This is a genomic window from Pantoea sp. SM3 (assembly GCF_000963995.1).
Lineage (GTDB): Bacteria > Pseudomonadota > Gammaproteobacteria > Enterobacterales > Enterobacteriaceae > Pantoea > Pantoea rwandensis_B.
This window is the reverse complement of the sequence record NZ_JZRD01000014.1, coordinates 1-57671: the sequence shown is the minus strand read 5'-3', so window position 1 is coordinate 57671 and position 57671 is coordinate 1. Positions and strand designations below refer to the sequence as shown.

General features: G+C 55.5%; 54 protein-coding genes (1 of these 54 running past the window's edge). 32 read left to right on the top strand and 22 right to left on the bottom strand.

Annotated features, from left to right (window positions below):
- The 5 genes from VI01_RS09180 to VI01_RS09155 all read left to right on the top strand — a co-directional run.
- A protein-coding gene (locus VI01_RS09180) for an ABC transporter permease (RefSeq protein WP_034825754.1) crosses the window boundary here: on the top strand, positions 1–268 show its final stretch. 545 nt of this gene lie to the left of the window's left edge; 268 of the gene's 813 nt are visible here — the last part of the coding sequence; its start codon lies off the left edge, out of view; its stop codon occupies positions 266–268.
- Positions 265–1254, top strand: a complete 990-nt coding sequence (locus tag VI01_RS09175; RefSeq protein ID WP_045814894.1) for an ABC transporter ATP-binding protein — start codon at positions 265–267, stop codon at positions 1252–1254. The genes VI01_RS09180 and VI01_RS09175 overlap by 4 nt, the downstream gene beginning before the upstream one ends.
- Positions 1255–1265: 11 nt before the next feature.
- A complete protein-coding gene (locus tag VI01_RS09170; RefSeq protein ID WP_045814893.1) occupies positions 1266–2096 on the top strand; it encodes a phosphodiesterase in 831 nt (276 codons plus the stop codon).
- Positions 2097–2261: 165 nt separating this feature from the next.
- Positions 2262–3854 (top strand): diguanylate cyclase, encoded by a 1593-nt coding sequence (locus VI01_RS09165; protein ID WP_045814892.1) that lies wholly within the window; start codon positions 2262–2264, stop codon positions 3852–3854.
- 279 nt (positions 3855–4133) lie between these two features.
- Entirely contained in the window at positions 4134–5201 is a 1068-nt protein-coding gene (locus tag VI01_RS09155; protein WP_038645487.1) for an AI-2E family transporter, read from the top strand.
- A 34-nt stretch (positions 5202–5235) separates the two neighbouring features.
- Here VI01_RS09155 and bcp read toward each other — a convergent pair whose 3' ends face one another.
- Positions 5236–5703 carry a thioredoxin-dependent thiol peroxidase gene (gene bcp / locus VI01_RS09150; RefSeq protein ID WP_045814890.1) on the bottom strand — a complete coding sequence of 156 codons (468 nt, stop codon included), beginning with the start codon at positions 5701–5703 and terminating at the stop codon, positions 5236–5238.
- Between the two features lie 140 nt (positions 5704–5843).
- A complete protein-coding gene (locus VI01_RS09145) occupies positions 5844–6443 on the bottom strand; it encodes a glycine cleavage system transcriptional repressor (RefSeq protein WP_369800279.1) in 600 nt (199 codons plus the stop codon).
- A gap of 110 nt (positions 6444–6553) precedes the next feature.
- Between VI01_RS09145 and dapA the strand changes: the two genes are divergently transcribed.
- From dapA to ypfH, 6 genes are all read left to right on the top strand, one after another.
- Complete coding sequence (dapA, locus tag VI01_RS09140) at positions 6554–7432, top strand: 4-hydroxy-tetrahydrodipicolinate synthase (RefSeq protein ID WP_034825765.1); 879 nt, start codon at positions 6554–6556, stop codon at positions 7430–7432.
- A 14-nt stretch (positions 7433–7446) separates the two neighbouring features.
- The gene (gene bamC, locus VI01_RS09135; protein ID WP_045814889.1) at positions 7447–8478 is read left to right on the top strand and encodes an outer membrane protein assembly factor BamC; all 1032 of its coding nucleotides are present in this window, start codon (positions 7447–7449) and stop codon (positions 8476–8478) included.
- Positions 8479–8622: 144 nt separating this feature from the next.
- On the top strand, positions 8623–9336 hold the full coding sequence (gene purC, locus VI01_RS09130; protein WP_034825771.1) for a phosphoribosylaminoimidazolesuccinocarboxamide synthase: 714 nt from the start codon (positions 8623–8625) through the stop codon (positions 9334–9336).
- A gap of 223 nt (positions 9337–9559) precedes the next feature.
- Positions 9560–10423, top strand: a complete 864-nt coding sequence (locus VI01_RS09125; protein WP_045814888.1) for a neutral zinc metallopeptidase — start codon at positions 9560–9562, stop codon at positions 10421–10423.
- The gene (locus tag VI01_RS09120; protein WP_045814887.1) at positions 10423–12480 is read left to right on the top strand and encodes a tRNA(Met) cytidine acetyltransferase TmcA; all 2058 of its coding nucleotides are present in this window, start codon (positions 10423–10425) and stop codon (positions 12478–12480) included. Before VI01_RS09125 ends, VI01_RS09120 begins: the two co-directional genes overlap by 1 nt.
- 73 nt (positions 12481–12553) lie before the next feature.
- Positions 12554–13249, top strand: coding sequence for an esterase (gene ypfH / locus VI01_RS09115; protein WP_045814886.1), 696 nt, complete (start codon positions 12554–12556; stop codon positions 13247–13249).
- A 120-nt stretch (positions 13250–13369) separates the two neighbouring features.
- Here ypfH and VI01_RS09110 read toward each other — a convergent pair whose 3' ends face one another.
- From VI01_RS09110 to VI01_RS09100, 3 genes are read right to left on the bottom strand one after another with little or no spacing between them, the layout of a single operon-like run.
- On the bottom strand, positions 13370–13558 hold the full coding sequence (locus VI01_RS09110) for a YpfN family protein (RefSeq protein WP_034825779.1): 189 nt from the start codon (positions 13556–13558) through the stop codon (positions 13370–13372).
- A 25-nt stretch (positions 13559–13583) separates the two neighbouring features.
- Complete coding sequence (dapE, locus tag VI01_RS09105; protein WP_034825781.1) at positions 13584–14711, bottom strand: succinyl-diaminopimelate desuccinylase; 1128 nt, start codon at positions 14709–14711, stop codon at positions 13584–13586.
- A gap of 1 nt (position 14712) precedes the next feature.
- A complete protein-coding gene (locus tag VI01_RS09100) occupies positions 14713–15081 on the bottom strand; it encodes an ArsC family reductase (RefSeq protein WP_045814885.1) in 369 nt (122 codons plus the stop codon).
- Between the two features lie 326 nt (positions 15082–15407).
- Between VI01_RS09100 and ypfM the strand changes: the two genes are divergently transcribed.
- The gene (gene ypfM, locus VI01_RS25910) at positions 15408–15548 is read left to right on the top strand and encodes a protein YpfM (RefSeq protein ID WP_197079580.1); all 141 of its coding nucleotides are present in this window, start codon (positions 15408–15410) and stop codon (positions 15546–15548) included.
- 104 nt (positions 15549–15652) lie between these two features.
- Here ypfM and acrD read toward each other — a convergent pair whose 3' ends face one another.
- From acrD to narQ, 3 genes are all read right to left on the bottom strand, one after another.
- Positions 15653–18769, bottom strand: a complete 3117-nt coding sequence (gene acrD / locus VI01_RS09090; RefSeq protein ID WP_045814883.1) for a multidrug efflux RND transporter permease AcrD — start codon at positions 18767–18769, stop codon at positions 15653–15655.
- A gap of 195 nt (positions 18770–18964) precedes the next feature.
- The gene (locus VI01_RS09085) at positions 18965–19597 is read right to left on the bottom strand and encodes a response regulator (protein WP_034825787.1); all 633 of its coding nucleotides are present in this window, start codon (positions 19595–19597) and stop codon (positions 18965–18967) included.
- A gap of 41 nt (positions 19598–19638) precedes the next feature.
- Positions 19639–21327 carry a nitrate/nitrite two-component system sensor histidine kinase NarQ gene (gene narQ, locus VI01_RS09080; protein ID WP_045814882.1) on the bottom strand — a complete coding sequence of 563 codons (1689 nt, stop codon included), beginning with the start codon at positions 21325–21327 and terminating at the stop codon, positions 19639–19641.
- 242 nt (positions 21328–21569) lie between these two features.
- On the opposite strand from narQ, the gene VI01_RS09075 reads away from it, so the two are divergent.
- The 7 genes from VI01_RS09075 to nudK all read left to right on the top strand — a co-directional run bounded on the left by VI01_RS09075 (position 21570) and on the right by nudK (position 28430).
- A complete protein-coding gene (locus VI01_RS09075) occupies positions 21570–21842 on the top strand; it encodes a YdgH/BhsA/McbA-like domain containing protein (RefSeq protein WP_045814881.1) in 273 nt (90 codons plus the stop codon).
- Positions 21843–22119: 277 nt separating this feature from the next.
- Positions 22120–23622, top strand: coding sequence for an L-asparagine permease (ansP, locus tag VI01_RS09070; protein WP_045814880.1), 1503 nt, complete (start codon positions 22120–22122; stop codon positions 23620–23622).
- A gap of 162 nt (positions 23623–23784) precedes the next feature.
- Positions 23785–24075: a chaperone NapD gene (locus VI01_RS09065; RefSeq protein WP_045814879.1), complete on the top strand. Its 291-nt coding sequence runs from the start codon at positions 23785–23787 to the stop codon at positions 24073–24075.
- The gene (napA, locus tag VI01_RS09060; protein WP_045814878.1) at positions 24072–26558 is read left to right on the top strand and encodes a nitrate reductase catalytic subunit NapA; all 2487 of its coding nucleotides are present in this window, start codon (positions 24072–24074) and stop codon (positions 26556–26558) included. Before VI01_RS09065 ends, napA begins: the two co-directional genes overlap by 4 nt.
- A gap of 11 nt (positions 26559–26569) precedes the next feature.
- Complete coding sequence (gene napB / locus VI01_RS09055; protein ID WP_045814877.1) at positions 26570–27001, top strand: nitrate reductase cytochrome c-type subunit; 432 nt, start codon at positions 26570–26572, stop codon at positions 26999–27001.
- Between the two features lie 8 nt (positions 27002–27009).
- Positions 27010–27594, top strand: coding sequence for a cytochrome c-type protein NapC (napC, locus tag VI01_RS09050; RefSeq protein WP_038645518.1), 585 nt, complete (start codon positions 27010–27012; stop codon positions 27592–27594).
- Between the two features lie 257 nt (positions 27595–27851).
- Positions 27852–28430, top strand: coding sequence for a GDP-mannose pyrophosphatase NudK (gene nudK / locus VI01_RS09045; RefSeq protein ID WP_045814876.1), 579 nt, complete (start codon positions 27852–27854; stop codon positions 28428–28430).
- Between the two features lie 187 nt (positions 28431–28617).
- Here nudK and VI01_RS09040 read toward each other — a convergent pair whose 3' ends face one another.
- The 8 genes from VI01_RS09040 to VI01_RS09005 are packed head-to-tail and all read right to left on the bottom strand — an operon-like array spanning position 28618 to position 36541.
- A complete protein-coding gene (locus VI01_RS09040) occupies positions 28618–29580 on the bottom strand; it encodes a ribokinase (protein ID WP_045814875.1) in 963 nt (320 codons plus the stop codon).
- The gene (gene alsK / locus VI01_RS09035; RefSeq protein ID WP_038645524.1) at positions 29580–30473 is read right to left on the bottom strand and encodes an allose kinase; all 894 of its coding nucleotides are present in this window, start codon (positions 30471–30473) and stop codon (positions 29580–29582) included. The genes VI01_RS09040 and alsK overlap by 1 nt, the downstream gene beginning before the upstream one ends.
- Positions 30470–31162 carry a D-allulose 6-phosphate 3-epimerase gene (gene alsE / locus VI01_RS09030; RefSeq protein WP_038645526.1) on the bottom strand — a complete coding sequence of 231 codons (693 nt, stop codon included), beginning with the start codon at positions 31160–31162 and terminating at the stop codon, positions 30470–30472. The genes alsK and alsE overlap by 4 nt, the downstream gene beginning before the upstream one ends.
- Positions 31162–32211, bottom strand: coding sequence for an ABC transporter permease (locus VI01_RS09025; RefSeq protein ID WP_038645528.1), 1050 nt, complete (start codon positions 32209–32211; stop codon positions 31162–31164). The genes alsE and VI01_RS09025 overlap by 1 nt, the downstream gene beginning before the upstream one ends.
- A 13-nt stretch (positions 32212–32224) precedes the next feature.
- On the bottom strand, positions 32225–33214 hold the full coding sequence (locus VI01_RS09020) for an ABC transporter permease (RefSeq protein WP_045814874.1): 990 nt from the start codon (positions 33212–33214) through the stop codon (positions 32225–32227).
- Positions 33207–34712 carry a sugar ABC transporter ATP-binding protein gene (locus tag VI01_RS09015; RefSeq protein WP_045814934.1) on the bottom strand — a complete coding sequence of 502 codons (1506 nt, stop codon included), beginning with the start codon at positions 34710–34712 and terminating at the stop codon, positions 33207–33209. Before VI01_RS09015 ends, VI01_RS09020 begins: the two co-directional genes overlap by 8 nt.
- 2 nt (positions 34713–34714) lie before the next feature.
- A complete protein-coding gene (locus tag VI01_RS09010; protein WP_034825834.1) occupies positions 34715–35698 on the bottom strand; it encodes a substrate-binding domain-containing protein in 984 nt (327 codons plus the stop codon).
- 12 nt (positions 35699–35710) lie between these two features.
- Positions 35711–36541 (bottom strand): DeoR/GlpR family DNA-binding transcription regulator, encoded by an 831-nt coding sequence (locus VI01_RS09005; protein ID WP_034825836.1) that lies wholly within the window; start codon positions 36539–36541, stop codon positions 35711–35713.
- Between the two features lie 578 nt (positions 36542–37119).
- On the opposite strand from VI01_RS09005, the gene VI01_RS09000 reads away from it, so the two are divergent.
- A complete protein-coding gene (locus VI01_RS09000) occupies positions 37120–38193 on the top strand; it encodes a DUF1176 domain-containing protein (RefSeq protein ID WP_045814873.1) in 1074 nt (357 codons plus the stop codon).
- An 84-nt stretch (positions 38194–38277) separates the two neighbouring features.
- Here the strand turns inward: VI01_RS09000 and ampH are convergent, their stop codons facing one another.
- The 3 genes from ampH to tal all read right to left on the bottom strand — a co-directional run bounded on the left by ampH (position 38278) and on the right by tal (position 42622).
- Complete coding sequence (ampH, locus tag VI01_RS08995) at positions 38278–39447, bottom strand: D-alanyl-D-alanine-carboxypeptidase/endopeptidase AmpH (RefSeq protein ID WP_038645536.1); 1170 nt, start codon at positions 39445–39447, stop codon at positions 38278–38280.
- Positions 39448–39592: 145 nt separating this feature from the next.
- Positions 39593–41602 (bottom strand): transketolase, encoded by a 2010-nt coding sequence (tkt, locus tag VI01_RS08990; protein ID WP_045814872.1) that lies wholly within the window; start codon positions 41600–41602, stop codon positions 39593–39595.
- A gap of 69 nt (positions 41603–41671) precedes the next feature.
- Positions 41672–42622 (bottom strand): transaldolase, encoded by a 951-nt coding sequence (gene tal, locus VI01_RS08985; RefSeq protein ID WP_045814871.1) that lies wholly within the window; start codon positions 42620–42622, stop codon positions 41672–41674.
- 319 nt (positions 42623–42941) lie between these two features.
- Here tal and maeB point away from each other — a divergent pair, with 319 nt between their 5' ends.
- The gene (maeB, locus tag VI01_RS08980; protein WP_045814870.1) at positions 42942–45221 is read left to right on the top strand and encodes an NADP-dependent oxaloacetate-decarboxylating malate dehydrogenase; all 2280 of its coding nucleotides are present in this window, start codon (positions 42942–42944) and stop codon (positions 45219–45221) included.
- A gap of 345 nt (positions 45222–45566) precedes the next feature.
- On the opposite strand, the gene hemF is transcribed toward maeB, so the two are convergent.
- Complete coding sequence (gene hemF, locus VI01_RS08975) at positions 45567–46487, bottom strand: oxygen-dependent coproporphyrinogen oxidase (RefSeq protein WP_045814869.1); 921 nt, start codon at positions 46485–46487, stop codon at positions 45567–45569.
- 47 nt (positions 46488–46534) lie between these two features.
- Positions 46535–47392 carry an N-acetylmuramoyl-L-alanine amidase AmiA gene (gene amiA / locus VI01_RS08970; RefSeq protein ID WP_045814868.1) on the bottom strand — a complete coding sequence of 286 codons (858 nt, stop codon included), beginning with the start codon at positions 47390–47392 and terminating at the stop codon, positions 46535–46537.
- 210 nt (positions 47393–47602) lie between these two features.
- Here amiA and VI01_RS08965 point away from each other — a divergent pair, with 210 nt between their 5' ends.
- The 11 genes from VI01_RS08965 to VI01_RS08915 all read left to right on the top strand — a co-directional run bounded on the left by VI01_RS08965 (position 47603) and on the right by VI01_RS08915 (position 57341).
- Complete coding sequence (locus VI01_RS08965) at positions 47603–48028, top strand: GNAT family acetyltransferase (RefSeq protein ID WP_045814867.1); 426 nt, start codon at positions 47603–47605, stop codon at positions 48026–48028.
- A 7-nt stretch (positions 48029–48035) separates the two neighbouring features.
- Entirely contained in the window at positions 48036–48497 is a 462-nt protein-coding gene (locus tag VI01_RS08960; protein WP_156149346.1) for a DUF2919 domain-containing protein, read from the top strand.
- A 63-nt stretch (positions 48498–48560) separates the two neighbouring features.
- The gene (locus tag VI01_RS08955) at positions 48561–49181 is read left to right on the top strand and encodes an RpoE-regulated lipoprotein (RefSeq protein ID WP_045814865.1); all 621 of its coding nucleotides are present in this window, start codon (positions 48561–48563) and stop codon (positions 49179–49181) included.
- A gap of 98 nt (positions 49182–49279) precedes the next feature.
- Entirely contained in the window at positions 49280–50176 is an 897-nt protein-coding gene (locus VI01_RS08950) for a Dyp-type peroxidase (protein ID WP_045814864.1), read from the top strand.
- A gap of 194 nt (positions 50177–50370) precedes the next feature.
- Positions 50371–51387 carry a sulfate ABC transporter substrate-binding protein gene (locus VI01_RS08945; RefSeq protein ID WP_045814863.1) on the top strand — a complete coding sequence of 339 codons (1017 nt, stop codon included), beginning with the start codon at positions 50371–50373 and terminating at the stop codon, positions 51385–51387.
- Positions 51387–52220: a sulfate/thiosulfate ABC transporter permease CysT gene (cysT, locus tag VI01_RS08940; RefSeq protein WP_034825859.1), complete on the top strand. Its 834-nt coding sequence runs from the start codon at positions 51387–51389 to the stop codon at positions 52218–52220. Before VI01_RS08945 ends, cysT begins: the two co-directional genes overlap by 1 nt.
- Positions 52220–53092 carry a sulfate/thiosulfate ABC transporter permease CysW gene (cysW, locus tag VI01_RS08935; protein WP_045814862.1) on the top strand — a complete coding sequence of 291 codons (873 nt, stop codon included), beginning with the start codon at positions 52220–52222 and terminating at the stop codon, positions 53090–53092. Before cysT ends, cysW begins: the two co-directional genes overlap by 1 nt.
- Positions 53082–54170: a sulfate/thiosulfate ABC transporter ATP-binding protein CysA gene (cysA, locus tag VI01_RS08930; RefSeq protein WP_045814861.1), complete on the top strand. Its 1089-nt coding sequence runs from the start codon at positions 53082–53084 to the stop codon at positions 54168–54170. The genes cysW and cysA overlap by 11 nt, the downstream gene beginning before the upstream one ends.
- 72 nt (positions 54171–54242) lie before the next feature.
- Complete coding sequence (gene cysM, locus VI01_RS08925; RefSeq protein WP_045814860.1) at positions 54243–55124, top strand: cysteine synthase CysM; 882 nt, start codon at positions 54243–54245, stop codon at positions 55122–55124.
- A 178-nt stretch (positions 55125–55302) separates the two neighbouring features.
- Entirely contained in the window at positions 55303–55983 is a 681-nt protein-coding gene (locus VI01_RS08920; protein WP_038645567.1) for a response regulator transcription factor, read from the top strand.
- Positions 55980–57341: an ATP-binding protein gene (locus tag VI01_RS08915; RefSeq protein WP_045814859.1), complete on the top strand. Its 1362-nt coding sequence runs from the start codon at positions 55980–55982 to the stop codon at positions 57339–57341. The genes VI01_RS08920 and VI01_RS08915 overlap by 4 nt, the downstream gene beginning before the upstream one ends.
- Before the next feature lie 143 nt (positions 57342–57484).
- Here VI01_RS08915 and VI01_RS25570 read toward each other — a convergent pair.
- Positions 57485–57671, bottom strand: a 187-nt coding sequence (locus tag VI01_RS25570) for a hypothetical protein (protein ID WP_045814858.1), incomplete at its 5' end; no start/stop codon positions are given.

The following is a 57671-nucleotide window of genomic DNA, read 5'->3' as shown; positions in this document are numbered from 1 at the left end:
CAACTGCCGCAACGGCATTCTGGCCGGTGCCTTTATGGTCATCACCCTGTCGGTAGGGGAGTTCAACATCACCTGGATGCTGCATACGCCGCTGACCAAAACCCTGCCGGTCGGCCTTGCGGACAGTTACGCCTCGATGCGACTGGAAGTGGGTTCCGCTTATACGCTGATTTTCATTCTGATGATCTTGCCGCTGCTGCTGATGCTGAATGCGGTGAATCACTGGCTTAACCGCGCGGTATCGCGCCAAAACAAGGAGGCGGCATGAATCCTGCGGCCGTTACCGTGACGCTGCGCGGTTGTTCACGTCACTTCAATCACCAACTGGCACTGCATCCGCTCGATCTGACCGTGAATCCCGGGGAAACCCTGGTGTTGCTCGGGCCTTCTGGCTGCGGAAAAACCACCACCTTGCGCATCATCAGCGGGCTTGAGCGCTGCGATGCGGGCGGCGAGGTGTGGTTCGACGATCGTAACGTCACCGCGTTGCCGATTGAGAAACGCAACGTTGGCATGGTGTTCCAGAACTATGCGCTGTTTCCCAATCTTAACGTTGCCGAGAACGTGGCTTACGGCTTGAAAGTGCAGGGCGTGGCGCGTGCCGAGCGTGAAGCGCGCGTGCAGGAGATGCTGGAGCTGGTGGATCTCAGCGCCTTGTCGCAACGCAGCATTGATAAGCTTTCCGGCGGACAGAAACAGCGTGTGGCGCTGGCGCGTGCGCTGGCAGCCAGACCCAAAGTACTGCTGTTTGATGAGCCACTGGCTGCGCTGGATGCACGTCTGCGCGATCGCCTGCGCCTGGAAATCGGCACCTTATTGAAGAAACTGGCGATCACCGCCGTGTACGTCACGCACGATCAGCAAGAAGCCATGGCGCTCGGCGATCGCATCGCGGTGATGGAGCAGGGGCGTCTGGTGCAGATCGATACGCCACAGAATATCTATCAGCATCCTGCTTCGAAGTTTGTCGCGGATTTTGTCGGGGCGATTAACTGCGTCGATGTGGATAAGCGCGGCAATCCTCAGCGCTTCTGTCGTCCGGAAGATGTGCTACTCGCCGATGATAATCGCTACGCACGCCAGGGCTTTATCCTTGCCAGCACCTTTTTAGGCGCGTCGCAGCGGCTGATGATCGACATCGGCCTTGCAATGCCGATTCAGGTCGATCGCCATGCGCGTGAAGCCTGGCATGCCGGGCAACCGGTGAGCTGGACGCTGGCGCAAGACGCCGCCCTGCAATTTTCTGCATCCTGAGGAAGAAATTCGTGTCTGAAGCATTGACGCTGATCGCGCAAATTAGCGATTTACACATCAAGGCGAACGGTCGCCTGTCTTACAAAAAAGTCGACACCCAGGCGGCGCTGTTGCGGGTCATCGACACCCTGAATCGTTTGACGCCTCGCCCGGATATTGTGGTGATCACCGGCGATCTGGTGGATTTTGGCACCGCAGAAGAGTATCAAACGCTGCGGACGGCGCTGCGTCGTCTGCAACTGCCGTACATGCTGATGGCGGGCAACCACGACGATCGCCAGCAGTTACGCGCGGCGTTCCCGGATCACCACTATCTGCAACGTGGCGAAACCCTGAACTGGCAGGCGCAGGTGAAAGGAGTGCAGCTGCTGGCACTGGATTCCAGCGTGCCGCAACAGCCGTGGGGTTACGTGGATGAAGCGCAGCTGGCCTGGCTGAAAGAGCAGTTGGAGCGCGAGCCACAATTACCCACGCTGGTGATGCTGCACCATCCACCCTTGATCTCCGGCATTGGTCATATGGACAAGCAGCCGCTGCGCAATCCCGACGCGCTGGCGGCGATTATCCGCCAGCATCCGCAGGTTGAACGTGTGCTGAGCGGCCATCTGCATCGTTCGGTGCAGGCGCGCTTTGCCGGTACGATAGCCTGCGTTGCGCCAGGCGTGTCGCATCAGGTGGCCTTTGATTTGTCTGAAAATGGTCCGGCGAATTTCGTGCTGGAGCCGCCGGGTTTCCTGCTACATCGCTGGCATCCTCAGCAAGGTATGACGACGCACCATTGCGCTATCGGCGATTATCCAGGCCCGTGGCCGTTCTATGATGCGAATGGTCTGATCGATTAGCGCCAACGTTTGCTGAATAATTACGCGTGTCTGACAGGATGGTTCGTGCTCAATTTGGTTTGCAGGTGTACAATTGGCGGTTCCCTCACCAGGGGTAGCTAGTCCAACTATAACTATATTGTCAGGCACGCGAATAATGAATTTTCACACCAGGGCGGTTGCGTCATGCTGATGCGCATCCGGCCAAAAACTGACCTGCGTACGCTGATTGCGTTGCTGGCAATCACCAGCATCGTCATTACGCTCGCCAATACCTTGTACGCCACCTGGCGCGTGCAGCGTATGGTGCTCATCGAAAGCACCCTTGAGGCCAACCGCGCCTATGCCACTAAACTCGCCGCGACGACAGAAGTCTTTTTCCAGCTGGCGCAGTCGCAGTTGCATTACAGCGCGACCCAATTAGGCAAGGATTTTGATAATCCGGAGCTGGCGCAGCAGGAAGTGAACCGTCTGCGTGAGCAAACCAATAGCTTTAATTCCGTTGCCGTGGTCGACACCAATGGGATAGTCAAAGCGATTTCGCCTGAGTCACTGATGCTTAAAGGTATGCAGCTCACCAGTCAGGCTTCACGGGAGGCGCTGGCACAGCGTCAACCGATGGTGAGTAAGCCGACAATTTCAGCGGCCAACAATCTGATTGTGTTTGTCTCCTGGCCGATCTGGAGCAACGAAGGGCGTTACCTCGGCTATGTGGGCGGCACCATCTATCTGAAGAAGAAAAGTATTCTTAATGCCTTACTCGGTGAGCAATTCTACCGGGATGGCACGCGCGTCTATGTACTGGATCGCAACAATCAGGTGCTTTATCACCAGAACAGTCAGCTGATAGGCAAAACTGCACCGGAAATCGTCAGCGAGCGTCAACGCAATGAGAGCACCAATGGCGAGGTGCAGGTCAAAGAAGAGGATACGGCGAAACTGGCGGGTTACGCCATCGTGCCAACCACCGGCTGGATGGTGGTGGCACTTAAGCCAACGGACGTCACCCTGCAACCGCTCTCTGGTTTGCTGCTGAAAGTGTTGAAAAACTCTGTGCCGTTTGCGCTCCTGACCTTACTAATGGCGGTGATCTTCGCCCGTCTGATTGCCTTACCGCTGTGGCAGCTGGCGCGTAAAGCCAGTCAGATGGATACCCAGGGCGTATCGGGTGAAATTGGCGGCATTCGTGCCTGGTACTTCGAAGCGGCTCAGGTGAAGCGCGCCTTGCTCACCGGGATCGGACTGGTACAGGACAAAATCGGTCGGCTGAAATCGGAAGTACAAACCGATCCGATGACCAGTTTGCTTAACCGCCGGGGCCTGAGTGCGGTGCTGGATTACTTCGAAACCATGCGTCAGCCCTTTGCGGTGCTGGCGCTGGATATCGACCATTTCAAGCGGGTGAATGACAACTTCGGCCATGATGTCGGTGACGAAGTGATCAAACAGGTGGCGCGAACCCTGCGTAACAGTGCGCGCCAGACCGACGTGGTGTGCCGTAACGGCGGCGAGGAGTTTCTGATGCTGCTGCCAGCCACCTCGACGGAAGAAGCGCGGGTGATTGCCGAGCGCGTGCGCACCAGCATTGCCGAGAGCTGGATTGACCATGTTGGGCATATCACGCTCTCAGTGGGCATCGCACATTGGGAAGCCGATAACGAGCCGCAAGATGTGAGCCTGAAACAGGCGGATGCTGCACTCTATCAGGCGAAAAATGCCGGACGTAACTGTGTGATGATTGCCGGCCAGGACGCGCTGGTGAGCAGTATTACCCGCTAGTGCCGCAAGGGGCGACCTAAATGGCGGCCCTATCACCAGCGTGCAGGATTTATCCGGTGTGCGCAGACGCACAAGATTCTGCAATTTATCCGGTATGCATTAACGCACATTATCGAGTGATTTATCAGGCTCGATTGGACGCTAGCTGCGCAGGCATTGCCGCCTGCACCTCAGCGCAGATCCTCATCGGGTTTCTTAAGATGCAGGTTTATGCACATCAGGTTTTCGCCGTAAATTTCTGTACAATCATCATCCCGTTTTTGGCGTCAAGGAAGTGAAATGCTGGCACTGCTTTTCCAATGGTACAAACGTCGCTTTAGCGATCCGCAGGCGATTGGCCTGCTGGTGATCCTGCTGATGGCGTTCTGTATCCTGTTTTTCTTCAGTGGTTTATTGGCACCGTTGCTGGTCGCGCTGGTGCTGGCTTATCTGCTGGAGTGGCCAACCGTTCGATTACAGCGCCTGGGATGCAGCCGCACCTGTGCCACCAGCATGGTACTGATTGTTTTTGCCGGTATTTTGCTGGTGATGGTGTTGATTGTCGCGCCAGTAGCCTGGCAGCAAGGCATCAACTTGCTGCGTGATCTACCGAATATGCTGAACAAGCTCTATGTGTATGCCGCCGGATTGCCAAAGCGTTTTCCGGCGCTGGTGGATGCGGGCATCATCGACATCATCGTTGAGAATCTGCGTAGTCGCCTGACCGGGCTGGGGGAATCATTAGTGAAGTACTCACTGGCCTCGCTGGTGGGGCTGATGACGCTGATGATCTATCTGGTGCTGGTGCCGCTGATGGTGTTTTTCCTGCTGAAAGATAAAGAGCAGATGCTCAATGCCGTGCGCCGTGTATTACCGCGCAATCGCGGTCTGGCGGGCGTGGTCTGGCAGGAGATGAATCAGCAAATCACCAACTACATTCGCGGCAAAGTGCTGGAAATGGTCGCGGTAGGTTTTGTCACCTGGATTGCCTTCCTGGTCTTAGGGCTCAACTACGCGCTGCTGCTCGCGGTGCTGGTAGGGATTTCCGTGTTGATCCCCTACATCGGCGCCATGGTGGTCACGATTCCGGTGATTGGCGTCGGTCTGTTCCAGTGGGGCTTAGGCACTGATTTCTGGACGATGTTTATCGTTTATCTGGTGGTACAGGCGCTGGATGGTAATGTGCTGGTGCCGATTCTGTTCTCAGAGGCCGTCAACTTGCATCCGCTGGTGATCATTCTTTCGGTGGTGATTTTTGGCGGGATGTGGGGCTTTTGGGGCGTGTTCTTTGCTATCCCGCTGGCGACGTTAATCAAGGCGGTGGTGCGCGCCTGGCCGGAAACGGCGCTGGAGCATCAGCAGGGGTAAAGAGAACGGGTGCACATTGTGCACCCGTTTTGTTTTATGCTGACTTCAGATAATCCAGCACGATGTCGTGGTGGTTCGACGTTTTGAAGTCGTTGAAGACTTTCTCAACTTTGCCGTTGCCGTCGATCAGGAAACTGATGCGGTGGATACCGTCATAGGTTTTACCCATAAAGGTTTTCTCACCCCAGACACCGAATTCCTGGCAGACCTGGTGATCTTCATCAGATAAAAGGGTGAAGTTCAGCACCTCTTTTTCGGCGAAGCGTGACAGTTTTTCAGGCTTATCGGTGCTGATGCCCAGCACTTCCACGCCCACGGTTTTCAACGCATCCATGTTGTCGCGCAGACCACAGGCCTGAACGGTGCAACCCGGCGTCATGGCCTTCGGGTAGAAATAGACCAGAACGCGCTGTCCCTGGAAGTCGGCCAAATTTACTTGTTCGCCGTCCTGATCGGGCAAGCTAAATTTCGGTGCGGTATCACCGGCTTTCAGTGGATTCATCACAACTCTCCATTTTTTTCTTCATGCTGTGGGTAATACACCCTCGCGGCAAAAAGCCCCAGCGGGTGCCACCCTCTGGGTTATTTCACTACACGGTATGCCGTATGGCAGAGTGTGTGGAGAAATAACCCGGCGTTAGTTTACAGGGTGTTGTTGGCATCGTCGGTGACACTATAAAGACGAATTGAGCCTTGTGCATGCAGTTCTTCACACAGATTGTTGAAGGCCTGTTCAAACGGTGCGCTGGCCTGATTATCCGGGCTGTGTGCCGTCATCTGAATATACAGTGTTGGTGGGACACCTTCCTGTGCCGGGGTAATACGCGACACCAATTCGGCAATGTTCATCTGGTGTTTGTCGAACAGATCGGTAAAGCGCTCAATGAGATGAGGAGAATCCGGCACTTCCACCTGCACCCATACCGTGGCGGGCATCGGCGGGGTGACGCGCGCATTGGTGCGCTTCATCACAATCAACAGTTCCAGCTCAGCCCCTTTCATCGGCAGCGTAGATTCAATCAGGGTTATCGCGTTCCAGCTCCCCGAAAGCAGCATGATGAAGGTGAACTCATCACCTAACATCGCCAGACGACTGTCTTCAATATTGCAGCCGCAGCTACTGACGTGGCGAGTGATGGTATTGACGATACCCGGACGATCAACGCCCAATGCGGTGATCACCAGATGGTGCGGCTGTGACTGCGACAAAATGGTATTTCCTGTACGTTCGCTAATAACCATAAGGTAAACATAAAAAAAACTGCTGACAAGGGTAGGAATGGCTTGGCTCGCTTGCTTTTCTTTCGAGGTAAAACGTAACATGAGGCACTTGTTTGTCGAGGGGATAGCCCATGTTCACCGGAAGTATTGTTGCGCTCATTACGCCAATGAATGAAAAAGGTAATGTCTGCCGCGAGAGTTTGAAAAAACTGATTGATTATCATGTTGCCAGCGGCACCGCGGCGATTGTTTCTGTTGGCACCACCGGCGAATCCGCTACCCTCAGCCATGAAGAACATGGCGATGTGGTGATGCAGACCCTGGAGCTGGCGGATGGCCGTATCCCGGTGATTGCCGGAACCGGCGCCAATGCCACTGCTGAAGGTATCTCTCTCACGAAGCGCTTTACCGGCACCGGTGTGGTGGGTTGTCTGACCGTGACGCCTTACTACAACCGTCCAACCCAGGAAGGTCTGTTCCAGCACTTCAAAGCGATTGCCGAAAGCACCGATCTGCCGCAGATGCTGTATAACGTCCCATCACGTACTGGCTGCGACATGCTGCCAGAAACCGTGGCTCGCCTGGCCGAAATTAAAAATATTATCGGAATCAAAGAGGCCACCGGGAACTTATCGCGTATTTCTCAGATCCAAGAGCTGGTTAATGATGAGTTCATTATTGTCAGCGGCGATGACGCGACAGCACTGGACTCCATGCAACTGGGCGGCAAAGGCGTAATCTCGGTTACAGCCAACATTGCAGCGCGTGAAATGGTAGAACTCTGTGCGCTGGCGCAACAGGGTAATTTTGCCGAAGCGCGTCGCCTGAATCAGCGTCTGATGCACCTGCACCAGACGCTTTTCTGTGAACCCAATCCAATCCCGGTTAAATGGGCAGCGAAACAGCTAGGATTAATCGCGGATGACACGCTGCGCTTGCCGATGACGCCACTGACCGAAGCCGGTCAGGCGAAAACGGCTCAGGCGCTGATTAAAGCGGGTCTGCGATAAATTAGGGAGAATCAATGAGTTATTCAGTTAAGCGCTCGACGCTGGCAACCGTGGTGGGCGTGTCCACCCTGATGCTGCTAACAGCTTGTTCCAGCGATCAGCGTTATAAGCGCCAGGTCAGCGGTGATGAATCTTACCTGCAGGCGCCTGAACTGCATGATTTAAAAGCCCCGGCGGGGATGATTCTGCCTCTGCAGAATGGCGATTACGATGTGCCGCACACTGTTGCGAAGGGTGCAGTAGGTAAAGAACTGGATATTCGTCCTCCGGCTCAACCTCTGGCGCTGCTGAACGGCACGCGTGCACAGTTCACCGGTAATACCGGAGTGCTGGCGGTTGAGAGCAGCCGTGGCTCTATCTGGTCACAGGTGGTGAATGTGATCCAGTCCTACAAGTTCCCGATTGCACAGCGTGATGATGCTGGGCAGCAGCTGACCACCGATTGGGTGCAGTGGAACCGTGCGGATGAAGATAACCAGTATCGCGGTCGCTACCAGATCAGCGTACAAAACCAGAGCTATCAGCAGGTGCTGACGGTTCGTCTGCTGGAATTGCAGCAGAAAGGTGAGACGGTGACTGCACCTGCGCAGATCCAACGCTATACCGGCCAGATGTTGAACGACATCAGTACCGGTCTGGATAAGATTGATACCGCCAGCGCCGATGCCGCTGCAGGCCGTGCGACTGGACAGATTGACGTCCAGAGCGGTGCAGATGATACCGGTCTGCCACTGCTGGTGCTGCGTTCACCGTTTAACGTCACCTGGCAGCGTCTGCCAGCGGCGCTGAAGCGTGTGGGCATGGAAGTGACCGATGACAACCGCTCGCAGGGTAGTCTGAAAGTGACCTACAAGCAGCCGGGTAGCAGCGCGTTTGACGCGATTGGTGCGAAAGATCCTGAACTGCCAAACGGCGATTACAAATTGCAGGTGGGTGATTTGGATAACCGCAGCAGTCTGCAGTTCATTGATCCTAAGGGCCATGTGCTCACTCAGGCGCAGAACGATGCGCTGGTGGCGGTGTTCCAGGGTGCACTGAACAAATAAATTGCCAAAGGGCCGGAGATTCTCCGGCCTTTTTGTTTTGGATTTGGCATAATAGCGCCCGGCGAAGTAAACGATTGCGTCAGGCAGTCATCGCGCGGTGAAACACCGCTGAACACGGGTTCTTTCATGTTTGGAGTTAATGAGATGCAAAAGCGAGCTGAGTTGTATCGCGGTAAAGCGAAAACCGTATACAGCACCGATAATCCGGATCTGCTGGTACTTGAATTCCGCAACGATACGTCAGCAGGAGACGGTGCACGAATCGAGCAATTTGATCGCAAAGGAATGGTGAACAACAAGTTCAACCATTTCATTATGACCAAACTGCAGGAAGCGGGCATTCCGACCCAGATGGAAGCGCTGCTGTCGGATAACGAAGCGCTGGTCAAAAAGCTGGAGATGGTGCCGGTGGAGTGCGTAGTGCGCAACCGTGCGGCAGGATCGCTGGTAAAACGTCTGGGCGTGGAAGAGGGCATGCTGCTCAATCCACCGCTGTTTGATCTCTTCCTGAAAGATGACGCCAAACACGACCCGATGGTCAACGAATCCTATTGCGAGACCTTTGGCTGGGTCAGCAAAGCCAATCTGGCGCGCATGCAGGAACTGACATTCAAAGCCAACGACGTACTGAGCAAACTGTTTGATGACGCCGGTCTGATCCTGGTCGACTTCAAACTGGAGTTCGGTCTGTTCAACGGTGAAGTGACGTTGGGCGATGAGTTCTCGCCAGACGGCGCGCGTCTGTGGGACAAAGAAACCATGGACAAAATGGACAAAGACCGTTTCCGTCAGAGCCTCGGCGGCCTGATCGAAGCTTATGAAGAAGTGGCGCACCGCCTGGGTGTGAAACTGGATTAAGTCTTCAGCGATATCTTTTTGGTGCGCATTCCAGCGCACTGTAAACAGGGTGTCATGATAAATGAAAGGTCGTCATCGTTGGCGGCCTTTTCTGTTTCTGCCCTGCCTGCACGTTATCTAATACGCCTCCTTTCTCTCAATCTCGCGACGCTAGCGCCGCAACGCTGGTGATTAGCGATGCCGCCAACTAAAATCATGCAAAACCTTTTAACAGGAGCGAGCCATGCGCTGGCAAGGTCGTCGTGAAAGCGACAATGTAGAAGATCGTCGCAATGATTCACCCGGATTGGGCGGCGGCGGTCGGCAAATCCGCATTCCGCGCGGCAAGGGCGGTATCATTCTGCTGATTGTGGTGGCCGTGGCGGGTTATTACGGTTACGACCTCACCGCATTGCTGGAGGGGGGAACTCCGGTGACACAACAGCAGCAGCGCCCGGTGAACTCTGCGCAGGATAATGAGGATGCCAAATTCACTAAGGTGATTCTCGCCACCACCGAAGAGACCTGGGGCACGCTGTTCCAGAAAATGGGAAAACAGTATGTGCCACCTAAGCTGGTGATGTACCGCAACTACACCTCAACCAGCTGCGGCACTGGCCAGTCGGCGATGGGGCCGTTTTACTGTCCGGCGGACCAAACTGTCTACATCGATCTGTCGTTTTACGATGATATGAAAACCAAGCTGGGTGCGGGCGGTGACTTTGCGCAGGGCTATGTGATTGCCCATGAAGTCGGCCACCATATCCAGAAGCTGCTGGGCATCGAGCCTAAAGTGCATCAGATGCAGCAGGGTGCCACTCAGGCACAGGCCAATCAGCTGTCGGTGAAAATGGAGTTGCAGGCAGACTGCTTTGCCGGCGTGTGGGGCCATTATGTGCAGCAGCAAAATATGCTGGAAGTGGGCGATCTCAAGAAAGCGCTGGATACCGCAGAAGCGATTGGTGATGACCGACTACAGCAGAAAAGCCAGGGCCGCGTGGTGCCGGATAGCTTCACGCACGGTACTTCACAACAGCGCTATACCTGGTTCAAACGCGGTTTTGACAGCGGAAATCCGGGCGACTGCAACACCTTTGCCGCCAACTGATGTCGTTAGTTGATATCACCGCCGCGATGCAGCGAGCGGGCATTCGTCGCTTGTGTGTGATCGCCGGTGAAGCTGACTGGGCGCTGCAGCAGGCCGTTGAGTGGCGTGCGGCGCTGCCCGGCGACTGGCTCACGCTGAGCGACAGCGATGATTTCCCCCAACGCGTGGCGCCAGCTTCCCTGCGCACGCTGCTGGGGCGTGAATTCCAGCATGCGATTTTCGATGCGCGCAGCGGTTTCCATGCGGAGGCGTTAGCGGCGTTGGCGGGCACGTTGCGTGCGGGAAGCTGGTTATTGTTACTGACGCCGCCGTGGCAAGACTGGGCCACGCAACCGGACTGCGACAGCCTGCGCTGGGCCGATGTCGCCGAACCCATCGCCACGCCTCATTTTATCCACCATCTGCAGCGGTTGATCGAGCAGGATCCGCAGGTCATGTTGCAGCACCAGCACCAGCACCAGCACCAGCACCAGCACCAGCACCAGCACCAGCACCAGCACCAGCACCAGTATCAACTTGTTCGCTCGCCTGCATTGCCGGATCAACAGAAGCCTGTGCACGCATCTGCGTTGCTGGACTTACCCGATTGGCAATGCCAGGCACCGCAGCAGCAGGCGCGGATCCTGCAACAGTTGCTGGCGATGCCCTCTGGCGTGGCGGTGATCACCGCCGCGCGCGGACGGGGCAAATCGGCGCTGGCCGGGATGCTGGCGCAACAGAATCAGCACTGCCTGGTGACGGCACCGGCCAAAGTTTCCACTGACGTGCTGGCGGCGTTTGCCGGTGAACATTTTCATTTTATGGCGCCGGATGCCATTCTCGCTTCAACCGCTGAGCGGTCAGCGCAATGGTTGATTGTTGATGAAGCAGCTGCGATTCCAGCGCCGTTGTTACAACAACTGATTCAGCGTTTTCCTCGCGTGTTGATGATCACCACCGTGCAGGGTTACGAAGGCACCGGGCGTGGTTTTATGCTGCGTTTCTGCGCCACCTTGCCGCAGGTGCAACATTTCCAGCTCGATGAACCCTTGCGTTGGTCAGTGCACGATCCGCTGGAGCAGTGGCTAAGCCAGGCGCTGCTGTTTGAGGATGCCGCAGAAAGCGAATTTAACGGTGAGATCTCGGTTTTTCCGGCTAAACCAGAACAAGGGGCACTGGAAGCGGGCTACCGTCTGCTGGCGAGCGCCCACTATCGCACTTCTCCAATTGACCTGCGGCGCATGCTGGATGCCCCCGGCATGCGCTTCTGGCTGGCAGGAACGCCAGAAAATATTGTCGGCGCACTGTGGCTGGTGGAAGAGGGTGGGTTAGACAAGCCGCTGGCTGATGCCGTCTGGGCGGGGTTGCGCCGTCCGCGCGGCAATCTGGTCGCACAGTCACTGGCAGCCCATGCGGGATTCGCAGAAGCCGCTACCTTGCGATCGCAGCGTATCAGCCGCATTGCCGTGTTAGCCGCACAACGCCAGCGCGGTATGGGCAGCGCGTTGGTGGCCATGGCACATCAGCAGGCGGAAGGATGCGATTTCCTTTCGGTGAGTTTTGGCTATACCGCATCGCTGTGGCAGTTCTGGCAGCGCTGTGGATTTACTCTGGTACGCATTGGCTCACAGCGTGAAGCCAGCAGTGGCTGCTATGCGGCGATGGCGATACGTGCCTTAACGCCCGCCGGAGAACAGTTGCAGCAGCAAGCGGCACAGCGATTTGCGCGTGACGCGGTGTGGTTGCGTGACATTATTGATCTTCCCTTCACGACAACTGAACACCCTCAGGCGCTGAGCAAGGATGACTGGCCGCTGTTGGCAGGATTTGCCTGGGCGCAGCGGCCGTATGAGGCGAGTTATGCCGCGTTGCAACGCCTGGTGCGCGCATCACCACAACCGATACTCGAAGCCATCCTTGTGCAAAAACAACCGCTGAGTGCCGCAACACAGCAAGCGGGTCTCAGTGGCCGTAAAGCCCTGATACAACGCTTACGCCTGGAGACGGCGGAGGCGTTGATTCAGTGCGATACCCGCCAGGCGGAACAGTGGCGACAGCAGTTGGCATCGTTGCAATAAATCCATTATCTCGTTCAAATTTTCCCAATATCACTCTCGCCTGAGCGGCGTATAGTGATTTGAGGAGGATCTTATGGCACTACGATATGTAATTGTTCAGCAACCGACGCACGCTGCGCAGCTGTTTTTGCTCTATCACGGCGTGAATGACAATCCTGATTCGATGGCGCAAATCGGCAACTGGTTCGCGAAAGCGTTTCCGGAAGCGCAGGTGGTAGTGGTGGGTGCACCTTACCCTGGCAGCGTGCCGCAGGGCCGCCAATGGTTTGCGGATATTCCCGCGCATGACCGATCAGAACAGCAGGGCGTCAATGCGGTGATGCCGATGTTTGTCGAATCGGTGCGCCATTGGCAACAGGCATCGGGTGTTCGGCCGGAGGCCACCGCACTGGTAGGCTTCTCTCAGGGCGGCACCATGGTGCTGGAAGGCGTCAAAGCCCATGCGGATCTGGCAGGACGCGCGATAGTGTTCAGCGGCCGCTACAGCACGCTGCCGGAGCGCGTTAGCTCTCGCAATACCATCCATCTGATCCACGGCGATTATGACGATCAGATTCCGCTGGAACATGCTGAAGCCGCTATGCAGCGCTTAACGGCGCTGGGCGGTGATGTGACACTCGATGTGGTGGACGATTTGCCGCACGCGATTGACGATCGCAGCATGGAACTGGCGTTGAATCACCTGCGTTATACCATCCCGCGTCGCTACTTCGACGAGGCGCTGAGCGGCGCTAAACCGGGTGATGATGATGTGGTGATGATGATGTGATGACGAACCAGAGTCGTTTTAACGTAACGGCGAGATTAATCGCGCATTGCTGTAGCCCATTCGCTATCCGATGCGCGACGCATCGCGCCGCTACGTTTACAGGGAGGAGATTAACCGCAGTTATTTTTTCTTCGGCCAGTCGTCGTCATCATCCCATTTATCGTTAAAGTCGCGATGCGGTGGTAAATCCGGTTTGTTATCCATAAACTTTTTGTGATCGATACGTTTTAAGTCTTTATAAACGTTCATTAAAATACCGACCATCAGCAGGATCACTAAGATCCACCAGTACTCTTTAAAGAATTCCATCCCATTGCTCCTTTAGCGTGCTTACTTAAGCGATCAGCTGTTCCATGATGCGCTGGTACATACGACTCAGCATCTGCAAATCTGACGCTTTCACGCACTCATTGATTTTATGAATGGTGGCATTCACCGGGCCCAGTTCCACAACCTGCGCACCCATCCGCGCGATAAAGCGTCCGTCTGAGGTGCCGCCTGTGGTCAGTAACTGTGGCTTAATTTCATTATAGTGCGCGACAGCATTTACCACGGCATCAACCAGTTTGCCGCGTGAGGTCAGGAACGGCTGACCGGAAACATTCCACTCCAGCGTGTAACGCAACTGATGGCGATCCAGCAGGGCGGCTACGCGCTCTTTGATCATTTGATCGGTGAGTTCGGTGCTGAACCGGAAGTTGAACTGCACGAAAAATTCACCGGGGATCACGTTATTGCTGCCGGTGCCGGCCTGCACGTTGGCAATCTGCATGCTGGTGGGCGGGAAGAATTCGTTGCCCTGATCCCATTCGGTGGCCACCAGCTCATTCAGGGCTGGCATCGCGCGGTGCACCGGGTTATCGGCCAGATGCGGATAGGCGACGTGTCCCTGTACGCCGTGAATCGTCAGATTAGCGGTCATCGAACCGCGACGACCGTTTTTCACCACGTCGCCAACGATTTCGGTACTGGAAGGCTCGCCCACCAGGCAGTAATCCATGCGCTCGTTGCGCGCCATCAGACGTTCTACCACTTTGACCGTGCCGTTGACGGCGCTGGCTTCTTCATCGGAAGTGATCAGGAAAGCCAGACGCCCTTTGTGCTGCGGATTAGCGGCGACAAATCGTTCAGCGGCCACCACCATCGCCGCCAGCGAGCCTTTCATGTCGGCAGCACCACGGCCAAACAGCATGCCATCACGAATTGAGGGTTCAAACGGCGGACTGATCCAGCGGTTGGCATCACCCGGCGGCACCACATCGGTGTGACCGGCAAACGCCAGGGTTTCGCCCTGACCACGCGTGGCCCAGAAGTTCAGCGTATCGCCGATGTGCATCTGTTCGACCGTAAAGCCAATTGCTTCCAGACGCGCCACCAACAGCGCCTGACAACCGGCATCATCCGGACTCAGTGACGGGCGACGAATAAGCTGCTGAGCCAGCTCAATGACCGGACAGAACATGTTATGACTTCTCCTGGATAAACGCGTGATAAAGGGAATCTTTGAAACCGACCAGCAAGTCACCGTTAGGGGCAGACAATACCGGGCGTTTGATAATGGCAGGCTGGGCGAGCATCACTGCTTTCGCACTGGCCGCATCGGTGACGGCTACACGCTCCGCTTCCGGCAGGTTGCGCCAGGTGGTGCCGCGCGTATTCAGTAGCACTTCATAGCCAAGCTGATCGATAAACGATTGCAGCAGCGCGTCATCGATGCCCTCCACGCGATAATCGTGAAAACGATAGTCGGTGCCGGATTCTGCTAAATAGTTGCGTGCTTTTTTTATGGTGTCGCAATTTTTAATTCCGTACATCACCCACTGCGCTGTCATCGCCTGTTCCCATCCTGTGAAAAATAAAGCGCGAGTTTACCATAGCGCTTTCATGGCAGTGACCCTCACGGCTGCGGGCACAGCGATTTATTTGTTTTTTCATGATTATTTTGGCGTTATCAAAGTTACTTATTAGATCCAGTAAACGTTTTCATTAACGTCATAAATAGTCGCCAGCAGCATCATCAGGATGCTAAGAATTATCCTAATCTGGCAAAAGCGACTTTTGATAACATCAGTGATTTTTTCCAGTGGTGATAAAGAGTTGCTGAAATGTGCGTCAGTACGCAATTTCGGCAAAATGACGCTTTTGTGCGCTTTTACCGATGGTGACAACTGGTGGAAACGTATTCACCTGTAGAAAAAAACGGCGTAGAATCACCCCTACAATAAGAGAGGGTACGATGGTCGACACCGAAATGGGAAACTGGAAAGAATTCATCGAAGCGATGTTACGCACTAAGTAATACGCGAAGAGAAAAGCAGGGCATTCCCAACTTGCTGTAATTCTAACCACACAAAGCAATAAAGCCGCTATGTCTCCGTAGCGGCTTTTTTTATGACTCAGGTTTTAATCGTGCGGCTTGTCTTTCAATGGGAAGCGACGACGCACCAGCACAAAGAACAACGGCACAAAGAAGATAGCAAGCACGGTTGCGGATATCATGCCGCCCATGACGCCCGTTCCGACCGCATGCTGGCTGCCAGAACCCGCCCCGCTGCTGATCGCCATCGGCAGCACGCCGAAGATAAAGGCCAGCGATGTCATCAGAATCGGGCGCAGACGCTGACGTGAAGCCTCCAGCGTCGCTTCCATCAGCTCGCGTCCTTTACTGTTGATCTCATTAGCAAATTCCACGATCAGGATGGCGTTCTTCGCCGACAAACCAATCACGGTAAGCAAGCCAACCTGGAAGTAAACGTCATTCTCGAGTCCGCGCATCCAGGTTGCCACCAGCGCACCCACCACGCCGAGCGGCACCACCAGCATTACGGAGAATGGAATCGACCAGCTCTCATACAGCGCGGCCAGACACAGGAATACCACCAGTAGCGAAATCGCATACAGCGCAGGCGCCTGTGAACCGGAGAGACGTTCCTGATAAGAGGCTCCGGTCCACTGGAAGCCGACACCTAAGGGCAGTTGCCCCACCAGTTTCTCCATCACATCCATCGCGGTGCCGCTACTGACGCCATTGGCTGCCTCGCCAACAATCTCCAGTGAAGAGTAGCCGTTGTAACGTTCCAGACGCGGCGAACCGGTCTCCCAACGGCTGGTGGCGAAGGCAGAGAAGGGCACCATGGTGCCGCTGCTGTTGCGCACGTACCACTTATTGATATCACCCGGCAGCATGCGGAATTCCGCTGCGGCCTGCACATAGACCTTTTTTACACGTCCGCGATCGAGGAAGTCATTGACGTAAGTCGAACCCCATGCGGTGGTCAGCGTGTCATTGATGGTATCGAGTGAAACGCCCAGCGCCTGGGCTTTACGCTGATCGACATCAATCTGCAGCTGCGGGCTGTCATCCAGACCGTTGTGACGCACACGAGACAGGGCCGGATTGCTGTCGGCCAGCTCCAGCAATTTGTCTCGCATCGCCATCAACTGGGTATGACCGATGCCGCCGTGATCCTGCAGTTCCATATCGAAACCGGAGGAACTGCCCATGCCGGTGATGGCCGGTGGGCTGCTAGCGATCACGCGGCCTTCTTTGATCTTATGGAAGGCTTTGGTGGCACGCTCGATGATAGCGAACGAGGTACGATCGCTGCCAGGGCGCTCTTCCCAGTTTTTCAGGCGCACAAACAGGCGCGCCACGTTTTGGCCGTTACCACCAGGACCGGCGCCGATGGTTGAGAACACCGATAGCACGTTGTCTTTTTCGGCGGTCATGTAATAGTTTTCGACCTTCGCCACCACATTGGAGGTTTGCTCTAGCGTCGCGCCCGGCGGCAACTGCACCTGCGTCAGGAATACACCACGGTCTTCCAGCGGCAGGAACGAGGTCGGCAGGCGGATAAACAGAAACGCCATCACGCCGATGATGCCGAGATAGAGCACCAGCCAGCGCCCACTCTTCATCAAAATACGCGCGACACCGCGCTCATAGCGTTCCGCGCTGGCGTTGAAAGTACGGTTAAACCAGCCAAAGAAGCCGCGACGTCCATGATGATGGCCTTGTTCCAGGGGTTTAAGCAGCGTCGAGCACAGGGCTGGCGTCAGAATCATCGCCACCAGCACCGACAACACCATCGCTGACACGATGGTGATCGAGAACTGACGATAGATAGCGCCCACGGTGCCGCCGAAGAAGGCCATCGGTACGAATACCGCCGACAGCACCAGCGCAATGCCCACCAGCGCACCCTGGATCTGTCCCATCGATTTTCGTGTGGCGGCGCGCGGTGAAAGTCCTTCCTCACTCATGATGCGCTCAACGTTCTCCACCACCACGATGGCGTCATCCACCAGCAGGCCGATGGCGAGCACCATCGCGAACATGGTGAGCGTGTTGATACTGAACCCACAGGCATACAGCACCGTAAAGGTGCCGAGCAGCACCACCGGTACGGCAATAGTCGGAATCAGCGTGGCGCGGAAATTCTGCAGGAACAGATACATCACCAGGAATACCAGCAGAATCGCTTCCAGCAGTGTTTTCACTACATCGGTGATCGAGGCTTTTACGAACGGCGTGGTTTCATAAGCCACTTTGGCTTCCAGCCCGTGCGGGAAGTAACGCGATAGCTCTTCTACGCGCGCGCGCACCAGCTTATCGGTATTCATTTCGTTAGCGCCAGACGCCAGCTTAATGCCGAGACCTGACGCCGCCTGACCATTGTAGCGGCTGAGGAAGTCGTATTTTTCTGCCCCCATCGCCACGTCAGCCACATCGCCCAGCGTCACCACGGAACCGTCGCTGTTGGTTTTCAGGGTAATGGCTTTGAATTGCTCTGGCGTCTGCAACATGGACTGTGCATTGACGGTGGCATTCAGCGCTTGTTTATCCACAGACGGCAAGCCGCCAACCTGACCCACGGCCACCTGTGTATTCTGCGATTCAATCGCCTTCACCACGTCATCGGTAGTGAGTGCATAGGCAATCAGCTGGTTGGGATCGAGCCAGATGCGCATCGCATATTGTGAACCATAGGCATCAACCTGACCCACACCATCGATGCGGCTCAGCGGATCCTGAATGTTACTGGCGACATAATCTGAAATATCCTGTTTGTCCATACTTCCGTCGGTAGAGACAAACGCAATCATCAGGATATTGCTGTCACCGGTTTTATTCACCGTGACGCCCTGAGATTGAACGGCGGCGGGTAATTTACGCAGTGCGGTTTGCAGCTGGTTTTGCACCTGCTGACGGGCTTCATCAGGATTGGTGCCAGCGGTAAAGGTGAGGGTGATTTGCGCCTGACCCGTGTTACTGCTGTTGGAGGACATATACATCAGGTTATCGATGCCGGTCATGTTCTGTTCGATAACCTGGGTAACGGTGTTCTCCAGCGTTTCCGCAGAGGCACCGGGATAGTTGGCAGTAATACGCACGTTAGGCGGTGCGAGATCGGGATACTGCTCAATGGGCAGGGAGATGATCGCTAGTGTGCCGCAAAGACAAAGCAAAATAGCCAAAACCCAGGCAAAAATGGGGCGGTCGATAAAAAAATTCGACATGGAACCGACACTCCTCAGCTGCGTATTTTTTACTTTTATTATGTAAAACGTGAAGCGCAGTTGGCTTCACGTCGGCGGAGTGCAAGGTGCTATCCCGAAAACTCCTGCTGCTGCTTACTGTACGCGGCGCAAATTAGAGAATCGTGGATAAATTATGGAGAAAGTGTAAATGTGGTGCTGGTTTTCTGTGCGCTGCTACACATTGCGGCTCTCTAGCCACAGCACGGTGGCGGCGACGCGCGAACGGACATCCAGTTTACGCAGCAGATTGCGGATGTGCACTTTTACCGTTTCTTCGGAAATATGCAAGGTGGCGGCAATCTCTTTATTGGATAACCCGCGCGCCACTTCCTGCAACACATCCAGTTCACGCTCGGTGAGTTGTTTGAAAGGATTGGCGCTCGGCTGGCGCGTTGCCAGATATTCTGCCACCACTTCACTAAACACATTCTCACCCAATGCACCGCGCATGACCTGCGCCAGCAATAATTCCGGCTCGCTGTCTTTCAGCAAATAGCCATCAGCGCCGGCATCGACCATGGCGTAAATATCATTGCGCGCGTCGGAAACGGTCAGTACCAAAATGCGCGAAGCGATCCCTTCATGGCGCAGGGCTTTCAGGGTATCTAAACCCGACATGCCTTTCATGTTCAGATCGAGCAATATCACATCGGGCGACAGGCGACGTGCTTCAGCCAGCGCTTCAGTGCCGTTGTTGGCTTCGGCCACCACTTCCAGACGCGGTTCCAGTGCCAGCAGTTGGCGAATGCCACGACGCATCAGCGGATGATCGTCAACGATCATAATAGTCAGGGAAGAGGGGGCCATAAATTCTCCAGTCAAAGTCCATTCAACATAAGTGTATCGCGTTAAGCCAGCCGGTGTGCCGGGCGTGGTGGGAAACGCAGCGTAACGCGCGTTCCACGCGTCTGCGGGGTAATCAGTAAGCTGCCGGAAAGTCGGGCAGCGCGCTCCGCCATTATCGTCAGGCCGTAATGGCCTGGCGGTTCTTCCAGGCTGCGGATGCCGCAACCGTCATCTTCAATCGTCAGCAGATGGAATGCGTCTTCATCGCGCTGATAAAAAATATGGATTTGCTGCGCCTGCGCGTGGCGAATAGCGTTCAGCAGCGCTTCGCGCGCAATTTGCAGCACATGCACCTGCTGTTGAGCATCCAGCGTTTGCAGTCCCGGTTGGTAATCGAAGGCGATTGTGGCGTGAGACTGTTCCTGCAACGGAGCGATCATTGCCTGCATCGCCTGCACTAAATCCGCCTGTTCGATGGTCAGACGGAAGGTCGTCAGTAACTCGCGCAGTTGCTGATAGGCCTCGGCCAGGGCGCGATCAAACTCGGCAATAATCGATTGTGCCTGGGGCTGGGTGTGATCGACATTGCGGCGCAGCAGTGTGAGCTGGATGCGCAGGAAAGAGAGCGACTGCGCCAGCGAATCATGCAGTTCACGCGCGATGGTGGATCGCTCTTCTATTAATAGCATCTGCTGGTACTGTTTTTGCGTCTGCCAAATCCATAACGAACGCGCCAGCATGTTGGCCAGGCTTTGCATCAGTTCATCGGCAGGTGGCGCTCGCCGCGTTTGCCAGCACACTTCGCCGAGTGACTGATCTTCTTGTTGCAACGGCAAACGCTGCCATTCGAGATCGTCTTCCGCCACGCCCGTCTGAAAGTCAATGCCGTCGCTGGTGATGCTCAATACGGTCAACGCCTCACGACGTTGAACCAGCCGCAGCAATCCCTGGAACAACTCCGGATTAAGTGGGCTGCTGGTGAGGACTTGCGAGCATTCATAGAGTAATTTCAGCGTGCGGTTGGCTTGCGTCAGGTCTTCCGTTTTATTGCGCACCGCCAGCTCAAGCAGGCGATAGTGCGAGTGCAGCCGTTCGGCCATGGTGGTAAAGGCTTGAGCTAACACGCCGAGTTCTGTGGGTTGGGAAACCGATAACGGCGGAAAGCTGAAATTCGCCTGCTCAACGTATTGGCTGGCCGTGACCAGTGAATCCAGCGGGCGCACCACGTTGCGACGAATAAAGCGGATGGTCCATAGCGCCAGCGCCACAATCGCCAGGAAACCAAACAGGCTGCTGGCCGCCACGAGATGCATCTTCAGTTCAGCGTAATGCTGCAGCGCCAGCACAAAACGGTCGATCTCACTGACGTAACCAGCAACGCGTTGCTGGTAGATCTGCGCGCGTTCGGGTTGCAGCGTTTGCTGCAACTGCGGCCAGCTGTCGCGCAGATAGCGATAGCGGCTGGCCACTTCCTTCGGCACCCACGGGCGTTCCAGATGCCGCAAAGCCGGCGAGCTGAGAGTTTGCTGATAGATCTTAATATGCTGCACTAACAGCTGCGGATCACGCGTGGTATCCCAGGCGAGGCGATAAATTTGCATGCGCAGTGAACCGGCGACATTCACCGCTTCGGCATCACGCAAACTGCTGGAGAGCGTTAACAGCGCCAGGCCAGTGGTGAGCAGCGACAACAACACAATCGCGCTCAGGGCACGGGCTATGGTGCGGGTAACAGGACGTTTCACTATCACAATAAAACCCTTATAAGAGCGTGGGATTATAAGGCAGCGTCTGGCGGACAGCGAGCCGGAAATCGTCACATCAGGTTACTTTTAGCAGAGAAATCCACTTCTCTTTACCTTTCCCTGGATTGCATGTCGTTAGCTGGCGAATTATTGAACGGCTTTACGGCCTGCTGTGCCTGCTTTTCATTACTTCGCTGATAATTTGCTGCGTAATCACTTTTCTGAACGGAAGACAACAGGAGCAAATGATGAAGACACCGATTGCCATTCTGACTGCTGCACTGCTTGCCACCGCAAGTTTCACGGCCTTTGCCGCGCAACCTTTAAGTGCTGAGCAGGCGGAAAACCTGCAAAGCAGCGGTACCGTTTCTATCAGCGGTGTTCGCGGTTCCATCGATGATGCAACACGTCAGCTTTCGCAGAAAGCGGAAGATAGGGGCGCCAGCCATTACCGTGTCATTGGCGTACAAAACCCAGGCGACTCCAGCCTGTGGAGCGGTACCGCAGAGATTTATCGTTAATACCCCCCGCAATACCTCCCTGTAGCCACCCCTTTACCGGCCATTCACTGGCCGGTTTTTTTGTGCACCGCGACCGATTCTTACAATTCAACTTGTGCAACCAAACGGTATTTTTTGCTTCGTTCATGCAGAACGGGTAGGATTCATCGCCGTAAATTCCCGGCTCACCGCGCGACATCGTTCCGCCGTATCGGTAGCGGGTTTTACCCCATTTCGCACCGCCGCACGCAAACGATTGGTTAGGCGATGATTGATGGTCAGGACAAACAGGAAAGCTATGAATTCAACTAAAAAAACCGCAGCCGAACAACGCGCTGCGAAAAGACGCTGGCTCAATTCCCACGACAGCGGTTACCACAAAGCAATGGGTAACCGTCAGGTACAAATGATCGCCATTGGCGGTGCCATCGGTACCGGCCTGTTCCTTGGTGCAGGCGCGCGCTTGCAGATGGCTGGTCCTGCTCTGGCACTGGTTTATCTGGTGTGCGGTATCTTCTCCTTCTTTATCCTTCGTGCGTTGGGCGAACTGGTATTACACCGCCCATCAAGCGGCAGCTTTGTTTCTTATGCACGCGAATTCCTCGGGGAAAAAGCGTCATACGTGGCAGGCTGGATGTACTTCGTTAACTGGGCGATGACCGGTATCGTGGATATCACCGCGGTCGCGCTCTACATGCACTACTGGGGCGCGTTTGGTGATGTGCCGCAGTGGGTGTTTGCTCTCGGCGCACTGGCGATTGTCGGTACCATGAACATGATCGGCGTGAAGTGGTTCGCCGAAATGGAGTTCTGGTTCGCATTGGTGAAAGTGCTGGCGATCGTGGTGTTCCTGATTGTCGGTGTGGTGTTCCTCGGCAGCGGTAAACCGCTGGACGGCAATACCACCGGCTTCCATCTGATCACGGACAACGGCGGTTTCTTCCCGCACGGCTTGCTACCCGCGCTGGTGCTGGTGCAAGGGGTGGTATTTGCCTTCGCATCAATTGAGCTGGTGGGCACCGCGGCCGGGGAGTGTAAAGACCCGAAAACCATGCTGCCAAAAGCCATCAACAGCGTGATCTGGCGTATTGGTCTCTTCTACGTCGGTTCGGTGGTGCTGCTGGTACTGCTGCTGCCGTGGAACGCCTATCAGGCAGGGCAGAGTCCGTTTGTGACCTTCTTCTCCAAACTGGGCGTGCCTTACATTGGGAGCGTGATGAACATCGTGGTGCTGAGTGCGGCGTTGTCGAGCCTGAACTCAGGTTTGTACTCCACCGGTCGTATTCTGCGTTCCATGTCGATGGGCGGTTCTGCACCACAGTTCATGTCGAAGATGAGCAAACAGCAGGTGCCGTTCGCCGGTATCCTCGTTACCATCGCGGTGTACGTGGTCGGTGTGGTACTCAACTACTATGTGCCTTCTCAGGTGTTTGAGATCGTACTGAACGTGGCCTCACTGGGCATCATCTCTTCGTGGGGCTTTATCGTGGTGTGCCAGATGCGTCTGCGCAAAGCGATTAAAGAAGGTAAAGCGGAAGACGTCGGCTTCAAGCTGCCATGGGCACCGTTCACCTCATGGTTGACGCTGCTGTTCCTGGTGAGCGTGCTGGTGTTGATGGCGTTTGATTATCCAAACGGTACCTACACTATTGCGTCCATCCCGCTGATTGCCGTGGTACTGGTGCTGGGCTGGTTCGGCGTGCGCAAACGCGTGCATGCGGAAGCCATGAAAGAGCACGACCATCATCATGACGATCAGGATGATGCGTCAGCTAAGCTGGCGGAAGATAGCTCGCGTTAATCGCAGCGATTCTCATCAACGGGGGCCTTTTGGCCCCCGTTTTCATATCAATTGTCCTTCCCTTGATCCCACATCGGGATATACACCTTTTGGGTGATATAGCCCTGTAAAACCTCAGGGTATTTTACGCCTCATCTCAAGCTGGCTAAACGAGGTGAGCGCATGACGCACTCCATTCTCCCTGAAAGCAGTTGGCACGTATGCGGTCTGGTCATCCAGGCGCGATCCCACGCCATCCCGGCGGTAAAGCAGGCATTGCTGTTGCTTTCTGATTGCGAAATCGCCGCCGAAGACAGCGCACGCGGCACGCTGGCCGTGACCTTAGGTGCCGCTGACAGTCGCGCCTTGCTGAATAACATCGAAGCCACCCGCAATATCCCGCATGTATTGGCCGTTTCTCTGGTGTACCACCAGCAAGACGAAACGGAATATCGTCACAAGGAAGCATCATGAAAGTCAGTCGTCGAGAATTTATGAAGGCCAATGCGGCCGCAGCGGCGGCAGTGGCCGCAGGACTTATGATTCCCAGCGTCACCAAAGCCGTGACCGCACTGGGCGCCCCGATCCGCTGGGAAAAGGCGCCGTGTCGTTTTTGTGGCACTGGCTGTGGCGTGCTGGTGGGCACCCAGGAAGGACGCGTGGTGGCCTCACAGGGCGATCCGCAGGCGGAAGTGAACCGTGGGCTGAACTGTATCAAAGGCTATTTCCTGCCCAAGATCATGTACGGAAAAGACCGCCTGACGCAGCCGTTGCTGCGCATGACCGATGGCCACTACGACAAAGAAGGCGAGTTTACCCCGGTAAGCTGGGATCAGGCCTTCGACATCATGGAACAGAAGTTCAAAGCGGCGCTAAAAGCCAACGGGCCTGAATCCATCGGCATGTTCGGTTCCGGTCAATGGACGGTATGGGAAGGGTATGCCGCCTCTAAATTGATGAAAGCCGGTTTCCGCACCAATAACCTCGATCCTAATGCGCGTCACTGCATGGCCTCGGCCGTGGTGGGCTTTATGCGCACTTTCGGCATGGATGAGCCGATGGGCTGCTACGATGACATCGAAGTGGCCGATGCCTTTGTGCTGTGGGGCTCGAACATGGCCGAGATGCATCCGATTCTCTGGTCACGCCTGACCGCCCGTCGCCTGAGCGATGACAACGTTAAAGTCGCCGTGCTCTCTACCTACCGTCATCGCAGTTTTGAACTGGCCGACAACGGCATGGTGTTTACGCCGCAAAGTGATTTGGCGATTCTTAACTTCATCGCCAACTACATCATTCAGAACAACAAAGTCGATAAAGCCTTCCTGCAGAATCACGTCACGCTGCGTAAAGGCGTCACGGATATTGGTTATGGATTACGCCCGAGCGATCCGCGTCAGGCCTCGGCGAAAAACCCGGATAGCGGCGAATCCACGCCGATCAGCTTCGAGGAGTACGCCAAATTCGTTGCCGAATACACGGTAGAGAAAGCCAGTGAGATGAGTGGCGTAGAGCAGGATCAGCTGATTGCGCTGGCCGAACTCTATGCCGACCCGAACATCAACGTGGTCTCCTACTGGACCATGGGCTTCAATCAGCACACGCGCGGCGTGTGGGCCAATAACCTGTGCTACAACATCCATCTGCTGACCGGCAAAATCTCGCGCCCTGGCACCGGTCCCTTCTCGCTCACTGGTCAGCCTTCTGCCTGTGGCACGGCACGTGAAGTCGGCACCTTCTCACATCGCCTGCCCGCAGACATGGTGGTGAATAACGATAAGCACCGTGCGACGGCTGAAAAACTGTGGAAGCTACCGCAGGGCACCATTCCCGCCAAAATCGGCCTGCATGCGGTCGCACAGGATCGCGCGCTGAAAGACGGCAAGCTGAATGCGTACTGGGTGATGTGTAACAACAACATGCAGGCGGGTCCGAACCTGACCCAGGAGCGCATGCCGGGCTGGCGTGATGCACGCAACTTTATCGTGGTGTCCGATCCTTATCCCACCGTCAGTGCTTTGTGTGCGGACTTAATCCTGCCGACGGCGATGTGGGTGGAGAAAGAGGGCGCTTACGGCAACGCCGAGCGTCGTACCCAGTTCTGGCATCAACAGGTGAAAGCGCCGGGCGAAGCCAAATCGGATCTGTGGCAGATGGTGAATTTCGCTAAGCGTTTCCGCGTGGCAGAGGTCTGGCCGGAAGCGTTGATTGCCCAACAGCCGGCGCTGCGGGATAAAACTTTGTATGACGTGCTGTACGCCAACGGCCAGGTTAATCAATTCCCGTTGAGCGAAGTGGCCGACGATCGACTGAACGACGAGGCGCGCGATTTTGGCTTCTACATCCAAAAAGGCCTGTTTGAAGAGTACGCCAGCTTTGGTCGCGGACACGGTCACGATCTGGCGCCATTCGATGCCTATCATGAAGCGCGCGGATTGCGCTGGCCGGTGGTGAATGGCAAAGAGACACGCTGGCGCTATCGCGAGGGCTTTGACAGCTATGTCAAAGCGGGCGAGGGCGTACGTTTCTATGGCAAGCCAGATGGCAAAGCCACCATTTTTGCCCTGCCGTATGAGCCACCTGCTGAAGCGCCAGACGCCGAGTACGATCTGTGGTTCTGCACTGGCCGCGTGCTGGAACACTGGCACACCGGCACCATGACGCGTCGCGTGCCGGAACTGCATCGCGCCGTGCCGCAGGCGCTGCTGTATATCCATCCGCTGGATGCCAAAGATCGCGGTTTCCGCCGTGGCGAGAAGGTCCGCGTGGTGTCACGTCGGGGGGAAACCGTGGCGACTGTCGAAACGCGCGGACGTAACCAACCGCCAAAAGGGCTGGTGTTTATGCCGTTCTTTGATGCTGGCGTGCTGGCTAACAACGTCACGCTGGATGCCACCGATCCGCTATCGAAGCAGACCGATTACAAAAAATGCGCCGTTAAGCTGGTCAAAATTTAAGGCAGGATGCAATGAAACCCTTATTTACTCTTATCACCGTTGCCGCTCTGACGCTGGGCGGCGTGGTTTACGCGGGTCATGGCGTGGATCTCACGCAATCCCCGGAAGTCACGGCCACGCAGCAGGGCACGATCCATCAGCCAAAAGAGCAGAGCCGCAAACCGCTGAACTACGTGAATCAGCCGCCGGTGATCCCGCACAGCGTCGATGGCTATCAGGTGACGAAAAACGTCAACCGCTGCCTGCAGTGCCATGGCACACAAAGTTACCTGACCACCGGCGCACCGCGCGTGAGCCCAACACACTTTACCGATCGCGATGGCCTGGTGAGCAGCACGGTATCGCCACGTCGCTACTTTTGCTTGCAGTGCCACGTCCCGCAGACCGATGCCAAACCAGTGGTGGAGAACACCTTTAAACCGGCCAATGGCTTTGGGCAGTGAGGTTATTAATGAAAGAAAGATTATTACGCATCTGGCGCTGGTGGCGACGCCCCAGCCGCTTAGCACTGGGCACGCTGCTGATTTTGGGTTTTGCCGGTGGGATTATTTTCTGGGGCGGTTTTAATACCGCAATGGAGATGACCAACCGCGAGCAGTTCTGCATTGGCTGCCATGAGATGCGCAACAACGTGTATCAGGAGTACATGCAGACGGTGCATTACAACAACCGCAGCGGCGTGCGTGCTACTTGTCCGGATTGCCATGTGCCGCACGAATGGGGCCCGAAAATGCTGCGCAAATTGCAAGCCAGCAAAGAGGTGTACGCGAAGGTGTTCGGCCTGATTGATACGCCGCAAAAGTTTGAAGAGACACGTATCGAGCTGGCTCAGAACGAGTGGCGCAGGATGAAGAACAATAACTCGCAGGAGTGCCGAAACTGCCACAACTTCGAGTATATGGATTTCACCGCGCAGAAGACGGTGGCAGCAAAAATGCACAGCAAAGCGGTGGAGGATGGGCAAACCTGTATTGATTGCCACAAAGGGATTGCGCATCACCTGCCGGATATGAGCGAGCAGAAGAACGGTTTTTGACGCTCCAGTCAGCCCGGTGGTCAGGAACAAACCGGGCACCTGGGTAACAGGTTAACCGGACACACAGGTCATTGTCATTGATGCGGATTCGGTCAGCGACTCTGCATTAAATGGCAGAGTCGCCATGGAGGGAGACCCGTCTGTGAATGCCGGGTCTCCACAATACCCTGTATCCGGTTCGCCAATGCAATTCAGATAGTTTTCCCCGCCGCTAGCGCCTATTATCTCAGGCTCCCTCATTAAGCGGTGGAGCGGCCATGTCGTTAAAGATCAACATCATTAAAGATAAGTTACTGTCAGATAATTACTTTATCCTGCGTAACTTCACCTACGAACTGACCCGTAGCAACGGCGAAGTCATTCGCCACAAACGCGAAGTCTATGATCGCGGCAACGGCGCCACCATCCTGCTTTATAACCGCGATAAAAACACCGTGCTGCTGATTCGTCAGTTCCGCATTGCGACTTACGTTAACGGTAATGCCAGCGGTGAATTGATTGAGACCTGCGCGGGTCTGCTGGATAACGACACGCCGGAAGTTTGCATCCGCAAAGAAGCGATCGAAGAGACCGGTTATGAGGTCGGTAAGGTCGAGAAGCTGTTTGAAGCTTATATGTCTCCGGGCGGCGTGACGGAAATCGTCCATTTTTTCGCAGCAGAATACAGCGATGCGATGCGCGCCAATGCCGGTGGTGGCGTGGAAGATGAAGAGATTACCGTGCTGGAGTTGCCTTTCCCGCAAGCGCTGGCGATGGTGAAAGACGGCCGCATCCTCGATGGTAAAGCGATTATGCTGCTGCAATATGCGCAAATTGCGGGTTGGCTGCGAGCTTAAACTTTCAAAATCTAATTAAGCCACGAGTCAATAAATGGTGGCGAATTGCCTGTGGCATCAAACAGTTTTGCTCTTTTTAACAACGCGCAATCAAGTTTATGAGCAGGCAGGGGCCGCCTCAAGGCGGCTCCAGACTGCGTTATCACGATTGGTTCAACTAACATCACCGATACGCTGTTAGCTCAAATCAAGCCATCACTTCCAACGGCTCCGGCACGCACTCCGGATGTGCCTGCATACGCGCCAGTGCTTCAGCGTAAGACGGCATAGAGTTGGCCGCACCAGAACGCTCGACACACAGCGAAGCAAACGCCGAGGCAAACAATGCCGCCTGTGGCAGTTCATCACCAGAGGCTAAACGTGCTGCCAGCGCACCGTTAAACGCATCGCCCGCGCCGGTGGTATCCAGCGGTTGCGCCGGGAACAGCGGAATGCGCAGCGGCTGCTGTTCCGCATTGGACAGCAGTGCACCCGCCATCCCCAATGTGATAATCACCTGACGCGCGCCTTTACGGTGCAGCACTTTCGCCGCTTTCTGTGCGCTGGCAAAATCCGTGACCTTCACCCCGGTAATCTGCATCGCTTCGGTGCTATTGGGCGTCAATAAATCCACCTTTGCCAGCAGCGCATCACTCACTTTCTGCCACGGCGCTGGGTTTAAAATCACAAAGGTGCCCCCCGCACGCGCATTATCGATCATGCGCTGAATGGCATTCAGGTTGTTCTCCAACTGCACCAGCAAAATATCGGCCGCCGCCACGGTAGGCTGACAGCGCGACACTTCGGCCGCCGTCACGGTGGTGTTCGCGCCCGGAAACACCGAAATCATGTTTTCTGCATCATCCCCGGCCACATAGATTAATGCGTTGCCGGTGGGCTTCTCTTTGCAGGTAAACAGCGTGATCGCATCGAAACCGGTCTTTTCCAGGTGACGACGGGCAAAGGTGCCAAAATCATCGTTACCCACTTTACCGATGTAGTGCACGCGCGCCCCAGCGCGCAGCGCCGCTGTGGCCTGGTTGGCTCCTTTGCCACCCGGCCCCATCATGCTGTTGTGCGCAGTCAGTGATTCACCGGGCATTGGAAAACGGTTCATCACCGCGACGACGTCGAGGTTAAACGAGCCAAACACACACACTTTTCCTTTCATCATGCACTCCTGAACAGGCGTTCGGCGGCTAAACAGGCACCGCGACAGCCGGTGTGATCGGTGGATTGACTAAACACGATCTTCAAATTGTCACGTGTGGCCGGTGGACGCAGATGCTGCTGAATCTGACTGCGTAACTGCGCCAGCGGGAAGTCCGCCATCGCCAGCACTCCGCCACCCAGAATCAGGTATTCGGGATCGAGGATGTTCATTTCGGTGGCAATCAGCTGCGCCAGACGATAAACAAAGGCCTGCAACTCCGGATGGTCGCCATGTTGCGTAAACAGCGCCGACATATCGGTATTCGGCACGTGAGCCTTAGCCCAGTGACTCAACCAATTGCCCGAAGTCACCGTCTCCGCACAACCCCGGTTGCCGCACGGGCAGGGCAGATCGTTACCGGCGATCGGCACATGGCCCAATTCACCCGCGCCGCCGTGCTGGCCGTGATAGAAGCGGCCATTAATCCACAAGCTGTTGCCCATGCCGGTACCGGGATACAAACCTACCGCGATATCCGGCAACTGCTCCAGCTGCATTAAATCCCACATCATCAGATGGTTAACATCTTTATCCATCGCCACCGGCACGCCAAGACGTTCGGTGAGGATCGCCGCCACCGGCTGATGATCCAGCGCCTGAATAAACGGCAGCGAAATCACCTGCTGACGATCGCGACTCAGTATGCCGGGCAATCCCAGCATCACGCCGCTCACCGGTTGCTGCTCCAGTGTTTCACTGATTAACTGCCCGAGTGCCGTCAATGCGTCGGGCTGCTGCGCCCAGCTGGCCGTCGGCACCTTGCGGAAGCTGGACCAGATGCGTCCCTCTTCCATCAGCTGCAGACGTGTGCCGGTGCCGCCAATGTCGATACCCAGCCAGCGTGGAATCATGCGGATACCTTCGCCAGGCCCTGAGCTTCATCAATGCTGTCACGCATCATGTCCCAGGCCGTTGCCAGATCGTCATGGATGTTAAACAGGCCCGAGGTACCGACGATCAGCACTTCTGCACCCGCACCGACCAGCGTATTGTAAGTGCGCGTGTTGCAGGAACCATCGATCTCAATCAGATATTTGTGGCCATGCTGCTGCTTCAGGGCTTTCAACTCCTGCACTTTGGCTACCATTTCCGGGATGAATGGCTGTCCGGCATAGCCAGGATCCACGGTCATCACGGTGATTTTGTCCAGCAGATGAATATAGTGATGGATAAACGACACCGGTGTGGCCGGGTTCAACACCACGCCGACTTTCTTGCCAAAGCTGCGAATCAGGTTGATCACGCGGAACGCATCGCGGTTGATGGTTTCTGCGTGTGGGCAGATGTAGTCGGCACCCGCTTTGGCAATCACTTCAATGAAGTCGGTCGGGTGTTCCACCATCAAATGCACATCCAGCGCCACTTTGGTGTGTGGGCGAATCTGCTCAATAAAGAACGGCGACAGCGTGATGTTCTTAACGTAGTGACCGTCCATGATATCGATATGGAGGAAGTCTGCGCGGGAGTCCAGCACTTCCAGCTGGTGCTTGATCTCCATCAGATTCATACACATCAACGACGGGGAGACTTGAATACGCATTAGACTTCCTTTTTTTCGGTCAGAGGATTAAGGGCCGCAGCGAGCTTGCTCAGCTTGACGGCACGATGTTCATTAAAACGGGCTTTAAATTGTTTGAAGGCCAACACCACAATCAGCACTGCGCCCCACATCGCCAGGCTTACGTGCTGGCTGATGTTCATCAGATTGAAACCGGTTGAGAGCACTTGCAGGGCAATCAGCGCCAGTACCACACCCGTGACGCGGCCGAAGCCACCGTTCGGGTCGGTGCCGCCGAGAATAATCGCCAGTACGGTCAGCAGCAGATACGCATCGCCGTAACCCATACGCGCCGAGTTAAAGCGCGCCATCATAATCAATCCGGCTAACACGCACAGCAGGCTGGAGATGACGTACACCAGCACCACCATGCGATGCGTGTTGATGCCGCTGAACCAGGTCGCGTTGATGTTGCTGCCGCCCATGTAGATACATTTACCGGCGCGGGTTTTGCCGAGGAACAGCGCCAGAAGCGCGGCCGCAATCAGAAATACCCACAGCGGCAGCGGCATACCCAACAGCGTGTTGGAACCCAGCGCTTGCACCACCGATGGCATACCGCTGACAGCCGCACCTTTGGTCAGCCAGATACCGATGCCGTTCAGCGTCATCATGGTCGCCAGCGTCACCAGAATGGGGTGGGCACCAATTCGCGTCACCATCACGCCAGTGATCACACCGATAAAAGCGGCAATCAGCATCGCGCCGACGATAGCGATAAACAGCCACAGCAGTTGCTGACCGGTGCCGGCATCAGCGGGCAGGGCGCTCATTAGTGTCCAGGCGATAAACAGTGCGGTCAGGTTGGCGGTGGCGATAATCGCCAGGTTCAGGCCGCCGCTGAGGATGGCGATAAACATCGCCAGCGTCAGCAAGCCAAGTTCCGGCAACTGAAACGCCATACTCATAAAGGTCGAGTCGGTCATAAAGCGGCCCGGCAGCATGAAGGTGAAGACCGCCAGAGCCAGCGCAATCAACAGCATCAGGCCGATATTGGTGCCGTCCGGACGCAGAGCAGAGAGTGATTTCATGTGAATGCTCCTGTCAGACGAAACTGACGTCAGTTTCTTTACGTTTTTTGTAGTGAGTGACGGCAATCGCCACCATGATCACGCCACCTACCACGATGTTCATGAAGTAGTTGGAAACGCCAATCAGGTTGAGGCCGTTCTTCAGGATGGCGATCAAGAACACGCCCATTAGTGTGCCGCTCACTGTGCCTTTACCGCCCATCAGGCTGGCCCCGCCGAGTACCGTGGCCGCCAGCACATCCAGCTCGCCGCCCACCAGCGCATTCGGCACCACTTCACCCATGCGATAGACCTGCACCAGCCCGCCAATCGCCGCCATCGCACCGAGCCAACCGTAAGCGAAGACATGAATCAGGCCGACGCGGATCCCGATACGACGTGCTGATTCCGCATCGCCGCCCACCGCATACAGCTGGCGGCCGAGATTGGTTTTGTTGAGCAGCAGCGCGGTCAGTCCGGCAATCACCAGCATGGTGATCAGCGGCAGGCCAATCTGGAAGCTGTTGCCTTGCCAGGTGAAGGGCAGCACGCTGCGCAGCGTGATCCACCAGTCCGGCAATGAATAGAGACTTTTGCCGCCGGTCACCCACATCAACAGGCCAAACAGCAGCGACTGCATACTGATGGTGATGATGATCGACACCACGCGCAGCGAGGTAATCAGCAGAGCGTTAATCACGCCAAAGGCGGTGCCACAGGCAATCGCCAGTAAGATGCTCAGTGCCGCGTTATCAAACTGGAACTGTACAAACAGCGAAGCAATCAGGTATTGCACCACCGACGCCACGGCGGCGAAGGAGATATCGATCCCGCCGGTCACCAGCACCACAAACAGGCCGAGGGCAAAAATACCGGTCACGGCGTAGCTTTCGGCCAGATCCAGCAGGTTCTGGACCGAGAGGAACTGATCGCTGGCTACCGAGAAGAACAGGATGAAAGCCAGCAGTACCCACGCCAGCCAGCCTTGACTGGAGTGCGGGCGTAAACGAGAAAAATCAGGCATTGATCACCTCCGCCAGCTGTTCTTGCTCAACGGTATCGGGTTGGTATTCGGCATGAACGGTGCCATCACGGAAGTGCAGAATGCGGTCGCAGTTGTACCAAACCTCTGGCACTTCATCGGAAATCAGAATGATCGACAGACCTTCTCTCGCCAGCTCGTGGATCAACTGATAGATGCTGGCTTTAGCACCGACATCCACGCCCACGGTCGGCGAGTCCAGAATCAAAATGCGCGGCTGAGTCAGTACCCACTTTGCCAGCACGATCTTTTGCTGGTTACCGCCGGAGAGGGTGGAGATCGCCAGATTGGGATCGGCCACGCGCACACCGAGCTGTTGAATCCATTGCAGGATCAGCTTGTTTTTGCGGTACTCGTCGATGATGTGAAAACGGTTTTGCAGCTTGTCGAGGATCGGCAGCACCATGTTGTCGGCCACCGATTGTTGCTGCACCAGACCGAGAGTTAAGCGGTCTTCAGAGACATAACCGATGCCGGCTTTGATGGCATCTTCATGTCCGCGGAAACGTACTGGCTTACTGTCGAGCCAGATTTTGCCGCTGTCAGGTTTGGTCATGCCAAACAGTGACAGCGCCAGTTCGGTACGACCCGAACCGAGCAGGCCACACAGACCCAGCACTTCGCCCTGGTACAGTTTGAAATTGACGTCGTGATATTGACCGGCACGCGTCAGATTCTCAACTTCGAGAATGGCGCGGTCGGCATTACGCGTTGGGGCTTTCAGTTGATAATCGAGTTTCAGACCGGTCATCAGTTCGGTGAGATGATGCGGCGTCATCTCTTTGGCGGGCCAGCAGCCCATTTTGCGTCCGTCGCGGATCACCGTGACGCGATCCGAAATCTCCAGCACCTCGTCCAGACGGTGGCTGACGAACACCACGCAGATGTTTTTGTCTTTCAGATAGCGCACGGTGCGCAGCAGCTGGTTCACTTCGGTGCGGGTCAGAGAAGCCGTCGGTTCGTCCATGATCACCAGACGCGCATCGGCGACCAGTGCACGGCAAATCGCGACCTGCTGACGTGCGGCAATCGACAGCGCCGAGACTTTTTCATCCAGATCGAGATCGAACTTTAGCTCTTCAATAATACGCGCTGCCGTTTCACGCAGTTTGGCTTTGCGGTGCCAGCCGAGCAGGCCGTTGAGGTTGTGCTCAAAAGCGATGTTCTCGGCTACGCTCAAATTCGGGAACAGCGACAGATCCTGATAAATCACCTGGATACCGAAATCACGCGCCTGACGGGTGGTCAGACGCGGGAAGGTCGGGCCATCACCCAGGGTGATGCGGCTGCCGCTGTCCGGGGCGTGCACCCCGGAAATCACTTTGATCAAGGTGCTCTTGCCACAGCCGTTGGTGCCAGCCAGGCAGTGCACTTCGCCCGCCAGTAAGCTCAGCGAGATATCGCTCAGTGCGCGGTTGCCACCAAAAGTTTTCGACAGGTTGTCGAGCGCGATTAACGTCTGTGGGATCACCTCTTTCATCATTACAGCCCCATTTTCACCAGTTTTGGCAGGTTTTCTTTATCCAGACTTTCGGTGTTGTTGCCGAGGATGGTGTGGGTCGCCTCGTCAACTTTCACTTTGCCCAGACCGTCGATGGTCATCCCATCGGTGATGGGTTCTTTCTTCTGCATCATGTCGGCGATACGCACGAACACTTCGCCAGCGGTTTGCGGGTTCCAGATGTAGCCGCCTTTGATTGCGCCACGCTGCACCAGAGAAGCCCCCTGGCCAGGGCTGAAGGCGCCAATCACGCACACCTGATCAATCTTGTTGCGGTTCATCACCGCACGACCGGCACCGATTGGGCCCTGTGAGCCGAACGCCATAATGCCTTTCAGATCCGGGTACTTGGACATCAGTTCGTTAGTGGTGCGGATGGAGTCATCCAGCGATTCACCCACGCCGAACTTGTCAGTCACCATCTGCATTTTTGGATAGTGCTCTTTCTGGTAGTTCAGCGCGGCATCGGTCCACTGTTGGTGCAATGGCACAGTCAGGCTGCCAACGTACATGGCGTATTTGCCTTCTTCATGCATGCATTTCGCCAGTGCTTTCATATGGTTGATGCCATGTGTCGGGGCATCTACCAGTTCGAAGTCCCAGTTGGCGCCTTTCTGATCCGGTGATTCGTGGGTGATAACTTGAATGCCAGCTTCACGCGCACGTTTCAGCACCGGCTCCAGCACTTTCGGGTCATTCGGTACCACACCGATGATATCGACTTTCTGCGCAATCAAATCTTCAATCGCACGCACCTGCAGCGCAGGGTCGGCGGCGGTAGGGCCCACCATCCATGCATCAATGCCGCGTTTTGCCGCTTCACTCTTGATGCCCGCTTCCATGGCGTTAAACCACGGAATACCGCCAATTTTCACCACGATGCCCATGCGTAATTTGTCAGCAGCGTGCGCGCCGGTGGCGGCAAACAGGGCAAGCAGAGAACAGGCGATAAGATGTTTTTTCATAAAGACTCCGGATTAATTTTTTATTAGCTGCATTGAATTGTTGCGCTGTGAGCAATCAATAATATTGACGCCGTTCCAGGCTAATTCTTGTTCCAGCTCTTTGTCTTTTAATTGGTCAGTGATGAGAAAGTCCACATCGCGATAATGACAAATACGCGCGAATGAGGGCCGCAGGAATTTACTGGCGTCCAGCAGCAGATGTTTTCTTTCTGCTGCCAGTAGCATCTGTTGTTTTAAATGTGCGTTGTTTTCGTTACCTTCACGTAAATAACCGTCATTGCCTAAACTGCTACAGGAAAAAAAGATTTTATTAATCTGAAATTCCCGTAAAGGCTGCTCAGCGACAACGCCGTGGAAATCTTCATAACGGTCAGAATATTCTCCCCCCAGACAGATGGTGCGGATACTTCCCCGCGCCGCAAGGGTTTGCACAATTCTGATAGAGTTGGTTAACACCGTTAATTCAATATCTGGTAGCTGTCGCGCTAAATACCAGCAAGTGGTGCTACTGTCGAGTAATATACAATCGCCGGGGCTGATGAAATCGAGTGCACGTTTGGCTATCGCCATCTTTGCATCTACATGTTCATTCATGCGCTGGCGGAAAGATAATTCATACTCGTTAACACCCCTCGTATTCCCCTGAATGTTAGCGGCTTGTCGTTTTGCTGGTACCGCACCGCCGTGGCTGCGTTGTAATAGCCCACGTTTCTCCAGTTGAGTTAAATCACGGCGAATGGTTTCTTGCGAAACCTGACACAACGTGACTAATTCAGCGACAATAACCCGACCATTTAAATTTAGTTCGTCAATAATTCGCTGCTGTCTTTCAATCGGCAACATGACTTCCCTCCGATGGCTATAAAGTACTGGATACCGCAGCGGGAAAATGTGGACTGCGCACGAGTCCGCAGTGGTCAAAATGCCCGGCGACGTTAGAGTGATATGGATCAAATTTTTATGTAAATGAGATATCTATTTTTCATGTAATAGAGATTTTATTCACATAAATACGCGTGTTAGCGCTAAATCGAGGGATCGGTAGCAAACAATTATTACCGTATGAAAACACCTTATCATGACCGAATGTGACCGTTTGTGTGTATTTGACCGAATTGTGATGTGCGCTAAATTGTTTTTAGTCATACCCTCTTTGACGGCATGACGTCGAGCGGACGGAGGTATTACCCAGACACACGCTTTCAGACAAACATGACGCCATAGTCCGACGAATCCGATTGAGCGGAAATCAGTCGAAACGGATGATGGAATTCTTGTTTCTCCAGCCTCAGATCGCCCTCAGGCGACGGCTTTTTCAGCAGTGAGTACCGCTTTTAGGGCCAGGTCACAGTTTCGGCCTGCTGATGACCTTTCCGTTACGCTATGATTTCTTTTCAAGGAATTTGGGGACCTTTTTTTTGATGTCTTATTGGATGAAGTCGCTGCTTTTATTGCCCTTTGTGTTTGTCGCGTGCGTTCAGGCTGAGCCACTGCAAAAGTCATTTTCTGACTGGCAGCTCACCTGTAACAACGCGGCTTTTTGCGTGGCACGCAGCTTTCCGGGAGACAACGGATTAGTGATGACCCTCTCACGCAGCGCTGGCGTTAACGATCGCCCGCTGCTGCGTATTGATTACGGCAGCGCGTACAGTGGAGAGCTGCCCGGCGGATCGTTAAAGGATAATTTGCTGCTGGATCAGCGTCGCCTGACGCCGGACCTCAAACACTGGAGCGTAGAGCCACATCATCTTGCAACCAGTAATGCCATTGCCATCGACGAATTTCTGGCGCAAACGCTGGATGCCCATACTCTGCAACTGACCTATCAGGCTAAAGCCACTATCCCACTCAGCGGCATGAAAGCGGCGCTATTGTTGATGGATGACGTTCAGGGGCGGGTAAATGGTGCCAGTGCCTGGGTGAAGCGGGGCGATCGCGCGCCATCGGACGTTCCCTCTGCGCCGCAGGTACCGCAACTGCCCGCTCCCTTACCGCAGCCAGCGCCGTTAACTCAGGAAGAAACCAGCGGTCTAATTGATTACGGTACCTGGCGGGTTAACACCGACAACTGTTCACTCGATCCGCTCAGGCGAGAAGTGAGTGTGGCGCCGCTCACCGACACCAAAGCGCTGCTTTTAATCAGTTGTGAAGCCGGTGCCTATAACGTGATTGATTTGGCCTTTGAGGTGACGCGTAGCCAGCCTTACGTGGCGCGCGGGCTGACGTTGACCTTGCCATTCACGCCTCCAGGACGCAGTGACAATCAGATGGAGTTGGTGAATGCTGAATTTGATGCCAGCAGCGGTTTGCTATACACCTTCAGTAAAGGCCGCGGTCTGGGAGATTGTGGTGTCGCCACGCGTTGGCAGTACGACGGAAATGACTTTGTGCTGGCAGAGTATGCTGAAGAGAAAACCTGTGACGCATGGCATAGCAGTGATCATTGGCCCACGCTGTGGGTCAGCCAAACTCAGAATGCCGTTCAGTCGGATTAATGGTGCGCTGGCTGCTGAGTGCGCATCAATGCGCCCTCTATCCATGCAGGGCCGCCATTGATGGCGGCCGCAACCTCTCATGATTTAACGGATGGCGTTAACCGTCATCGGCGAACCATTTTGATTGCCCACCAACTCCGCCAGCAGGTTATTCACGCCATCGCTCATCGGAGTGAAGCGTGACAGCGGTGAACGCGTCACCACCACAAATACCCCGACGTTATTCTGTGGCACCATCGCCATGTAAGTAATAAAGCCGCCGCCGCCGCCGGTTTTTTCGATAATCCCTGGACGTCCCTCTTTTGGCCCCATATACACCCAGCCCATGCCTAAGGCATCGGCACGGCCAGGCACATCCATACCTTCCACTTTGGTCAGCTGATCACGGCGATAGATCAGCGTTTGCAGACGATCAACCTGCGGCGTGCGGTGATTGACCGCCGAGTTGAGGAATTGCTGCATCCAGCGGCCCATATCATCCGGCGTTGAATACACGCCGCCGCTGCCAATCGCTGCCAGCGTGTTATTGCACGGACTGGCCCCTTTCTCAGGGATCATCAGGCGCTGGCACTGATCGGGGGATGGCGTAAAGGTGGTGTCTTTCATTCCCAGCGGACGCGTCACCAGCTGTTGCAGCAGGGCGGGATAAGGTGTGCCTGCCGCTTTAGCCAGCGCATCACTCAGCAGATCAAAGCCGAGATTGGAGTAGGAGGCCTGTGTTCCTGGCGTGGCTTTCAGTTGTGCACCCTGCAGCCACTGCCAGCGATCGGTTTTGGTTGGCCAGACAAACACCGGACGATGCGGTTTGCCGCCCGGCTGTTCACGCGGCAGGCTACCGGTATGGGTGGCGAGGTTAATCAGACGAATCGGCTGACCGTTGTAATTCGGGACGCGTGCGCCAGCCGGAGCATACTTGCTTAACGGGTCATCAAGGCGAATCTGCCCACGTTCCGCCATTTTGACCATCACTTCGCTGGTCATCAATTTACTGAGCGAGGCGATGCGAATCACGGAATCGAGCTGAGGGCGCACGTTATTGCCAGGGCTGGTATCGCCAAAGCTAGCAAATACGCGCTGATTGCCATCAATCGCCACCAGCGCCATGCCGGTTGCGCCGCTGCCATAGAAGATATGCTCGGCATAACGATCAACGATCTGTGAGGCCAGCAGCGGATCGGCTACCGTCTGCGCCATGCTTTTTAATGGAAGCACTGAAACCATTAAGGCCAGTAAAAAAGGAGTACGTTTTTTCAACGGGAAAGCGTCCGCAACAGGATTCGGAGGAAAGCTTATAGTAATCAGTTTGTGCGAGGCGTGAAGAGGGAAGGCAGGATTTTTTTCTGTATCAGGCTGTGATCAAAAAACGGCCCTCACGCCAAAAGACGCAGGGCCGAATCGATTAGTGCGGCTTGAGTAATGCTTCGGTATGGCTCACGATATTCTCCACCGTAAAGCCAAATTCCGGGAACAGCTTGCCTGCCGGCGCAGACTCACCGAAAGTGGTCATACCGACAATCGCGCCATCCAGACCGACATACTTGAACCAGTAATCGGCAATACCCGCTTCTACCGCAACGCGCGCTTTGACGCCGGAAGGCAACACCGATTCGCGGTAGGCGGCATCCTGCTTGTCAAACACGTCGGTGCAGGGCAGGGACACCACGCGCACCTTGTGACCGCTGGCCCCGAGTTTATCGGCTGCGCCCAGTGCGATTTCAACCTCAGATCCGGTGGCGATGATGATCGCTTCTGGTGTGCCCGCGCAATCCTGTAACACATAGCCGCCTTTGGCGATATCGGCCACCTGTGCTTTGCTGCGCTCTGGCTGCAGCAGATTTTGACGCGACAGAATCAGCGCGGTCGGGCCATGGTGGCGCTCAACGGCGGCTTTCCATGCCACGGCAGTTTCTACCTGATCGCACGGACGCCAGACGCTCATATTCGGCGTCACGCGCAGGCTGGCAAGCTGTTCCACTGGCTGGTGGGTTGGGCCATCTTCGCCCAGACCAATCGAGTCATGGGTGTATACCAGCACCTGACGCGCTTTCATCAGCGCGGCCATGCGCACCGCATTACGCGCGTATTCAACAAACATCAGGAAGGTGGCGGTGTACGGAATGAAGCCGCCGTGATGCGCCAGGCCATTACCAATCGCCGTCATACCAAATTCGCGCACGCCGTAATGTATATAGTTTCCGGCGATATCTTCTTTGATCGATTTCGAACCAGACCAGATAGTGAGGTTACTCGGCGCAAGGTCAGCTGAGCCACCCAACAACTCTGGCAGCAGCTTGCCGTACACTTCCAGTGTGTTTTGCGACGCTTTACGGCTGGCAATTTTTTGCGGATTAGCCTGTAGCTCTTCCACAAACGCCTGAGTCGCCTCACGCCATTGCGCGGGCATACCGCCATCCAGACGACGGCTGAACTCGGCGGCAAGGTCCGGATGTGCAGACTTATAGGCTGCAAACTTCTCATCCCAGGCTTTCTCGCGCTGACTGCCCGCTTCTTTGGCATCCCACTGTTGATAAATCTCTTTCGGGATTTCAAACGGTGGATAGTGCCAGCCGAGTTTTTGACGGGTTAAGGCCACTTCCTGCTCGCCCAGCGCCGAGCCGTGTGACTCTTCTTTACCGGCTTTATTCGGCGACCCAAAACCAATAACCGTGCGGCAGATAATCAGCGAAGGCTTGTCGGTGACACTCTGCGCTTCTTTGATGGCGGCGGCGATAGCTTCCGGATCGTGCCCATCAATGCCTTCCGCACTGCCGACGACATGCCAGTTGTAGGCTTCGAAGCGTTTGTGCGTGTCATCGGTGAACCAGCCTTCGGTTTCACCATCAATCGAGATGCCGTTATGATCGTAGAAACCAATCAGTTTGCCGAGGCCGAGGGTGCCGGCCAGTGAGCTGACTTCATGTGAAATGCCTTCCATCAAACAGCCATCGCCCATAAACACATAGGTGTAGTGATCGACGATATCGTGGCCGGGACGGTTAAACTGCGCCGCCAGGGTGCGCTCGGCAATGGCCATGCCCACCGCATTGGCCAAACCCTGTCCCAACGGACCGGTGGTGGTTTCCACGCCTGGCGTATAGCCAATTTCCGGATGGCCAGGCGTTTTGGAATGCAGCTGGCGGAAGTTTTTCAGCTCTTCCATCGGCAGGTCGTAACCGGTGAGGTGCAGCAGGCTGTAAAGCAGCATCGAACCGTGGCCATTGGAGAGAATAAAGCGGTCGCGGTCAGCCCACGCCGGATTGTTGGGATTGTGTTTGAGAACGTCGCGCCAAAGGACTTCGGCGATATCAGCCATTCCCATCGGCATACCGGGGTGACCGGAATTTGCTTTCTGTACCGCATCCATACTCAAAGCACGAATCGCGTTAGCCAACTCTCTGCGTGAAGACATAGGGTACTCCCTTGTGATTGGGCAATAGCGGACGGGCAGACGCCCGTCCGGCGTGAGAAGTGTGGTGATTTACAGGCGTGATGCCAGCACATCTTCCAGCTTCTGCTGGTCAATGGCGAATTGACGGATGCCGTCAGACAGTTTTTCCACTGCCATCGGATCCTGGTTATGTTCCCAGCGGAACTCGGCTTCAGAGAGCGGAGCAGGCTGATGGAAGCCTTCGGTTGAAGGCTCTAACTTACGTTCCAGCGGTGCATCGCTGTTTGCCAACTCTTCCAGCAGGTTAGGGGAGATGGTCAGGCGGTCGCAGCCAGCCAGCGCCTGAATCTGCTCAACCTTACGGAAGCTGGCTCCCATGATCACGGTGCTGTAACGATGTTTTTTGTAGTAGTCGTAGATACGACGCACGGATTTCACGCCCGGATCTTCATCCACCACATACGGGTCCAGCGGTTTACGTGAGTTGTACCAGTCATAAATGCGGCCGACAAACGGGGAGATCAGGAACACGCCTGCTTCGGCACAGGCACGCGCCTGCGCAAAAGAGAACAACAGCGTCAGGTTACATTGGATGCCGTTTTTCTCCAGTTCTTCAGCGGCTTTGATCCCTTCCCAGGTTGAGGCCAGTTTGATCAGGATGCGTGAACGATCAATGCCGTTCTCTTCGTACATCCGCACCAGTTTTTCAGCTTTAGTGACACACATGCCACGATCGAAGGAGAGGCGCGCATCCACTTCGGTCGAAACACGGCCCGGTACGCTTTTCAGAATTTCCATACCGAGGTTGATCGCCACTTTATCGCTGGCGTTAATGATTTGCGTCTCTTTGCTGCCGCCCTGTTTTTTCGCATAGTCGATAGCGTCATCAATCAGATGTTTATAAGCATCGAGACCGGCAGCTTTCAGGATCAACGAAGGGTTAGTGGTCGCGTCTTCCGGGTGGTAATGGCGAATAGATTCGATGTCGCCGCTGTCCGCCACCACGGTGGTGAACTGTTTCAATGCATCTAGCTGGTTCATCGCTTAACTCCTTGATTAGCAATAATGTGGGCAAACGAGTCGTGCCCTTTCCTGTTGAGTCGTGGCTCAACACAGTGCTACAGACGTTGCACGAAGAAAATGCGTTTTCTCTGATTGTGGCGCTGAAGGGCATCTGTCACGGAAGGGGGTGCCTGATCGGTTCAGCTACGTGTTTTGCCATCATTAAGGATAGCAGGCTGCGCCAAAGCCGCAGGCGAAGCCGTGGCAATCTGTGCCCTCGTTCTTTGAGCGCCTTCACCCTCTTTTGTGCCGCAGATTCCTATACTGGTGGTTTTTCAGCCGTGTCAAAGGATGCCAAATGGACGATCAACTCAAGCAAAGTGCGCTCGATTTCCACCAATATCCCACTCCCGGAAAAATTCAGGTTTCCCCCACCAAACCACTGGCGACGCAGCGTGATTTAGCGCTGGCCTATTCGCCGGGTGTGGCGGCACCCTGCCTTGAGATTGCTGCCGATCCGTTGGCGGCGCACAAATACACCGCACGCGGCAATCTGGTGGCGGTGATTTCGAACGGAACGGCAGTGCTCGGTCTCGGCAATATCGGTGCGCTGGCCGGTAAACCGGTGATGGAAGGCAAAGGGGTATTGTTCAAGAAATTCGCCGGCATTGATGTGTTCGATATCGAAGTGGACGAGCTGGACCCGGATAAGTTGATTGAGGTGATTGCCGCGCTGGAGCCGACCTTTGGCGGCATCAACCTCGAAGATATCAAAGCGCCAGAGTGCTTTTACATTGAGCAGGAATTGCGCGAGCGCATGAAGATTCCGGTGTTTCACGACGATCAGCACGGGACGGCGATCATCTGTACTGCGGCGGTGCTCAATGGTTTGAGCATCGTGAAAAAGGCCATCTCAGATGTGCGGCTAGTGGTGTCTGGGGCGGGCGCATCAGCAATTGCCTGCCTGAATTTGCTGGTGGCGCTCGGCATGCAGAAGCACAACATTGTGGTGTGCGATTCCAAAGGGGTGATTTACCGCGATCGTGAACTCAATATGACGCCGACCAAAGCCGAGTACGCCATAGAAGATAAAGGCGCGCGTACGCTGGATGAAGTGATTGCCGGTGCGGACATCTTCCTCGGCTGCTCGGGTCCGAAAGCGATGACGCCAGAGATGGTGAAGAAAATGGCGCAGAACCCGCTGATTCTGGCGCTCGCCAATCCTGAACCAGAGATCATGCCGCCGCTGGCGAAAGAGGTTCGACCGGATGCGATTATCTGCACCGGACGCTCGGATTTCCCGAATCAGGTGAACAACGTGCTGTGTTTCCCGTTTATTTTCCGCGGGGCGTTGGACGTTGGCGCGACGGCCATTAACGAAGAGATGAAACTGGCGGCGGTGCATGCGATTGCGGCCTTAGCGCAGGCCGAGCAGAGCGATGTGGTGGCCTCCGCCTATGATGATCAGGATCTGAGTTTTGGACCGGAATATCTGATCCCGAAACCGTTCGATCCGCGTTTGATTGTGCAGATCGCGCCTGCTGTGGCGAAAGCGGCGATGGAGTCCGGCGTGGCGACCCGGCCCATCGCTGACTTTGATGCCTATCGCGAGCAGCTCACCGAATTTGTATATAAAACCAACCTGTTTATGAAGCCGATTTTCTCGCAGGCACGCAAAGATCCGAAGCGCGTGGTGATGGCGGAAGGAGAGGAGGTGCGCGTGTTGCATGCGACGCAAGAGCTGGTGTCGCTGGGGCTGGCGAAGCCGATTCTGATTGGTCGTCCAAACGTGATTGCGATGCGTATTCAGAAGCAAGGGTTGAAGATTGAAGCGGGCAAGGATTTTGAGATCGTCAACAATGAGTCCGACCCGCGCTTTAAAGAGTATTGGAACGAGTATTATCAGATCATGAAACGGCGCGGGGTCACTCCGGAAACGGCCCAGCGGGCAGTGATCGGCAATCCGACCTTGATCGGTGCGATCATGGTGCATCGTGGCGAAGCCGACGCGTTAATTTGTGGCACCATTGGCGATTACCGCGAGCATTACGATGTGGTGGAGAAGGTGTTTGGTTTCCGCGACGACGTGAAAGTCGCTGGGGCAATGAACGCGTTACTGCTGCCGAGCGGTAACACTTTTATTGCAGATACCTATGTGAATGAAGATCCCAGTGCGGAACAGTTGGCGGATATCACGCTGCTGGCGGCCGAAACGGTGCGTCGCTTTGGTATTGAACCGCGCGTGGCGCTGCTGTCGCACTCCAGCTTTGGCACGTCTAATGCGCCGGGGGCACGTAAAATGCGCGAGGCGTTGACGCTGATTCAAAGCCGTGCGCCGGAACTGGAGATCGACGGTGAGATGCACGGTGATGCGGCGTTGGTGGAGAGTATCCGGCGTGAACTGATGCCCGACAGCCCGCTGAAAGGCACCGCGAATCTGCTGATTATGCCGAATGTGGAGGCGGCACGTATCAGTTATAACCTGCTGCGCGTGTCGTGTTCGGAAGGGGTGACGGTCGGGCCGGTATTGATGGGGATTAGCAAGCCGGTGCACGTGCTGACGCGGATTGCATCGGTGAGGCGCATTGTGAATATGGTGGCATTAGCGGTGGTGGAGGCGCAAACCGAGCCGTTGTGATGTGATGACGTGGCTAAGGGCTAAGGGCTAAGGGCTAAGGGCTAAGGGCTAAGGGCTAAGGGCTAAGGGCTAAGGGCTAAGGGCTAAAAGTTAGGAGGGGGTTGGTGTGGGCCTTAGCCCCACTGCTACTGCCGGGCAGTCCTCGCGCCGCTAACGCGGTGCCCTCGGCTTCCACGTTGTGCCTACGGATCGTTCGGGGATCGACCATCCCTGGTCGGCCCCGAACTGATTCACGCATCCCTGCGTGAACCTTCTGGCCCAACGTAAAAGCCTCAGCGCTGCGGATAGCCCTTGCAGCAGCAGAGGGGCTAAGGCCATCAACATTTGTGCTTTCCTGCAAAAGAACTATTCACCCAATCCCAGCCAATCCTTCACCGGCAAGAAATCACTGTAAAGCGCTGCTTCCGGCGTGCCGGCTTCGGTTTGGTAATCATATTCCCAGCGCACCAGTGGCGGCATCGACATCAAAATCGATTCGGTGCGGCCGCCGGTTTGCAGGCCGAACAGCGTGCCGCGATCCCACACCAGATTGAATTCGACATAACGCCCGCGGCGATAGAGCTGGAACTGGCGCTCGCGCTCGCCCCACGGCAGCGCTTTGCGCTTGGCGACGATCGGTAAATAGGCATCCAGATATCCTTTGCCCACCGCCTGCATAAAATCGAAGCAGTGATCAAAGTCTGGCGTATTCAGGTCATCGTAAAACAGCCCGCCAATGCCACGCTGCTCGTTACGATGTTTGAGGTGGAAATAGTCATCACACCATTTTTTGTAGCGTGGATAGACGTCTTCGCCAAACGGCTGGCACAGATCAAACGCGGTTTGATGCCAGTGCAGCGCATCTTCCTCAAAACCATAATACGGAGTGAGATCGAAACCGCCGCCGAACCACCACACCGAATCGGCACCCGGCTTCTCAGCAATGAAGAAACGCACGTTGGCGTGACTGGTTGGGATGTACGGATTTTCCGGGTGCACAACGAGTGACACGCCCATGGCTTCAAAGCTGCGGCCGGCCAGTTCGGGGCGGTGCGCAGTGGCGGAGGCGGGCATCTGATCACCGTGTACGTGAGAGAAGTTCACGCCTGCCTGCTCAAACACCGCGCCGTTGCGCAGTACGCGACTGCGTCCGCCACCGCCACCGGGGCGCTGCCAGTCATCTTCGGCGAAGGTCGCTGTGCCATCGGCTGCTGCCAGCTGGGCGCAAATTTCATCCTGCAGCGTCAGTAAAAACGCTTTGACGCGGGAAATATCGGGATTGCTCATGAGTCACTCGTTCCGGAAATTTGCCGCGATTCTATCACAGGAAAAAGCTACGCCTGGTGCCGATCGTACTCGTTAAAGTAATTGACGATACCGTCGGCAATCGCGCTGGCGATCTTCTGGCGGAAGGCGGTGGTGCCCAGCAACTGCTCTTCTCGCGGATTGGTAATGAATGATGTTTCGACCAGCACAGAAGGAATCGAGGGCGACTTCAACACGGCAAACGCGGCCTGTTCGGTATGCTGACTGTGCAGATGATGCACCGGGCGAATCTGATCCAATACGTGTTTGCCCAGCGTCAGGCTATTGCGGATGGTATCGGTCTGGACCAGATCGAACAGAATCTGATTCAGATAATTATCTTTCTCCTGCACTTCCGCGCCACCGACTTTATCGGCATCGTTTTCGCGCTGCGACATGTAGCGCGCCATGGCGCTACTGGCACCGCGGTTCGACAGCGCGAAAACTGACGCGCCATTGGCATCCGGGCTGGTGTAACCATCGGCATGAATCGACATAAAAAGATTGGCGCCGTGCTGATGCGCGATTTCGACGCGTTGATAGAGCGGAATAAAGTGATCGCTTTCTCGCGTCAGTCGCACTTCCACTTTAGGGTGATTTTGCAGCAGCGTGCGCACGGTATTGGCAATTGCCAGAACGATATGTTTCTCTTCCGAGCCCTCTTCGCCAACCGCGCCCGAATCAATGCCGCCGTGACCGGGATCGATCATCACGATGCGTTTACCGTTAGTCGCCGGTTTAGGCGGGGTGTGACCTTTGCTGACGCGCAAATCGGCGCTCTCTTCTTTTGCCATCACCGCACGGGGTGACAGCACCGCCAGCGCCAGGCCAGAAAGAATCAGCTGGCGGCGATTGGTAAGGCGCTTCAGCAGTGAAATTTTATTCATAATTGTGTCCCTGACAGGAAATCCTGCCCAGTGTTATATCGTAACAATTGCCCTTCGGCGACTTCACAACCATTTCAGCGCATTACTTTGTATTACACGGTACTAACAGCAATTTAGCCGTTTTTTTCCGCCGTTGCGCGGCGTGAGGGTTGCGCCTGGCAAAGAATGCGTGATAATCAGCGAATTGTGCCTAACAGCAGGGTAACGCCGATGGAAATCCGCTCATTCCGCCAGGAAGATTTTGAAGAAGTGATCACGCTCTGGGAGCGTTGCGATCTGTTACGTCCGTGGAACGATCCGGAACTGGATATCGAACGTAAAATGAACCACGATCCCGAACTGTTTCTGGTGGCGGAAGTGGGCGGCGAAGTGGTCGGCACGGTGATGGGCGGTTACGATGGCCATCGCGGATCGGTCTACTATCTGGCGGTGCATCCCGATTATCAAGGGCGCGGCTTTGCGAATGCCTTAATGAATCGCCTGGAGAAGAAGTTAATCGCGCGGGGCTGTCCGAAAATCAATCTGATGGTGCGTGAAGAAAATGACCAGGTGCTCGCCTTCTACGAAAAGCTCGATTACGAGCTTGTGGACTCGGTGTTACTGGGTAAACGTTTAATCGAAGACCGCGAGTATTAAGCCGCCGATGATGGGGCTGAAATATTTGCCAGACGAATACGATGCAAAAGGGCAGCTACGGCTGCCGTTTCTTTTCTGGCTGATTCTGTTATTGCAGGCGCGCACCTGGCTGTTACTGGTGATGGCGGGCGCGTCCCGTCAACAGGGTAACGATCTGCTGGCGCTGTTCTATCCCGACCGTCAGAGCTTTTGGATTGGATTGGCGCTGGGCATTCCGGCGGCAGCGGGTTTGCTGCTGACCGGCTATCGCCAACGCTGGCCGCGCCTGTGGCAGAGTTGGCGGCAGGTGCTGAGTGTGTCGTTATTGATCAGTCTGTTGTCGCAAGGCTATGGGCTGATACAGGGCGCTTTTCCGGACGCTCCGTGGCCGCTACTTTTAACGCTGTTTGATCTGCTGGCGTTGATTTGGCTGCAAACCCATCAGCGCTTGCGCGACTGTTTTCTGCCGGAACATCTGCATCTCGAATAAACTTTTTGCCGATTTGCGACTCCAACAGGCACGCCAATCGGCACAGAAGATCAAGGAGTATTCATGAAAGTTGTTCGTCCCGCACTGCTGGTCAGCGCCATGATTCTGGCAGGATGCGCCAGTTCAGGTTCCTCTTCCGCCTCTAGCGCGAGCGAAAGCCATTGGTATAATCCGCTGAGCTATCACTGGTCGGCACTGAATCCAATGAACTGGTTTGGCGGTTCGTTAACCGTGAGCGAGCAGGGTGTGGCTGGACTCAGCAGCACCACGGCGATGTCGGAAGCGGCGATTGGTAAAGCGCTGAACAACGATTACCAACTGCGTCAGGGGATGCGCACGCAAAATGGTCAGGTGGTGGATTTCTGGCAGGCATTGGATGACGGCAAACTGAAGCTGGTGATCAATGGTCAAAGCAGCGTAGAGCGCATTGAAGTCTTGGACACGGCAGCCAAAAGCGCTGATGGCAGCAAAATCGGCGATCTGTTTAGCGACAAATTCAGTAAAGCCTTCGATAACTGCAAACTGGTCTCGGGATTAGATGCGCGCGATGTGGAATGCCGTGCGCCGGGTAGCCAGCACATCTCCTATATCTACAGCGGAGAAGGGCACGGCCCTGAGGGTTTGATGCCCGCTGACGATACCTTAAAAAGCTGGAAAATCAGCAAGATCGTTTGGCAGCGCTAAGCGAAAAAAAGTTGCGTTAACGCACAGCCTCAGTGTGGCTTTCCGGTATGATACAGGCGAAAAAAACGTCTTAACTCATCATGCCGGAGAGCAGTGCAATGTCTCAATTTCAGAGCGGGATCCTGCTGGAACACCGCCGTTTCGCCATTTGGCTTGAAGCCCGCGTCACGGGTGACCTCAATGCGCTGCGTCAGGGCAGCAAATCATTTCTGCAGCAACTCGAAGCGCTACAACAGAAATTTGCCGATGCCGGATTGGGCGCGGTGATCGCCTTTGGTGATGCGTTGTGGCGCGACCTGCAAGGTGCCTCTTCCGCGTCGGAATTGAAAGCTTTCGCGCCACTGGGTAAAGGTATTGCGCCTGCGACCCAGCGTGATTTGCTCATCCATATCCAGTCGTTACGTCATGACGTGAACTTCTCGCTGGCGCAGGCCGCACTCGCCGCCTTTGCTGATGCGGTCGTGATTGAAGAAGAGACGCACGGCTTCCGTTGGGTTGAAGATCGCGATCTGTCGGGCTTTGTCGATGGCACCGAAAACCCGCAGGGCGAAGCACGTCAGCAGGTGGCGATTATCGCCGAGGGGCCGGATGCGGGCGGCAGTTACGTGTTCACTCAACGCTGGGAACACAATCTCAAACTGTGGAACCGCATGGCGGTAGAGAAACAGGAAGCGATTATGGGTCGCACCAAGGTGGATAACGAGGAGTTACCCGGCGACCAACGTCCCGTGACCTCACATCTGAGCCGCGTTGATCTGAAAGAAGAGGGCAAAGGGCTGAAAATCCTGCGCCAGAGCTTGCCGTACGGCACCGCCAGTGGCACGCACGGGCTGTACTTCATCTCCTATTGCAACCGCCTCTATAACATTGAGCAGCAATTGCTGAGCATGTTCGGTGAGCGCGATGGCAAGATGGATGCGATGCTGCGTTTCACCAAACCGGTCACCGGCAGCTACTTCTTCGCGCCTTCACTGGACGCATTACAAGCGCTGTAACAGGCGGGTGAGCGGCCCTCTGCGCCGCTCACGGTTAATCCCGCTCTTCGCATAAACTCTCCCGCCGTCTTATGCCTTTTTAGACTTTGAAATCCCCAAACGATATATAAAACCGTTACTGGTTTGCCCTGAGTTATAAATACACTGACAGCATCTAATGGCATTGGCGATTTCGCCGACTAGCAGGGTGCAGCATGACACTTCCGATTGCGAAAAAATGGATGAGCGGAATCGCCTTGTCACTGGCGTTAGCCGGTGCAGCGCAGGCAACAGAGTTGTTGAACAGCTCTTATGATGTCTCGCGCGAGCTGTTTGTTGCCCTGAATGCGCCATTTGAACAACAGTGGAATGCAGCACATCCCAATGACAAGCTGACGATTAAACAATCGCATGCCGGGTCATCAAAACAGGCGCTGGCTATTCTGCAAGGGCTGCGCGCGGATGTGGTGACCTACAATCAGGTCACTGACGTGCAGGTGCTGCATGACAAAGTCAACCTGATCCCGGCTGACTGGCAAACCCGTCTGCCGAACAACAGCTCACCGTTCTACTCCACCATGGCGTTTCTGGTGCGCAAAGGGAATCCTAAGCAAATCCACGATTGGTCGGATTTGGCGCGCGATAACGTGAAGCTGGTGTTCCCGAACCCGAAAACCTCCGGTAATGGTCGCTATACCTATCTGGCGGCCTGGGGCGCTGCCGATCAGGCGGATGGTAAAGACAAAGCCAAAACCGAAGCCTTTATGACGAAATTCCTGAAAAACGTCGAAGTGTTTGATACCGGCGGCCGTGGCGCGACGACCACCTTCGCCGAACGCGGTTTAGGGGATGTGCTGATCAGCTTCGAATCGGAAGTGAACAACATCCGCAATCAATACGGCAAAGATGACTACGAAGTCATTGTGCCTAAGACTAATATTCTGGCGGAGTTTCCGGTGGCGTGGGTCGACAAAAACGTCGAGCACAACGGCACTGCAGACGCGGCAAAAGCCTACCTGAATTTCCTCTATTCCCCTGAGGCGCAGAAAATCATTACCGGTTTCTATTATCGCGTGAACAATCCACAGCTGATGGCGGAACAGAAAGACCGCTTCCCGCAGACCGCGCTGTTTAATGTGCAGGATGCCTTTGGCGGCTGGGATAACGTGATGAAAACCCATTTTGCCAGCGGCGGTGAGCTGGATAAATTACTGGCAGCGGGGCGCGGTTGATGTTTGCCTTAGCGCAAAAGCGCGTGCTGCCGGGGTTCGGTCTCAGCCTTGGCACCAGCCTGCTATTTACCTGCCTGATCCTGCTGTTGCCAATCAGCGCGCTGCTGATGCAGTTGTCCAACATGACGCTGGCGCAATATTGGGATGTGGTCACCAATCCACAGCTGATTGCGGCTTATAAAGTCACGCTGTTGTCGGCGGGTGTGGCGTCCATTTTCAATGCGTTCTTTGGCATGTTAATGGCCTGGATTCTGACCCGTTACCGTTTCCCTGGCCGCGCATTGCTGGATGGCCTGATGGATCTGCCGTTTGCACTGCCTACTGCTGTCGCCGGCCTGACGCTGGCGGGGTTGTTCTCGGTGAGTGGTTGGTATGGTCAATGGTTGGCCCATTTCGACATCAAAGTCTCTTACACCTGGCTGGGCATTGCAGTGGCGATGGCCTTTACCAGCATCCCGTTTGTGGTGCGCACGGTGCAGCCGGTACTGGAAGAGTTAGGCCCGGAATATGAAGAAGCGGCTGAAACGCTGGGTGCGACACCGTGGCAAAGTTTCCGCCGTGTGGTGCTGCCAGAGGTGGCGCCCGCGCTGTTAGCGGGCACGGCGTTATCCTTCACGCGCAGCCTGGGTGAGTTTGGTGCGGTTATCTTTATCGCAGGTAACATCGCGTGGAAAACCGAAGTCACCTCGCTGATGATTTTTGTTCGCCTGCAAGAGTTTGATTACCCGGCGGCCAGTGCTATCGCCTCGGTCATCATGGCCGCTTCGCTGCTGTTGCTGTTCGCGATTAACACACTGCAGAGCCGCTTTGGCCGCCGCTTAGGAGGCCACTAATGGCGGAGATTTCACAGATTAATCACGCGGAGCGTCAGCCGGTGAACTGGGGGAAATGGGTGTTGATTGGCGTGGGTGTGCTGATCTCCTTCCTGTTGCTGGTGGTCCCGATGATCAGCATCTTCTGGGAAGCGCTGAGTCAGGGGATAATCGCCTCGCTCTCTAATTTGAAAGATGGCGACATGCTGCATGCCATTTGGCTGACCATCCTGGTGGCATTGATTACCGTGCCGGTTAACCTGGTGTTTGGCACTTTACTGGCATGGTTGGTGACGCGCTTTACGTTTCCGGGTCGCCAACTGCTGCTGACACTGTTTGATATTCCCTTCGCCGTGTCGCCTGTGGTGGCAGGTTTAATGTATCTGCTGTTCTGGGGCGTTAACGGTCCGGCAGGCGGTTGGCTGGATGCGCATAACATCCAGATTATGTTTGCCTGGCCGGGCATGGTATTAGCGACCATTTTTGTCACCTGTCCGTTTGTGGTTCGCGAACTGGTACCGGTGATGTTGAGCCAAGGCAGCAATGAAGATGAAGCCGCAGTGCTGTTAGGCGCTTCCGGCTGGCAGATGTTCCGTCGTGTGACACTGCCGAACATTCGTTGGGCGCTGCTTTATGGTGTGGTACTGACTAACGCCCGTGCGATTGGTGAATTTGGTGCGGTCTCGGTGGTATCGGGATCGATTCGCGGCGAGACCTATACTTTGCCGCTTCAGGTTGAATTACTGCATCAGGATTACAACACCGTTGGCGCTTTTACCGCTGCCGCGCTGCTAACCCTGATGGCAATTGTGACGCTGTTTCTGAAAAGCGTGGTGCAGTGGCGATTAGAGCATCAGCAGAAGCGCCAACAGGAGGAAAATCATGAGCATTGAGATTAAACACATTAACAAAGCGTTCGGCCATACGCCGGTGCTAAACGATATCTCTCTGGATATTCCTACCGGCAAAATGGTGGCGCTGCTGGGGCCGTCAGGCTCGGGTAAAACCACGCTGCTGCGCATCATCGCGGGTCTTGAGCATCAGAATAGCGGGCAGATTCATTTCCACGGTAAAGATGTCAGCCGCATTCACGCGCGCGATCGCCAGGTCGGCTTCGTGTTCCAGCATTATGCGCTGTTCCGCCATATGACCGTGTTCGATAACATCGCCTTTGGTTTAACCGTGTTGCCGCGCCGTGAGCGCCCATCCGCAGTTGAAATTAAACAGCGTGTGACGCGCCTGCTGGAGATGGTGCAGCTGGCGCATCTCGCCAATCGTTTCCCGGCTCAGCTTTCGGGTGGACAGAAGCAGCGCGTGGCATTGGCGCGTGCGCTGGCAGTGGAACCGCAGATCTTGCTGCTGGATGAACCTTTCGGCGCGCTGGATGCGCAGGTGCGCAAAGAGCTGCGTCGCTGGCTGCGTCAGTTGCACGAAGAGTTGAAATTCACCAGCGTGTTTGTGACGCATGACCAGGAAGAGGCGATGGAAGTCGCTGACAGCGTGGTGGTGATGAGCCAGGGTAATATCGAACAGGTCGGCACGCCTGACGAAGTCTGGCAGGAACCGGCTACCCGCTTTGTGCTGGAGTTCCTCGGCGAAGTGAATCGCTTTGACGGTGAAGTGCACGGTTCGCAATTCCATGTGGGTGCACATCGCTGGCCATTGGGTTACACGCCCGCACATCAGGGTGAGGTCGAGTTGTTCCTGCGTCCGTGGGAAGTGGATATCTCGCGTCAGAGCAGCCTGGAAACGCCGCTCCCGGTGCAGGTGCTGGAGATCAGCCCGCGCGGTCACTTCTGGCAATTAGTGGTGCAGCCAAGCGGCTGGCAGGGCGATGTCTTCTCGGTAGTCTATGACGGCGACCACACTGCACCGATCCGTGGCGAACGTCTGTTTGTTGGCCTGCAACAGGCACGACTTTACCATGGCACTGCGCCGTTGCGTCCGGTTGCCTTTGCCGAAAGCGCCTGATATTTTTGACACTCCTTCGGGCGGGACTTTCCCGCCCGATTTATTTGCCTCTCTTCTGTCTGGAATCAAACCGTGACCACACTGGAAAATACCATCGGTAATACGCCGTTGATCAGGCTGCAACGCCTGACGCCCGATAACGGCAGTGAAATCTGGTTAAAGCTGGAAGGCAATAATCCGGCCGGTTCGGTAAAAGATCGTGCTGCCTGGTCGATGATTCATCAGGCGGAACAGCGCGGTGACATTCAACCCGGCGATACTCTGATTGAAGCCACCAGTGGGAATACTGGCATCGCCCTGGCGATGATCGCGGCGATGAAAGGCTATCAATTACGCCTGCTGATGCCCGATAACATGAGCCAGGAGCGGCAGGACGCGATGCGTGCCTACGGCGCGGAATTGATCCTGGTGACGCGCGAACAGGGCATGGAAGGCGCCCGCGATTTAGCGCAAGAGATGGCCGATCGCGGTGAGGGCAGGGTGTTGGATCAGTTCAATAATCCCGACAATCCACTCGGCCACTATCTCACCACCGGCCCGGAAATCTGGCAGCAGACGCAGGGCCGCATGACCCATTTTGTCTCCAGTATGGGCACGACGGGGACCATCACCGGCGTAGGACGCTATCTGAAAGAGTTTGCCCCCGCCGTGAAAGTGATTGGTTTACAGCCGCAGGAGGGCAGCAGCATTCCGGGCATTCGTCGCTGGCCTGAAGCTTATCTGCCGGGGATTTTCCGTCCTGAGTTAGTGGATGAGGTCATCGATATGGCACAGCTGGAAGCCGAAAAAACCATGCGTGCGCTAGCGCAACGTGAAGGGATTTTCTGCGGCGTGAGTTCCGGTGGTGCTGTGGCAGGCGCGCTGCGCATCGCCACTGCCCATCCCGGCAGCGTCGTGGTGGCGATAGTGTGCGATCGCGGTGACCGTTATCTCTCAACCGGCGTGTTCCACTGATCTCCTCTTCCCCGCATTTTATCTGGCCTGCTTGCGCTGTTGTGGTGCGACCGGGCCATTTTTGTCTATAGTCTCCCTGATAATCCTCTGGTGTTGGCACTGTAAGGATCGAGTAAAATCGGCTGCGCTCATTGCCAACTCAGGCCAAAATAGCGGCAATTTTGTACGAGAGATAAAGATGAAAATTCTGCTTGTTGATGACGATGTAGAACTTGGCACCATGCTGAGCCAGTACCTGATTGCGGAAGGTTTTGAAACGCAATTGGTTTTAACCGGAAGCGCCGGGATTGAAGGGGCGCTGTCGGGCAACTATACCGCGATGATTCTCGACATAATGCTGCCGGATATGAGCGGTATTGATGTACTGCGGCAGGTGCGTCAGAACAGCCGCTTACCGGTGATCATGTTGACGGCGAAAGGCGACAATATCGATCGCGTGATTGGCCTGGAAATGGGTGCGGACGACTATGTGCCAAAGCCGTGCTATCCGCGTGAGCTGGTGGCGCGTCTGCGTGCTGTACTGCGTCGTTTTGAAGATCAGGCACCGGTGCAGGACAAAAAAGAAGTACTGCGTTGGGGCGAGTTGAGCCTGAATCCGGCCACGCGCATCACCGAATGGCAGGGCAAAGCCTTTGATCTGACGGCATCGGAGTTCAACCTGCTGGATCTGCTGCTGCGTGCGCCCGATCGCGTGGTGTCGAAGGACGAATTGTCAGAAAAAGGGCTGGGTCGCCCGCGTGAAGCTTACGATCGCAGCGTGGATGTGCATATCAGCAACATTCGTCAGAAGCTGGCCGCATTGACCGCCGACAGCATCAACATTGAAACTGTGCGCAGTATTGGTTATCGCATTCGATGAAACACAGCTACCGTGGCCGCATGTTCTGGAAGATATTGCTGGGCTTCTGGATCGTTTTTGTCATCATTAGCCAGATGTTGTGGCTGGGGTTTACGCTCTCCGGCAGTCATCATGAACCGCCAGAGCTGATGGCGATTCGGCGTATTGTGAATTTGCAGATGGCCTCTGCGGTGTCGGTGTTGGAACGTGGTGGTCCCAGTTCATTGGATGACATGATGGCTGACTGGGAGCCCAACGATCGTCAGTTCTTCTCCGTGATTCAACATTCCAGGCCTATGTCTACCCCCAATAATGCGCCGCCCGAGAGCATCAATGAGCCGTTCCATGGGCCTTTCCCCGATATCATTGTGCGCTGGGTTAAAGGGCAGGACGGTAAAGAGTACGAGCTGCGTTATGACGTGAAGGGGCTGCGAGAAGATAGCTCAATGGGCGGCGGTGGGCCGCGTCGGATTCTGAATATCCCGGAGCCGATGTTTACCTTTGCCGGCGCGCTCGGTCTGCTGTTCAGTCTATTGCTAGCCTGGAACCTGACGCGTCCGATGCGGCAGCTGCGTGAAGGTTTTGCGCGAGTCTCCAGTGGTGATTTGTCAGTGCGGCTCTATCCTGTAATGCGCAAGCGCCACGATGAGCTTTCGATTGTGGCGCAGGATTTCGATGCCATGGTGGAGCGTCTTGATACGCTGGTAAAGGCGCGTGAGGAGTTGCTGCACGACATCTCCCACGAACTGCGCTCACCGCTGGCGCGCCTGCAACTGGCGACCGGTCTGGCGCGGCAAACGCCGGAGTCCGTCGAATCCTCCCTGAATCGCATTGATGAAGAAGCGCGCCGTCTCGATAAGATGATTGGCGAGCTGTTAACGCTGTCGCGTGCGGAACACGAAAGTATGCCGGGCGAGCAGTATTTCGATCTCACCGGTCTGCTGCACGCAGTGGTCACGGACGTGCGCTATGAGGCTCAGATTCCGGGGGTAAAAGTCGATTTTCAGGTGGACGAGAACGCCGATTACACCGTGCACGGCAATGCTGAGTTGATTCGTCGTGGTGTGGAAAATGTGCTGCGTAATGCACTGCGTTTCTCGCACAAAGGCCAGCATATCAGCGTGAGGCTACAGGCGGAGAACCAGTGGCTGGCGATTCGCGTGCGCGATCAGGGGCCGGGCGTTGACGAAGAGAAGCTCTCCAGCATCTTCGATCCCTTCGTACGCGTTAATTCGCCACTGATGGGCAAGGGATACGGCTTAGGACTCTCCATCGTGCGTAAGGTGATTCTGGCGCATCACGGTGAGGTACAGGCGGTCAATCGCCCTGAAGGTGGTCTGGAGCTGACCTTGAAGCTGCCGCGCTGGAAACAAGACTGAAGGTTTAAAGCGCTCACAATCTACCCCCGTTCTTGTGAATCCAGAGCAGGGCGCCCATGCAGTACGGTTGGCACAGGCAAGCGCGCAATGCATTGCGACCCATACAACGAAACTGTTCGCACGAAGCCGTACATCTAATACAGTCAAAAAGCAGCACGCACAATGTGGAGTAGGGCAGTACGACCGGGCAGAGGAGCAAAGCGTCCCTCGCCATGGATGGCGAGGGACGAGGCCCAGGGATGGTTTATGCCGTCTTTGCGATCTGCCTGGTCGTCCTGACCGACCGCACCATCCCTAACGCCACCGACCATCCCTAACGCCATCGCACCA

What these genes read in the sequence shown, in the direction of transcription:
- bamC (WP_045814889.1), top strand. Translation starts at nt 7,447, where the DNA reads ATGAGTTATTCAGTTAAGCGCTCGACGCTGGCAACCGTGGTGGGCGTG.
- VI01_RS09155 (WP_038645487.1), top strand. Translation starts at nt 4,134, where the DNA reads ATGCTGGCACTGCTTTTCCAATGGTACAAACGTCGCTTTAGCGATCCG.
- napA (WP_045814878.1), top strand. Translation starts at nt 24,072, where the DNA reads ATGAAAGTCAGTCGTCGAGAATTTATGAAGGCCAATGCGGCCGCAGCG.
- VI01_RS09175 (WP_045814894.1), top strand. Translation starts at nt 265, where the DNA reads ATGAATCCTGCGGCCGTTACCGTGACGCTGCGCGGTTGTTCACGTCAC.
- ypfH (WP_045814886.1), top strand. Translation starts at nt 12,554, where the DNA reads ATGGCACTACGATATGTAATTGTTCAGCAACCGACGCACGCTGCGCAG.
- acrD (WP_045814883.1), bottom strand. Translation starts at nt 18,769, where the DNA reads ATGTCGAATTTTTTTATCGACCGCCCCATTTTTGCCTGGGTTTTGGCT.
- amiA (WP_045814868.1), bottom strand. Translation starts at nt 47,392, where the DNA reads ATGAATAAAATTTCACTGCTGAAGCGCCTTACCAATCGCCGCCAGCTG.
- VI01_RS09065 (WP_045814879.1), top strand. Translation starts at nt 23,785, where the DNA reads ATGACGCACTCCATTCTCCCTGAAAGCAGTTGGCACGTATGCGGTCTG.
- VI01_RS08965 (WP_045814867.1), top strand. Translation starts at nt 47,603, where the DNA reads ATGGAAATCCGCTCATTCCGCCAGGAAGATTTTGAAGAAGTGATCACG.
- VI01_RS09040 (WP_045814875.1), bottom strand. Translation starts at nt 29,580, where the DNA reads ATGAAAGGAAAAGTGTGTGTGTTTGGCTCGTTTAACCTCGACGTCGTC.
- ypfM (WP_197079580.1), top strand. Translation starts at nt 15,408, where the DNA reads ATGGTGACAACTGGTGGAAACGTATTCACCTGTAGAAAAAAACGGCGT.
- VI01_RS08915 (WP_045814859.1), top strand. Translation starts at nt 55,980, where the DNA reads ATGAAACACAGCTACCGTGGCCGCATGTTCTGGAAGATATTGCTGGGC.
- VI01_RS09000 (WP_045814873.1), top strand. Translation starts at nt 37,120, where the DNA reads ATGTCTTATTGGATGAAGTCGCTGCTTTTATTGCCCTTTGTGTTTGTC.
- VI01_RS09110 (WP_034825779.1), bottom strand. Translation starts at nt 13,558, where the DNA reads ATGGAATTCTTTAAAGAGTACTGGTGGATCTTAGTGATCCTGCTGATG.
- VI01_RS09085 (WP_034825787.1), bottom strand. Translation starts at nt 19,597, where the DNA reads ATGGCCCCCTCTTCCCTGACTATTATGATCGTTGACGATCATCCGCTG.
- VI01_RS09005 (WP_034825836.1), bottom strand. Translation starts at nt 36,541, where the DNA reads ATGTTGCCGATTGAAAGACAGCAGCGAATTATTGACGAACTAAATTTA.
- ansP (WP_045814880.1), top strand. Translation starts at nt 22,120, where the DNA reads ATGAATTCAACTAAAAAAACCGCAGCCGAACAACGCGCTGCGAAAAGA.
- VI01_RS09125 (WP_045814888.1), top strand. Translation starts at nt 9,560, where the DNA reads ATGCGCTGGCAAGGTCGTCGTGAAAGCGACAATGTAGAAGATCGTCGC.
- VI01_RS09075 (WP_045814881.1), top strand. Translation starts at nt 21,570, where the DNA reads ATGAAGACACCGATTGCCATTCTGACTGCTGCACTGCTTGCCACCGCA.
- hemF (WP_045814869.1), bottom strand. Translation starts at nt 46,487, where the DNA reads ATGAGCAATCCCGATATTTCCCGCGTCAAAGCGTTTTTACTGACGCTG.
- VI01_RS08955 (WP_045814865.1), top strand. Translation starts at nt 48,561, where the DNA reads ATGAAAGTTGTTCGTCCCGCACTGCTGGTCAGCGCCATGATTCTGGCA.
- VI01_RS08920 (WP_038645567.1), top strand. Translation starts at nt 55,303, where the DNA reads ATGAAAATTCTGCTTGTTGATGACGATGTAGAACTTGGCACCATGCTG.
- VI01_RS09020 (WP_045814874.1), bottom strand. Translation starts at nt 33,214, where the DNA reads ATGCCTGATTTTTCTCGTTTACGCCCGCACTCCAGTCAAGGCTGGCTG.
- cysA (WP_045814861.1), top strand. Translation starts at nt 53,082, where the DNA reads ATGAGCATTGAGATTAAACACATTAACAAAGCGTTCGGCCATACGCCG.
- purC (WP_034825771.1), top strand. Translation starts at nt 8,623, where the DNA reads ATGCAAAAGCGAGCTGAGTTGTATCGCGGTAAAGCGAAAACCGTATAC.
- maeB (WP_045814870.1), top strand. Translation starts at nt 42,942, where the DNA reads ATGGACGATCAACTCAAGCAAAGTGCGCTCGATTTCCACCAATATCCC.
- VI01_RS09015 (WP_045814934.1), bottom strand. Translation starts at nt 34,712, where the DNA reads ATGAAAGAGGTGATCCCACAGACGTTAATCGCGCTCGACAACCTGTCG.
- cysW (WP_045814862.1), top strand. Translation starts at nt 52,220, where the DNA reads ATGGCGGAGATTTCACAGATTAATCACGCGGAGCGTCAGCCGGTGAAC.
- VI01_RS08950 (WP_045814864.1), top strand. Translation starts at nt 49,280, where the DNA reads ATGTCTCAATTTCAGAGCGGGATCCTGCTGGAACACCGCCGTTTCGCC.
- tkt (WP_045814872.1), bottom strand. Translation starts at nt 41,602, where the DNA reads ATGTCTTCACGCAGAGAGTTGGCTAACGCGATTCGTGCTTTGAGTATG.
- alsE (WP_038645526.1), bottom strand. Translation starts at nt 31,162, where the DNA reads ATGCGTATTCAAGTCTCCCCGTCGTTGATGTGTATGAATCTGATGGAG.
- VI01_RS09010 (WP_034825834.1), bottom strand. Translation starts at nt 35,698, where the DNA reads ATGAAAAAACATCTTATCGCCTGTTCTCTGCTTGCCCTGTTTGCCGCC.
- tal (WP_045814871.1), bottom strand. Translation starts at nt 42,622, where the DNA reads ATGAACCAGCTAGATGCATTGAAACAGTTCACCACCGTGGTGGCGGAC.
- dapA (WP_034825765.1), top strand. Translation starts at nt 6,554, where the DNA reads ATGTTCACCGGAAGTATTGTTGCGCTCATTACGCCAATGAATGAAAAA.
- VI01_RS09100 (WP_045814885.1), bottom strand. Translation starts at nt 15,081, where the DNA reads ATGACAGCGCAGTGGGTGATGTACGGAATTAAAAATTGCGACACCATA.
- VI01_RS08960 (WP_156149346.1), top strand. Translation starts at nt 48,036, where the DNA reads ATGATGGGGCTGAAATATTTGCCAGACGAATACGATGCAAAAGGGCAG.
- VI01_RS08945 (WP_045814863.1), top strand. Translation starts at nt 50,371, where the DNA reads ATGACACTTCCGATTGCGAAAAAATGGATGAGCGGAATCGCCTTGTCA.
- VI01_RS09165 (WP_045814892.1), top strand. Translation starts at nt 2,262, where the DNA reads ATGCTGATGCGCATCCGGCCAAAAACTGACCTGCGTACGCTGATTGCG.
- cysT (WP_034825859.1), top strand. Translation starts at nt 51,387, where the DNA reads ATGTTTGCCTTAGCGCAAAAGCGCGTGCTGCCGGGGTTCGGTCTCAGC.
- bcp (WP_045814890.1), bottom strand. Translation starts at nt 5,703, where the DNA reads ATGAATCCACTGAAAGCCGGTGATACCGCACCGAAATTTAGCTTGCCC.
- VI01_RS09120 (WP_045814887.1), top strand. Translation starts at nt 10,423, where the DNA reads ATGTCGTTAGTTGATATCACCGCCGCGATGCAGCGAGCGGGCATTCGT.
- napB (WP_045814877.1), top strand. Translation starts at nt 26,570, where the DNA reads ATGAAACCCTTATTTACTCTTATCACCGTTGCCGCTCTGACGCTGGGC.
- alsK (WP_038645524.1), bottom strand. Translation starts at nt 30,473, where the DNA reads ATGATTCCACGCTGGCTGGGTATCGACATTGGCGGCACCGGCACACGT.
- VI01_RS09145 (WP_369800279.1), bottom strand. Translation starts at nt 6,443, where the DNA reads ATGGTTATTAGCGAACGTACAGGAAATACCATTTTGTCGCAGTCACAG.
- VI01_RS09025 (WP_038645528.1), bottom strand. Translation starts at nt 32,211, where the DNA reads ATGAAATCACTCTCTGCTCTGCGTCCGGACGGCACCAATATCGGCCTG.
- nudK (WP_045814876.1), top strand. Translation starts at nt 27,852, where the DNA reads ATGTCGTTAAAGATCAACATCATTAAAGATAAGTTACTGTCAGATAAT.
- napC (WP_038645518.1), top strand. Translation starts at nt 27,010, where the DNA reads ATGAAAGAAAGATTATTACGCATCTGGCGCTGGTGGCGACGCCCCAGC.
- dapE (WP_034825781.1), bottom strand. Translation starts at nt 14,711, where the DNA reads ATGTTCTGTCCGGTCATTGAGCTGGCTCAGCAGCTTATTCGTCGCCCG.